Genomic DNA, 57,671 nt, shown 5'->3' with positions numbered 1-57,671 from the left:
GCCATGGCCTATGCCGCTGCCTTCGTCGGGGCATTTCGCAGCGGCCCCCGGAACCGGAACGGAGACATGACATGACGCCGCTCATCGGCGCGGGGCTGGCCATCGTCCTGCTGTGCCTGCTGCTTGTCCTGAGCATTCCCATGGTCGTGGCGATCATGGCCGTGGTGCTCTTCAGCAATTATTTTTCGGGCGCGTGGATGCTGACGCTCCCGCAGACCATGATGTCCGGCATCGGCCGCTTCGTGCTGATCGCGCTGCCGCTCTTCGTGCTGGCCGGGGGGCTGATGAACGCCGGCGGCATCTCGGGCCGGCTGTTCGAATTCGCCCGCGCGCTGGTCGGATCGCTGCGCGGCGGGCTGGCGCATGTGAACGTCGTCACCAGCATGTTCTTCGGCGGCATGATCGGGTCGTCCACGGCGGACCTCGCCGGCACCGGGTCGATCGTCATCCCCGAGATGCGCAAGAACGGCTACCCGGCGGATTTCTCCGCCGCGCTCACCGCGTCTTCGGCGGGCATCGGGCCGATGATCCCGCCCAGCTCTCCGATGATCCTCTATTCCGCCATGACCGGCGTGTCGCTCGGTTCTCTCTTTCTCGCGGGGCTGATCCCCGGCCTGCTGCTGGGGCTCACGATGATGATGATAATCGCCTGGCTGGCCCGGCGCCGCGGCTGGGAGCCCTACGCGATCTTCTCGCTGCACGAGGTCGCGCGCGCCGGCAAACGGTCGATCCTGTCCTTCGGGATGCCGCTGATCATCGTCGGCGGGCTGGTGGTCGGCGTCTTCACCCCGTCCGAGGCCGGGGCCTTTGCCGTGGTCTATTCGATGGTCCTCGCGATGGTCGTCTACCGGGTGCTGAGCCTCAAGGGGCTCTACCGCGTGCTGTCGAACGCCGTGCAGCTGAGCGGCGAGCTGCTGATCATCGTGGGCCTGTCCTTCGCCCTCGGCTCCGCGCTGACCAACGCGCGGGTGCCGGAATTCCTGATCGAATTCATCGACCTCGCGACCGTCGTCGACAGCATGTACCTGCGGCTGGTGGTGCTGCTGATCCTCGCGATCCTCGCGGGCATGATCCTCGACCCGCTCATTCCGGTGCTGATGCCGATCATCCTGCCGACGCTGATCTTCTACGAGGTGGACCTCGTGCATTTCGGCGTGCTGATGGTGCTGGCGGTGGTGATCGGACAGGTGACGCCACCGATGGCCATCGCCCTGATCATCGCGGGCAAGATCGCCAACGTCGACCAGATCCGGGTGATGCAGGCCAACATGCCGTTCTTCCTGGGCATCATCGTCTTCCTGCTCGTGGCCATCGCGGTACCGGGGCTCGCGACCTGGTTGCCCGATATGCTTCGGAACTAGGGACCGGCGCGCGACGCTGATGTGCCGCGCGCCGTAACGGAAGCGCGGAGAGTGAACCGGTCCCCCTGCCCTTCTCGACCCCGGGCTGCGGTCCCAAGCTGGTCGGAGTTCAGCTCTTTCAAGCCTGCCACGGCAGAGGTAGAAAGACCGCACACAGCGCAGGAGCTTCCCATGCCCGACACGCCCCGACGGCAGACATTCGTGACCTCCAGCCACTGGGGCGCCTTCGAGGTCGATGTCGAGGCCGACCGCATCGTGGCGACCCGCCCCTTCTCACAGGACCCGCACCCGACGCGCATCCCCGACATCCTGCCTGCGGCGGTGCATCATCACGCCCGCGTCGCCCGCCCCGCGATCCGGCGCGGCTGGCTCGACACCCGCGACCGCTGCGGTCGCGGATCCGACGACTTCGTCGAGCTGCCCTGGGACGAGGCGCTGGACATCGCCGGGGCCGAGATCGACCGGGTGCGCAAGACCCATGGCAACGAGGCCATCTTCGGCGGCTCCTATGGCTGGAGCTCCGCCGGGCGCTTTCACCACGCGCAAAGCCAGGTGCACCGGTTCCTGAATGCCGCCGGGGGCTATGTCGCGTCCTTCGGAAGCTATTCCACCGGCTGCGCCCAGGCGATCATGCCGCATGTCTTCGGCGGCAATTTCCTGAACCTGCTCTACCAGCACCAGGACAGCTGGCAGACGCTCTTCGATCACACCGAGACGCTGGTCATGTTCGGCGGGATCAATCCGAAGAACGCGCAGGTCAGCATGGGCGGCATCACCGAGCATGACACGGCCAGCTGGTTCGACCGCTTCGCGCAGAAGCGCATGCGCTGCTTCAACATCGGCCCGCAGCGCAGCGACGCGCCGGCGGGCTGCGACTGGCTGCCGCTGCGGCCCGGGTCCGACACCGCGCTGATGCTGGCGCTGGCCTTCGTGCTCGAGGACGAAGGGTTGACGGATCGCGCCTTCCTCGACGCCTGCACCACGGGTTTCGATCGGTTCCGCCCCTACCTCATGGGCGACAGCGACGGGCAGCCCAAGACGCCCAACTGGGCGGCGCCGCTCTGCGGGGTCGATGCCGACGAGATCCGCAGCCTTGCCCGGCGCATGGCCGGCACCCGCACGATGATCACCGTCGCCTGGTCCCTGCAGCGCGCAGAGCACGGAGAGCAGCCTTACTGGATGTCCGCCGTGCTGGCGGCGATGCTGGGCCAGATCGGCCTGCCGGGCGGCGGCGTGGGCTACGGCTACGGCGCCATCGGCGGGGTCGGCAAGTCGGTGATCGGGATGCGGGGCATGACCTTCTCGCAGCTCACGAACCCGGTCGACACGGTGATCCCCGTCGCCCGGATCGGCGACATGCTGCGCCATCCCGGCGCGGAGTACGACTTCAACGGCCGGCGCGGCCCCTACCCAGATATCCGCCTGATCTACTGGGCCGGCGGCAACCCGTTCCACCACCACCAGGACCTCAACGCGCTGCACGAGGCCTGGCAAAAGCCCGAGACGATCATCGTCAACGAACCCTGGTGGACGGCGACGGCCAAACGCGCGGACATCGTCTTTCCTGCGACGACGTCCTACGAGCGCGAGGACATCGCGCGCACCAACCTCGACGATTACCTCTTCTACATGCCGCAGCTGATCCCGCCGGTAGGCGAGGCGCGCGACGATTACGACATCTTCGCCGGACTGGCGCAGCGGATGGGGATCGAGGATACGTTCACCGAAGGCCGCAGCGCGTCAGAGTGGATCCGCAGTCTTTACAGCGACTATCGCGCGCTGGCCGCAGAGCAGCGGATCGACGCGCCCGATTTCGAGGACCTGAAGGCGCGAAACTGGGTGCGCCTGCCGATCCGCGTGGACGGCCCGAACCGCACGCTCTTTGCCCCGTTCCGCGAGGACCCGCAGGCGCATCCGCTGCAGACGCCCTCGGGCCGGATCGAGATCTTTTCCGAGACCATCGACGGTTTCGGCTACGACGATTGCCCGGGCCACCCGGTCTGGCTGCCGCCTTCGGAATGGCTGGGCACGGCGACCGAGGCCGCGCCGCTGCACCTAGTGTCGCCGCAGCCCGGCGACAAGCTGCACAGCCAGTTGGAGAGCGCGTTGGCGGATGTGCCGGGCGCGCGCCCGGTGGCGCTGGCGATCCACCCCGAGGACGCGGCAACGCGGGGGATCGGCGCGGGCGACCTCGTGCGGGTCTTCAACGCGCGCGGGGCCTGCCGGGCGCGGGCCGAGGTGACGGAGGACATCCAGCCCGGCGTCGTCGCCCTGCCGACCGGCGCCTGGTTCGGCGACCCCGACAGCAACATCGACCCCGACGGCAACCCGAACGTGCTGACGCGGGACATCGGCACGTCGCGGCTGGGACAGGGGTGCAGCGCGCATACCGCGCTGGTCGATGTGGCGCGGCTTTCCTCCTGAAGGTTTCGACGTTTGGCGCGGATCCGGTGTTACCCGGCGGCCTCTCCCGGAAACGGCGGCTCCAAACCGTAGTCCGATGCCAGCGCATTGAGATCGCGGCGCAGGCCGGGCGTCAGTGTCAGCCCGTCGCGGCGGCGCGCCTCGGCGGCGGCGGTCTTTCCGTCGCCGGGCAAGCGCACCGGATCGTGGCCCGGCAGCGGCTCGGACGCGCGCATCTCGGCAAAGACCCGCGCCGCTTGCCGCGCGAACCCGTCGCCCATGCCGAAGGCCTTCGGATCGAGCGCCGCGACGAACTGCCCGGTATTGGTTGCCGAGGTCGTGTCGCTGGTGAAATCGACCACGTCCGACCCGAAGGCCGCGCCGTTCAGCACGCCGGCCATCAGGCCGATGGCGACCGACAGGCCAAAGCCTTTCGGCCCGCCGATGGGCAACAGAAAACCCTCGGAGCGTTTGCCGGGATCGGTCAGCGGCAGACCGTCGCGACCGACCATCCAGCCTTCGGGCATCGGCTGGCCCTCTTGCAGCAGCGTCTTGATCTTGCCCATCGCCGCCACGGTCGTCGCCATGTCGAAGACGAAGGGGTCCGGCCCCTCCGCCGGGGCGGAAAATGCAATGGGGTTGGTCCCCAGAAGCAGATCGGTCCCGCCGTAGGGCGGCACATGATTGGCGCTGCCCACGGCGGCGGCCATGCCCAGCATCCCCGCCTCGGCCTGCGGGCGCACATACAGCGCCAGCGGTCCCGCGTGATTGCCGCGCCGCACCCCGACCCAGCCAATCCCGGCGGCGCGGGCCTTTTCGATGGCCAGATCGCGCGCCGTGGCCATGGCGAGGTGCCCCAGCCCGTCGTCGCCGTCGATCACTGCGGTGGCGACGGTGTCCTGCACGACCGAAACCTTGGGCGCCGGATTGCAGCCGCCGCCCTTCAGCCGTGCCAGGTACTGCCGAAGCCGGAACACGCCGTGGGTGCCGTAGCCGTAGATGTCCGCCTCGACCATGAGGCCCGCGACGGTCGCCGCATCCGCCTCCGGCACCCCCTGCATTTCCAGCGCGCGGGCCACGAAGGCGCGCAGACCCTCCGCCGGGATCGCGCCGGCGTCAGCCATCGTAGGACCCCACGGTTTCCTTCTGCCAGAACACCACCCGGCGCTGAGTCCACTGCACGATGAGGTACAGCACCAGGCCGACGACGCTGAGATACAGGATCAGCGAGAACACCCGCGGCGTGTTGAGCTGCGAGGCCGCGACGCGGATAAGCTCGCCGAAGCCCTTGCCGCCGCCGAGAAACTCGCCAGTGATCGCCCCGGCCATGACGCCCACCGCACCGATCTTGAGGCCGGTGAAGATCTGCGGCAGGCCGGTGGGCAGCTTCATCTTGATGAGCGTCTGCATCCGGCTGGCGCCCATGGTCTTGAAGAGCATCCGGGCGTTCTCATCCGCCGCGTGCAGCCCCGCCGCGGTGCCCACGACGATGGGAAAGGTCGCGATGAAAGCCGCGAGCGCCACCTTGGATTCGATGCCGAAGCCCAGCCAGGCCACGAAGAGCGGCGCAAAGGCCACCTTGGGCATGGTGTCGATGGCGACGAGGTACGGCATCACCGCCTTTTCGCCGAAGGCCGTCTCGCCCACCAGCACGCCCAGCGAGAAGCCGATGGCGATGGCCAGCGCAAAGCCGTAGATGACCTCGAGGATGGTGATCCAGAGCGAGTCGAGCATGTAGCCGCCGGTCAGGAGGTTCTGGCCGACGAAGATCATGTCCTTGAAGGTTTCCATCGGCGTCGGCAGGATGATCGGCGACACCATGCCCAGCGCCGTCACCAGCTGCCAGGTGCCGATGAAGACAACGAAGACGAAGGTCATCGCCACCGAACGCGGAACCGAGTCGATGAAGGCGACCTCCTGCTCCCAGACGGTCTCCTGCACCGTTTCCTCGTCGGTCGGGTGGTTGGTCTGAAATTCGGTCACATGTCCTCTCCCTTGTCCAGCATCGCCCGGATCCGGTCGACGATCTCGCCGAATTTCTGCGTTGTCATCATGTCCAGCGTCCGCGGGCGCGGCAGGTCGACGGGGACCACCTCGGCGATGCGTCCGGGGCGCGGTTTCATCACCACGATATCGTCCGAGAGGATCACCGCCTCCTGGATCGAATGGGTGACGAGGAAGGCGGTGGCGTTCTGCTCGCGGCAGATGCGCTGAAGTTCCATGTTCATCAGGTCGCGCGACAGCTCGTCCAGCGCGCTGAACGGCTCGTCGAGCAGCAGCACCGCCGGTTCGGTGATCAGCATACGACAGATCGAGGCGCGCTGCGCCATGCCGCCCGAAAGCTCGTTGGGATAGACATCCTCGAAGCCCTTGAGGCCGACCATCTCGAGCAGGTCGTGCGCGGCTTCCATCGCCTTCTTGGCAGCGGCCTTGCCGTCGCGGATCTCGATCGGCAGGACGATGTTCTCGGCCGCCGTCTTCCAGGGAAACAGCGTCGCCTGCTGGAACATCATCCCGATGTCGCGGCGCGGGCCGGTCACCGGCTTGTTCTGCAGGATCACCCGGCCTTTGGTCGGCGGGATCAGCCCGGCCATGATCTTGAGCAGGGTCGACTTGCCGCAGCCGCTCGATCCGATGACCGAGGTAAAGCTGCCCTTGCGCAGGGTGAGGCTCACGTCCTGAAGGGCCACCACCTGATTGCGGGCGTAGGTCTTGCTGACATTCGTCAGCTCATAGACCGGCGCGCCCTGAGGCACGCCGGAATAGTCATGTGCGGCAGCACTGGTCATCCGCCGACCGCCTCGCTGCCGATCTCGGCGAACTCGTTGGTCCAGGCCGCGTCCAGATCGTCGAGCGGCCCGGATATCTCTCCGCCGTCGACCAGCGCCTGCTGCCATTCCTCCCAGACTTCCGCCGGATACCAGCCCATGTACGGGGCATCGTCCGAGGGCACGGTCTTTGACCGGACCGCGTCGAACAGCGCCGACTGGAACTCCTTGTCCTCGCCTTCCTGCGGGTTGCCCGCCGCCAGATGCGCCAGCACGGTCTCCCGGTTGGCGTCGTCCATCGCGAAGGCATGGCCCTTGGCAAAGGCGCGGCTCCACTTCTCGACCAGTTCGCGGTCGTTGGCGATGGTGTCGGCCATGGTCGCGATGCCGTTGCCGAAGAAGCGGTTGAACTCCGCCGGCGTGATGTCGCGCACCGCCATGCCGCGCTGGTTGAGGATCGCGGTGTCGGCGGTGGAGGCCGAATAGGCGTCGATCTCGCCGTTGAGGAAGGCCGCCGTTGCCGGGCCGCCGTCGCCGACGGTGAGGAAGGTGTAATCCTCGCCCTCGGTCATCCCCGCACCGGTCAGCACGTTGCGGGCGAAGCCGACCTCGGCGCCGTCCGCGGTGCCGGTGCCGATGACCTTGCCGCGCAGGTCCTCGATGCTGGTGTATTCGCTGTCCTCCTGCACGGCGATGCCGAAGTTGCTGCGCGCGGCGACGTTGTAGATGTGCACCGCTTCGACGCCGCGGGTCCGCGCGGCCAGCAGCGGGCCGGGTCCGGGCCGTCCGAAATGCGCCTGCCCCGCCGACAGCGCCTGCAGCACCGCGCCCGAGCCGTTGATCGCCTCGACCGTGACGTTCAGGCCTTCTTCTGCGAAGAAGCCTTCGCCGATGGCGGTGAAGACCGGAAACGAGTTGATGGCCGAGGGGCTGGGCTGGACGAAGGTGATGTCGCGCATGTCCTGCGCGAAGGCCGCCCGTCCGAGCAGGCCCGTGGCCGGAACCGCCGAAAGCAACGAGGCGGTGAATGTTCTTCTGGTGATCATGTTGGTTCTCCTCCCTTTTGTGTCGTCCCTCGTTTGCACCGCATTCGGGCAGCGAGGGTTTATACGGAGCGCACTGTGTTGCTGAGCGTCCCGATCCCGGAAATGTCGCAGACCACCGTGTCGCCATCCTTGAGGAAACGCGGCGGGTCCATCGCATAGCCCACCCCCGACGGCGTTCCGGTGGCGATCATGTCGCCCGGCTCCAGCGTCAGGCCTTCGGAGAGCGATGCGATCAGCGTCGGAATGTCGAAGATCATGTCCCTGGTGTTGCCGTCCTGGCGGGTCTCGCCGTTCACGCTCAGCCCGATCGACAGGGCATGCGGGTTGGCGATCTCGTCGGCGGTCACGATGGCGGGGCCGATGGGGCACGATCCGTCGAGCCCCTTGCCCTTGAAATACTGCCCGCCGTGGCGGCGCTGGATGTCGCGCGCGGTGATGTCGTTGAGGATCGTGTAGCCGAAGACGTGCTTCATCGCGTCGGCCTTCGAGATGTTGCGGCCCGCGGTGCCGATCACCACGGTGAGCTCGACCTCGTAATCGACCGAGGTCGACACCTCGGGAAACATCAGCACATCGCCGCCCGGCGCCACCACCGAGGTCGGCGGCTTGGTGAAGAACACCGGGTGTTCGGTCACGCCGATCTTGAGGTTCTGCGCACGTTCCCCTTCGGCGATATGCTCCGCATAATTGCGCCCGACGCAGAAGACGTTCTTGCGCGGGTTCGGGATCGGCGCCTGCAACGGCGCATCGCCGCCCACCACCGCGTCGTCGTGTGCGCCCTCTTCGGCCTCGGCCAACATCTTGCGCGCGGCCTCCAGCGCCGCCGGACCGCCTTCGATCAAGGCCTGCATCGACGCCGCCACCTGCGACAGGTTCAGCAGGCGGCCATCGGCCAGGTACGCGGCGCAGACATCTGTGCCGTCCACGGAAATGGTTGCCAATCGCACGCGGCGGTCCTCCCTTTGATCGTAACCGTTCGGAGCCAGTCGGCGGTGGCCTGCGACTCTGCGAACCGGTCTCCTCTTCCCATCCATGTTTCGCTGACTTACCGTCACATTCAATCAACCAATACCGACATTGGGCGGATCATGACAAAGACGACCGACCTCGCGCAGAAGCTGCGCGCCCTGATCGACGAGACCGGATACCGCTACAACGACCGCATCCCGCCCGAGCGGGTCCTGTGCAAGACCATGGGCACCACGCGCAACCAGCTGCGAAAGGCCCTGGCCGAGCTCGAGGCGCAGGGGCGGGTCTGGCGGCACGTGGGGCGCGGCACCTTCGTCGGGTCGCGGCCGGTGCTGAACCTACAGGACGTCACCTATCTGGGCGACCAGATCAAACCCGAACAGGTGGTCGCCGTGCGCTTCAGCATCGAACCGCAACTCTGCCGCCTCGCCTCGCGCCACGCGACGCGGTCGGACCGCGAACAGATGCGGCTTTGCGCCCTGCGCTGCCGAGAGGCGGAGGATTGGCGGGCCTACGAGGCCTGGGACAACAACCTGCACCACGCCATCGCGCGGGCCACGCAGAACCAGCTCTTCCTCTATTTCTTCGAGACCCTGAACGCGGTGCGGCGGTCGATCATCTGGGGCCAGCCGCGCCAGACCCGCAAACCCGCCGAGGACTATTCCAGCTTTCACCAGCACGACATCATCGTCGCCGCCATCGAAGCCGGCGACGCCGACCTCGCCGCAGAGGCGATGCACCGGCACCTGATCTCGGTCTATTCGCGCATTCTGCCCGACAGCGTCCCGCGGGAATACCGGCACGAGGGCGCATCCGCTCAGTGATGCAGCGAACGCGCCAAGGTCCGGTCGCCCTCCAATCTCCCGCCGACCCCGGGCGGCCGGGCGCGTTTCGGGTTGCCTTCCACGGTCGCCAATCTACGGTTCGCATGGGACATCGGGGCGCAACCAGCGGCGAGAGCGAAGCATCGTGAACACAAGAGCACTTGCCGCAGCCGTCGTGGGGATCACGGTCATCGCCGGGGCTGCCGTCTTCCTGTCCGTGGGCAAGGACGGCGCCGACGCGCCCCGGCAGATGTCCGCCGCGGAATTCTCGCGCGAAAGCCCGCTGCTGCTGCCCGAGATCCTGGCGACGGTCTACGACGCCTTCGGCCAGACCGATGAGGCGGCGATCTACGACCGGCTGGACGACGTGGCCTCGGGTCCGGCACTGGAACAGCTTTACCTCGAACGGGTCGGGGCGATGGCGGGCGGCGGGCTGAACCCGGACCAGGAGATCCACGAGATCGAACTCACGGGCATGTCCGCCCGGACCGACGGCGCGCGCGTCGATGTTGCGGCGAAATGGCGGGTGCTGGGTGTGGTGGGCCATGCCGAACACATGCACATGCGCGGCAATGCCTATGCCGCCGATCTGGTCTTCGAGCCGGTCGCGGACGGCTGGAAGATCACCGGCTTCACCCTGACGGACGTCGACCGAACCGATGCCGGCACGATCGAGCCGAACGCCGATGCACCGCAGGCAGAGGATACGGCGGACCCCGAGGAAGAGACATGATCGACGCGCGCGACCTGTCCTTCGCCTATCCCCGCGGTGGATTCACGCTGCAGGTGCCCGAGTTGCAGGTGGCGGGTGGTGAGCGGGTCGCGGTGATCGGCCCCAGCGGCACGGGCAAGACGACGCTGCTGAACCTGCTCGCGGGCCTCGCGGTGCCGGATGGCGGCAGGCTCACCGTCGCGGGGACCGACCTCGCCGGGCAAAGCGACGGGCAGCGGCGGGCCTTCCGGGCGCGGCGGATCGGTTTCATCTTCCAGAACTTCGCGCTGGTCGACTACCTCGATGCCTTCGAGAATATCCTCTACCCCTATCGCGTTGGCGTCGGCCTGAAACTGGATGCCGCGGCGCGGGACCGGGCGCGCCTGCTGGCCGAGGCCTGCGGCATCGCAGACCGGCTGAAGAACCATCCGAACGCGCTCAGCGGCGGCGAACAGCAGCGGGTGGCGATCTGCCGGGCGCTGGTGACGCGACCGGCGCTCATTCTCGCGGACGAGGCCACCGGCAACCTCGACCCCGAAACCAAGGAGGCCATCCTCGACCTGCTTTTCGACCGCGCGGCCGAGATGCAGGCCACGGTGCTGGCGGTCACCCATGACCACGGCCTGCTGCCAAGGTTCGACCGGGTGATCGACTTCGCGGCGCTGAGGCAGCGAACCGCGCCCGAGGCGCAATCGGTCGTCCCCGAGGGACGACCTGCATGAACGCGCTGTTCCTCGCCTTCGCGCATCTGCGCTGGACCTGGGCGCGCAGCCTCGTGCTGGTGCTGGTCGGCGCGCTGATCCTCGCGGTGCCGATGGTGACCCAGACACTCCTGCGCGGCTCCGAAGAGGCGCTGACCCGCCGCGCGGAAGCGACGCCGCTGGTGCTGGGTGCCCGCGGCAGCCAGCTCGACCTCGTGATGAGCGCCGTCTACTTCTCCGAGGACCGCGCGCAACCGATCACTCGCGCCGCGGAGGACGCTGTCTGGGACAGCGGCCTCGCCCTGCCGATCCCACTGCACACGGCGTTCCAGACGAACGGCGCCCGGATCGTCGGCACCTCGCTCGACTATTTCGACTTTCGCGGGCTGGAGCTGGCGACGGGCCGCCAGATCGCCCTTCTGGGCGAGGCGGTGCTGGGCGCCCAGGTCGCGGAACGGCTGGGGCTGGGTCCGGGCGACAGCGTGGTCTCCGCGCCCGAAAACCTCTTCGACCTCGACGGGGTCTATCCGCTGGAATTGCAGATCACCGGCGTCCTGGCCGCCACCGGCACCCCCGACGACGAGGCGGTCTTCACCGACGTCAAGACCGCCTGGGTCATCGCCGGGATCGGCCACGGCCATGACGACGTGGTGACGGCGGATGCCGACGGCAACGTCACCGCCAGCGCCGCCATCACCGAGTTCCAGCGCATCACGCCCGACAACATCGACAGCTTCCATTTCCACGGCGCCGCCGAGGATTACCCGCTCTCCGCCGTGCTGGTGGTGCCGAACGACATCCGCTCGGGCACGATCCTTCGGGGCCGCTACCTCGACCCGGAGAACCCGGTGCAGATCGCCGTCCCGGCCGAGATCGTGGCGGGGCTGGTCGACCGCATCTTCCGCATCGCGACGCTGCTCGATGCGGTGACGCTGATCATCGGGGTGGCTGCCGTCGCGGCGATGGGCCTGACGCTGTACCTGTCGTGGACCCTGCGGGCGCCCGAGATGGCCACCGCCCGGCGCCTCGGCGCGGGCCGCTTCGTGATCCTGCGGCTCGCGGCGGCAGAGATAGCGATCTTGTTATCCGCCGTGATCGCGATTGCCGCGTGCTTTGTCGTGGCTGTGATAGCGAATGGTGACGGTATCGTTGCCTGGCTCCTGGCCGTCTGAAGAATTGGTCGTTTGAAAAGAATGACACCGAAAGGGAGACGAATATGAAGACCTTGATGACCGCGGCGGCACTGGCCGCATGTGCCTCTGCAGCCGGCGCGCACTACGGGATGATCATCCCCTCGGACAACATGCTGAGTCAGGAAGAGGGACGGTCCGTGGACCTGACCCTGTCCTTTTCGCACCCGTTCGAAGGGCTCGGCATGGTGCTCGAGATGCCCAAGGAATTCACCGTGACGCACGAGGGCGAAACGACCTCCCTTCTGGACACGCTGGAAGAGACGCAGGTCATGGACGACGCGGGCTTTGCCACCGAATACCGCTTCGAGCGGCCCGGCACGCATGTCTTTTCCATGACGCCCAAGCCGTACTGGGAACCCGAGGAAGACGCCTTCATCACCCATTTCACCAAGACCTACGTGTCGGCCTATGGCGATGACGCAGGATGGGACGCTGAACTGGGCCTCAAGACCGAGATCGTGCCGCTGTCGAAACCCTTCGCGCTCTGGGCCGGCAACGTCTTCCAGGGCATCGTGAAGCTCGACGGCGAACCGGTGCCCTATGCCGAGGTCGAGGTCGAGTATTACAACGAGGACGGCAGCGCCGCAGCGCCGTCCGACCTGATGATCACCCAGACCGTCAAGGCGGATTCCGAGGGCGTCTTTACCTACGCCGCGCCCACGTCCGGCTGGTGGGGCTTTGCCGCCCTCAACACCGCCGAGGAACCGATGCAATACGAAGGCGAGGACAAGGCGCACGAACTCGGCGCGGTGATCTGGGTGCATTTCGAACCCTGGGCGACGCAATGATCCGATCGCTTGTCTTAGCACTAAGCTTCGCCGCGGCGCTGCCCGCGGCGGCGCACGACCTGCGGGTCTTCGCCTCGGTCAGCGGCGGGACGGTCACGGTGGAGAGCACGTTCTCCACCGGGCGCATCCCCACCGGCGGCGAGGTGCGGGTGCGCGACGCCGAAGACACCCTGCTGTTGACCCTGCCGATCGGCGATGGCGGAGAAACCTCCTTTGCCCTGCCCGACGGCGCGTCCGAAACCGGCCTGATGATCGAGGTCGACGTCAGCGAAGGCCATTCCGACTACTGGCTGCTGACGCCCGAGGACATCGCCCACGGGCAGGAGACGAACTGATGCTCAAGCGGATTGTGCTGACCGCTGCGCTCGCAGCTTCCGCGGCAGGCGCACAGGACCGCCCGGTCGTGGCCGCGGTGAACTATCCGCTGGCCTGGATGGCCGAACAGCTGGGCGGCGATGCGGTCGAGGTTCTGTTCCCGGTGCCCGAAGGTCAGGATCCGTCGTTCTGGCGTCCCGGCCTGTCCGAGATCGCCGCGATCCAGCAGGCAGAGGTCATTGCCCTGAACGGCGCCGGCTTCGCCGCCTGGACGACCCGCACCACCCTGCCCCGCTCTCGGCTCATCGACACTTCTGCCGCCTTTTCGGACAGCTACATCGCCACGCAGTCCATCACCCACAGCCACGGCGCCGACGGCGAACACTCGCACGAGGGCACCGCCAGCTACACCTGGCTGGACTTCAATCAGGCCGCGCAGCAGGCCCGGGCGCTGGCCGCCATGATGGAGCAGCGCATCCCGGCGCTGCGCGACACGGTGACGGCCGCCCTGCCCGACCTTGTGGCGGAACTCGAGGCACTGCATGCGGAAGCCGGAACCGCGCTGGCCGGGCTGCAGGGCCGCACGATCCTCGCCACGCACCCGCGCTATCAGTATTTCGCCCGCGCCTACGGGCTCGAGATCGCGGCGATGGAGTGGGAGGCCGGCGCCATGCCGACCGCGGCGCAATGGCAGGACCTCGAGGCAAAGAAGCAGGACACCGGCGCGCGCATCCTGATCTGGGAGGCCGAGCCGCCCGCCGACGCGCTGGACATGGCCAGCGACATGGGTCTGCGCTCATTGGTGTTCTCGCCCCTCGCCGGCCGTCCGCAGACCGGAGATTTTCTCGCGATCATGCGCCACCAGATCGCCGCCCTCGGGGACCCCGGATAAAGCCGGAAAGGCGGCTGTCGTCCAACGCACCCCGTTGGCGACCTGTCCCGAACGCGGACATCGACCTTGCGCGGCGCGTGCCACCCGATTGTTCCAAGGTGCCGCTTTGCAATCTTTGCGGCGCGCCTGGGGACCCATCAAGGCAGCAAAGCCGATGTGACGACCCCGAAGGCACAGGTCGCACGCGACGATGCGTGTTCCAGTCCGTCGCTGACCTGCACACCGGTCACGCGTCCTCCGTCCAGCACAGCCCCGTCTTCAGCATCACCCGAGACAAGTCCCGGATGCCGCTGGACGAGCGGTGCGTGCAGTCGCCAACGCCGCCCTCGGATTTGCACACCATCGTCCCCGTCATCCGCAGGAACGTGTTGGCCAGGGCCTTTGCCCGCCGGCCCTTGTCCGTGTCCGGCGGCGGGCAGGTCACCCCGCGCAGGGCGAAGCGGTTTTCGCCGACCTCGATATCGTGCCCCGAAAAGGCGCGCGCGCCCCCGACCGCGCCCAGCGCGTTCAATCCCTCCTGCGCCTCCGCGGCGCCGAAGGGCGCCGAAATCAGCACAACCAAAAAATGCATCCGGGCGCGTGTCCACATGGTCTGACGCTACGGATGCGCGCCTGTGCCGACAAGGGGGCTGGCGGCAGGCACAGCGCGACCCCGCATCGCCAGCCGGGGACCCGCCTTGAAGGCCCGGGTCCGGTGGGTCTCGTTCCCATCATAAGGGTTGCCTGAGCGCGCATCGGCAACGCAAGATCGCGATCAGACCAGCCCACGGACACCCGCAAAAAGGCGACCGCTTGCAGACCCACCCGTTGCACAACCCCGTCTGGGCCATCGAGCTTTGCGACTACCTGCAGGCGCACCAGATAAACCCGGCACTGGAGTAGCCCCCTGAAAGTGGTCCACCAACTAGGATAGTTTTGTCCCGCAATTGGAGGATCAGCGATGGCTGGGAAACGAGAGAAGGCCGAAGAGATCGTATCTARGCTTCGGCAGGTTGAAATTCTGCAAGGACAARGGGCGACGATTGCCGAGGCAGTGCGCCAGATCGGTGTGACGCAGCAGACGTTCTACAGATGGCGTAAGCTTTATGGCGGGATGCAGCGGTCACAGCTTGCGCGCCTGAAAGAGCTGGAGAAGGAGAACCAGCGGCTGCGACGCGCGGTGTCTGACCTGACGCTGGATAAATTGATCCTGACCGAGGCGGCAAAGGGAAACTTCTGAGCCCTTCGCGTCGCCGCAAGTGCATCGACCATGTGCGGCAGGAGTTGGGCGTGTCTGAGCGCCGCGCCTGCCGTGCGCTTGGGCAGCATCGATCCRCGCAGCGCAAGGTGCCGCAGGGGCGGGCTGACGAGAAGCATCTGACCGACGAGATCATTGAACTGGCCGATCRGTATGGGCGCTATGGATATCGCATGGTGACGGGCCTGCTCACTCAACAACGCGGGCTGGCATGTGAACCACAAGCGGGTCGAACGTATCTGGCGACGTGAAGGGCTGAAGGTCCCACAAAAGCAGAAGAAAAAGGGGCGTCTCTGGCTGAACGACGGGTCGTGCGTACGTCTGCGCCCCGAGCGGCCCATTCGTTTGCTCCGAAAGAGAAGCGCTCGTCGAGCGCCGATGCCAACTACGTCGATTTGCAGTCCGCTCGGCTTAACTGCGTCTATAGCGTCCATGAGGACGGGATGCAGACGATTTTTCTCGAAAGTTTGGCGACCCGGCGTGTCGACCCGCTCGCAATTGCTGAAGATCGGCTCGCGACCGAAGCGTCAGATGCGTAGCATTGCAGGTAGTGGCCAAAAGCGGCAGGCTTTATGGCGGGAAAGATGGAGGGAGGGAAATTTAATGAAAAAAATAACTAACGATTTCATATATTTATAATCTATACTGGCGGAGCGGACGGGAGAAAGTTTGAACACATTTTTTGATGAACTGAAGGTTCTTTCCGCCGGGATCTTGGCACGAAAAGGCTCGTAGGATGATATCTGGCGGCACGCGGCTGTAGCAGCAGCACGTTCTTCGCGAACCGCGGTTGGAAGTCAGGCCCTCCCCACAATCCGCGCGGGTCATGATCGGACAGGCTGCGCTCGCTTCGCGGACGCAGCCTGCGGATACTTTCAGGATTCTCTCGAAATTTCCGTCAACAAGCTCACTCATTCTGGTGCCGTGTTTGCCGTTTGTTTACTTTCCGGTCACGGCACAGCGGGGCGAGCCGCTCGACCCTGCAAACCTACGCTATTCGGCTTTTGACACCATCGTGCCTAAGGTGCTGGCCTTGAACACCTCGTGCACGTAGGCGTCATCCCCGTGTTAATCGGGGCGGCATTTCTACACCCGAATTTAGACATTCTCATTGCTGCGAGCGACCGCGAAGACGCCGCGGGAACGAAGCAAATTTTTTTCTAACTACCCGGAAAAATGCTTCGCCTCCGGCGCATCCGGCCAATCTCGCTTGTGACAGACGAAACGAGCGAGGTGTCCCACAGTATTGACGATCCAACATCTGACCCTTCGCTGATTTCGGGGCCCGCCGTTCGCGGGGCGCGACGCAGCGACGAGGTGCGCAGCGGACCTCCACTCCTTCCTGACCCGGGACGAAGCCCGGACGAAACAATCACAAGGAGGTCCCCATGTTTCATTCGAGACTAAACACCAGCACCGAAGCCCGCTCGATGTCGGCCGGCGAACTGGCGCTGAGGGAGTTTTTCTCTCATCACGACGAGGCGCTCGGCAATGCAGCCGTTCTGCTCGCAGACCGGCGCGGCGTGCGGCTCCTCAACGCGATCCGCGACGGCTTGGAACAGCCCGGGTCGATCACCCACCGTCTCCGGCGCCTGCTCCTCCAGCTGCGCGCGATCCTGTTCCTGGATGAGGCCGGTGAAGATGAGTGGGGAAGCGAAGGATGCTTCGACCTGCTCGAGCCCGAGGACCCGATCGTGCCCGAGCTCTGCCTGCTCGCTGACGGTCTCGATGATGTGCTGCGCGGCGCGGGGATCACTCCAAGCGAAGTCAGCCGGATCCTCTGATGCTCGCCCCCGGCCGTCACGCGTCCAGCGCGGCGGCCGGCGTGACGCAGCCGCTCAATAAGGAAAATCGGCCAGCCTATCACTTTTTCCTTCGTGCTCCCGGAGAATGGCCAATGTCCTCGTCATCAGGACAAGACACACGCGCAATTCACCAACCGAAAGGAGCCAGCCCGACCCATCTCTCCCCCGCGACGCACGGACCATGACGCCGATGAATCAGGCACAACCAGTACCGTTCTTCATGCATGAAAGGGAGAAAATCATGCTCAACTCCACTAAACTCGAAGCCAGCCAGGCTCGCTTCAACGCAGTGGCAGGGACAGAGGATCACCTGCGCCGGCACGGCGCTGGCCTCTGCGACCTCCTGGATGCGCTCGACGACCGGAGCGGGTTCGACTCTCTCTGCGATCTGCACGGTGCGATCTCCGAACGGTTCCCGGATGCCGATGCCGTCGAACAGGCGCTGCGCGACATCCGTCGCATTCTGTCGGAGCAAGCACCCTCCGCGCTCGACCGGATCAGCCACGAGCGCAGCCTGCCGGCGTCCGATATGACACGATGGCACGGCGCGCGCGTCAGCGAACTGCTCGCGAGGTTCTGCCATGCCGGGTAAGCCCGCGCCGCGATGTGCCCTTCAGATCGCGAGACAGCGCCGTCTGAGTGTCTATCCTGAGCAATTCGGTCTCGAGCAAGACATCTGCGATGTCACGCTCTGGCTCGTCCAGAAATACCGCTTACCGTCGGCCCTCGTCTGGGTCGACCGACACTACGTCCAATGCGGTCGTGAGATCGCAGGCATCACGGTGATGACGTCCGCGAGACATCCGGATCCCCTAACCCAGGCGGCACGCAAAGCGTTCCTCGCATTCGGCTATGAGATAAGACATACCGGCGCGGATACCTACGGCCACCAATGCTGCGACAGAAGGCACTCGCACCACGAGATGCTGCAGGCCTATGGGCGCATAGAAGCGGCACTGCGTAGCTGGCGAGTACGGTAAGCGAGCAAGGACACAAGAAGCAAAGGGTGGCATGTGCCGTCCTTGTTTCTCACAACCTCCGCAGACTGTGCTGGTCAGGCGAGCGAGTCCAATCCACCGTTCAACAGGTCTATGGATCGTACCTGCGCCCGCGCTCACATCGCCAAGATGGACGGAAAGGGGAAGTTCGCTGCGCCTGCGCTGAAAAATCCACGGCCGGCGGAAGCAGAATTTCAAGCCCCATGAAGTCCCGTTGGCGTGCTGGAAGGCCAAGAAAAAGCATCGAAAAACCTTTTCCAACACATTGGTCTTAGGGCAAGTTGGGTCAACAACAGCTCACAATGCTGCGGCCGCATTAGGGACCTCATGTATCTGGCATCGCTTACGATCAACAATTTTCGCCGCATTAAACAGGCAACGATGGAATTCGAGCCGGGGCTCAATATCATCGTTGGCCCGAACAATATCGGAAAGACAGCCGTAGTTGACGCTCTAAGGTCTCTACTCGCCGGAACCGATGATCCCTATCCGCGCTTCAGCGTCGATGACGTCCACCTCCCTAAGGGTGGCACGGCAACGGGTGATGTTTGCTTCGACTATGTCTTCAAGAACCTGTCTCTCGACGATGAAGCCGACTTTTTGCACGGATTGAAGGCTGATGAAGCGGGAAAGTCAGAAGCCCACCTTCGGGTAACTTATGGCGACGCGGATAAATCCGGACGGTTAAGGCCGAGGAGGGTGTGCGGTGCCCATCATGACATCGCGATGACGGCAACCATGTTGGAAAACCTGCGCAGCGTTTACCTACAGCCGCTGCGCGATGCAGAACTTGGCCTTCGCCCGAGCCGTACAAGTCAGCTGTCTCGCTTATTGCATCTTCTTTCAGATGAGGAGGGAAAAGAGCAAATCGCGAAGAAACTCGCACACCTCGACACGGAAATTAAGGCGCTCAAGGCGATTGTTGAGACACAAGAAGCGATAACCATGCGTCACAACAGCATGCTGGGCGATCAATTGGCTCAGATGCTGGCGGTTGAATTGAGCGGATCTGATTTTACCAAGCTCGCCTCGCGTCTATCACTCCTTGTCGACAGCTTCGAAATCGAGCGCAACGGCCTCGGCTATAACAACCTGATCTACATGGCAGTGGCCCTAAGTGAACTCGCGAAGAACGCTGAATCGGCCTACCGTAGCTTAATCGTTGAAGAGCCTGAAGCGCATCTTCACCCGCAGTTACAGGCCGTTCTATTGCGGTACCTGTCCGACATCAAAGTCGCGGAAGGCGAGCGGCCCGTCCAAGTTTTTGTTACAAGTCACTCTCCAAACTTTGCCAGCATAGCTGATCTCGACGCCGTCGAATGCTTGGTAGAGACCGAAACAGGAGTGGATGTCTTCCATCCCAGATCGATAATTTTTAGGAAGGGCAAGAAGGAGAAGTTGAAGCGCTACCTCGATGTGACTCGTGCGGAATTTTTCTTCGCACGCCGAGTTATCTTTGTTGAGGGTACCGCCGAGCTTTTGATGGTCGACCTATTGGCGAAGAAGATGGGCTGTGATTTGCGCAACCATGGTGTCAGCCTCATTAGTGTCGAAGGATTGAACTTCGATTCCTTCATGCCACTGTTCGGTGAAACGGCGATCAAGATACCTGTTGCCATCATCACAGACGCAGATCCCGTCATCACAGATGAGGAAGGCAACAAGCAGCCTCACTATCCATCTGCTAATGAGGCCATCACGATCTCAAGCAACACGGCATTGATGAAGGGTCAAGAAGACAAGTTCGTTAAAGTCTTTCACGGCCAAAAGACTTTTGAGTATGACCTCGGTCTTCACGAAAAGAACAGAATGCCCATGCTGTTGGCCCTCAAGGACTTGCATCCCCAGATCGGAACCGATCTTGAAATCGAGGTCGCATCGAAGGCGGATGATAGGGACCGAGCGATGGCGCTGTTCTCGGGTATGTTCGAACGATCCAAAGGTAAAGCAAATATTCAAAAGGGTGCATTCGCGCAGGCGCTCGCAGCACAGATCGAAAATAACTGTCTGGAGATCGAAATTCCGAAATACATTAGCGATGCCGTAATGCATGCTTGCAAGTCATGATCGATCTGTCTCCGCAGCAGAGAGAGATCGTAGACGCGCCACTCGTACCCATGGCCGTCAGTGCCTGTGCGGGGAGCGGCAAGACTGCGACCGCGGTCCGGCGGCTCGCTTCTATGCGCAAGCGCCTCGACGATAGCCATGGCTACGTCGCCCTTTTGTCTTTCTCGAATGTGGCTGTCGACACTTTCAACCGGGATTATAATGCCTTACTTCAAGCAGAGGCAGGTGGTAGCCGCATCGGCCGCGTCGAGATAGCCACGGTAGACGCCTTCATCACTTCGAATATTATTCGCCCCCACGGGCACCTTGTTATGGGATGCTCCAGAACGCCGTTCCTGGTGCATGGTAGTGAGCCATTTCTCGCAAATTTCACCGTCTGGGATGGAAAGAGGCCACAACCGACGTCCGCGCTGCAGCTCAAGATTGAGAAGGGAGGCCCTCCTCAATTTGAGGTAGGGCCGGCGAAGACGATCGTTGATTTGAATGCTGCCAATGAAGCTATCAGGAAGCTGGCGCGGGTCGGTGCCTACTCGCATACACTGGGGAGTCTTTGGGCTCTTCGCGTCCTCAAGAGTCAGCCCCTAATCCGCCGCGCGCTGGCTCGCCGTTACCCGCACATCCTTGTTGATGAGGCGCAAGACATCGGAAAGCTACATCAGCTGATCCTTATGGCTCTACAAGGTGCCGGAACGCAGGTCTCGTTGATCGGGGACGTTAATCAAGGTATCTATGAGTTCTCCGGTGCGACTGGTGAAATTCTCGCGAAGTTCGCGGATCGTGAAGACGTTGAGGGGCGAATGCTCGAGACCAACTTCCGATCGGTCCCGAGTATCGTCATGATCGCGAATAAACTCTCAGGACGCGATGACAAGCCTCAGCGAAAGCAACCGGGAACTTTGTCGGGTGCGTATTATTTCGCGTACAAGAAGGAAGAGAAAGACAGCGCGCTCAAGTCGTTTGCGGAACTTTTGGATCGGGCAGGTATAGGGGTGGCGGATGCGGCTGTGCTCTGTCGATCAGCGAAATGGGCTGACGGTTGGGCCGGCGGTGAAGGTGAACAAGGGCAGGGTGTCTTGCGATACTTCGTGCGCGCCGCGATCCAGCGCGACAAGTTCGGTAGCTCCGACGAAGCTTTTAAGCTTTGCTGCGCTGGTGTCTTTGGCTTGCTGGATGAAGGTCATGGAGATTTACTCTCTGACCTCCTACGCCGGGGCGGCGATAAACGGAGTTCTCATCTGCTTCGAAGGACACTGTGGGCGTTTGTTAAGGACGCGGCAGGCGGATTGCCTCACGCATCTCTTGTGGCGGACACCGACTGGCAGCCTGCTCTTCTGGAGCGCACAGCTGCCCTGCTCGACACACTTTTGACAGAGTATGGTCTGAGCGCTGGGAGCAACTGGAAAAGAAAACTGGCGAAACGAAAAATCTTCAATCAGCCGCTTATGCGGTCCGCAGACTTGGGAATGGAGGATGTTCCAGATTTCCGCGTTTCCACGGTTCACAAAGTGAAAGGCGAGAGTATCAGGGGCGTTTTATACATCTGCAACCGTAAGCATATCGACGAATTTCTCGGTGGGACCGCGACAGAGGTTGGCAAAATAGGATACGTTGCACTGACCAGGGCGCGTGATCTATTTGTCTTGGGTGTACCATCCAACAACATAAGAGAGCTCGCTCCCAGACTTAATGCGCTCGGCTTTACCAAAGCTGGGGGAAGTAGCTCGTAATGGAAAGGGAGGCGGCGAACACGAGAATAGCCGTTCGATGTTACCCAGCAAGAATTTCCCGCAACAGACCACTAAGGTCAATATTTCGATACGTTGTGCATCGCAAGCGCTCGGTTCAGGATGCAGCTCAGCCCCCTACAGACCATCTTGGCGCAAAAATCTGCTAACTACGAATGACCGCTTCAATTGGTGCTGTCGCGCAGCATCCGAGCGTTGCGACTGGCGGCTGTGGGCCGAGGATATTGGTTTTGACACACGGCGCCGGGGTCAGTGTTCCGCGCCGCCCCAGGTCGGCTCAGAGCCCTTTTTGACCATGACGCACGGCTCGCCTTTGCCCGTGCGGCAATGCACGCCTCGGCGCGGCCCGTTCTGGCCCACCCCGAAGCGGACCTTTAGCAAAACGGCGAAACAGGGAGATATACTTTGCGGAGTATTTTCCGTTAACGAAAGATTTCGGCCACATGGTTGGGCGTCCGACATCCAGGTATAGCAACTACATTACTTCCCTGGGCGAGCACCCAGTCGATCGCTTGACGGGCGTGACTACCTCCCTCCAAGTCAATAGTAGCGCGATGCTTCTCTGCTTGAAGGCGAAAGGAATCCCTTAGCGCCGGAAAGCCGTTCATTGACATGCGTATATCACCCTGCTGCGAAGCTCTTGATCCAGTCAAAATACCGCGCGCCAATGGAGAAAAAGCCATATATATAGCACTCTCCTCCTCCGCGATGGCGATCTCTCGTCTCTTGGAACCAGTATTCAGTGAAAGCTCATTCTGAACTGCGTCCAATCCACCATCTCTCGACCAAAATAGAATATCGTTCGAGGTCACACAAGACAACCCAAATGCCCCAACTTTGCCTTCAGAGATCAAGTCATTGATACAAACCCTCACTTCATCGACGCGGACCCGGCTATCAGTACGATGTTGAAGCAAAAGATCAATTCGATCTCGTTTTAGGCGCTTGAGCGAAGACTCGACAGACGACCTGATCGTTTCCGGGCGGCTATCGCGAAAAAGCTCGCCTTGGGCATTTGCATACAGGCCAAATTTCGTAACAATTGTCGTCCCTCCTCGAGAGCCTATCACATCTCCAAGCAGCTCTTCGTTTGCTCCGCTGCCGTAGAGCGGAGCCGTATCGAACAACGTCACCCCATAATCGAGGGCAGTGTGAAGGGTCCCAATTGCCTGCTTTCTCTCCACTTCGCCATAAATGCCGGTGAGCGCCATGCAGCCAAGGCCCGTGCGGCTCTCGCCTGCCAAATCGATGGCCTTCTCTTTTGCTGCGCGGTTTTCTATTGAACCGGAGAAGCGCATCTATGGTTTCCGATGATTGTCGAAACAGTCCAGAGCAAACGACACCGCCTCCTCCATGTGACCAAATTTGAGAAGATGCCGACTTGGGACGAGCTTATCAATGATACGACGAACTTCGTCTGCGGCCAGCCTACGAAAGACCTCATCTCGATCACGGCCCTCCCCAAGGCCCACCGAATCTTCCAACTTAGTCAAGAAGACCAAGTCATATTCCTTTGACCACGCTTCGCAAATGCTCTCCAATGCTGCGATCCGATCCGAGGAGATTATCCGATTTGTGTGACGAAGAGCAGCGTATAGGTAACCCAGAGCATCAGCAACAGGTCGATCCACCAAAACGACATCAAAGAAAAGGCTTGCTTCAGTCTCCATTTCAATGGTCCGAGCTATAAGCCAAGCGGTGCTTTCGAAGGTATGGTTGGCAAGAATTGGAAAGCCCTTTTCTTTTGCTTTGCCCGCGCTTTCGTGGATGTAAGCTACCTTTAAGCCATCGCGTTGGAGAATGTCTTTAAGCTCGGTTAGGAAAGTCGTCTTCCCGGTGGAATGAGCTCCAGCGACCGCAATGCGGAATGGTTTATCGCTCATAGTAGCTTTCCTTGGGCTCCACCGAGTATATCGGCGTCCAAGAGAATTTCGCGCCGATCTCCTTCCGACCGTTTACGCAGCATGTGTTCGAGTAGGAGCGCAGACAGCACAGCATCGAAAGGTGCTGAGTGCGCCTTCCCTCCGGCTATTTTCGATGCTGAAGCGGTCAGTCCCAACTTTGAACCGAGATGCTCGAGGCCGTGCTTCTCCTCGTTCGGAAGCAAGCGCCGGGCCACCCTTAGCGTGTCATATGCCGCAATGGGCACCCATCCCGATAGGGCTTCAGTGAGAAGGTCGACTTCCACTTTGACATTGTGCCCAATGATTGGCCTGTCTTCGAGCCACATCAGTATGTCATCGGCGGCGTCCTCAAGTTCCGGCGCATCCACCACGTCATCGTCCCAGATCCCATGGATACGAGCTGCGATCGGTGAAATCCCATTCTTCGGCTTGAATCGCCAGTGCATTCTTCGACCAGTCAACTTAAAATTGTCCATTTCTGCGATAGCCAATTCGACAATTTCCGGCGGTGATTTTCCGCTTCCTTCAACATCGACAGCCCACATCCGTTTACTCACTCCCATCCCTCCTCCGCACGACCATGGCGTCCCGGCAGATGCGGTTGACTACGATCGTGCACCTGAAACCCCAGAGAGTGTTGGACATAATAACGTTGTTGCTCGGTGCTTCCCTCTACGATGACGTTTCCGGCGCGGATCTCGATCCGAGAGGGATTGAGGCCGACCGACTTGACGAGGGGTGCCACCTTCTCGAATAACGGAATCTGATGTCCACTGGCACATAGCGAAATCTGTTCTTGCGGGCAGATATTACATATGTTTGTGATGCCGAAGTGTCCATTGTAGTCGGCTTCAGCATGAGCGAATGCAACGCCACATGATGTCTTTCGGAACAAGGGAGCGCCGGTGTATTTTTTCAGAACGCGCTTTTCGACTTCTCGGGGAAGAATCTTCCGACGGGGCACGTCATTGTAGAGGTCCTCAACGCCCGAAGATCGAAAATGTGCCCGTATTTGTTCCCTGTGGAACAGCCCCGTGAACACTGTGGCGTCGGCCAACTGGGACAATGCGCTGGCCGCCGCAATGCAGTGGTCTGTGTCGTTCACGCCAGCGATGATAGGGCGCCAATATAGAATGCATTTTGTTCGCGACTTATATTCTGCGAGAACCTTTAATGACCTTTCGGCGAACTCGCTATCGACTGGCTCAAGTCGGACGTCATTTATCCCCGACCAAGTAACTAACACGGTGACCTTGAGATTTTGGAGACGCTCAAGCTTGGCGACGTCGTCCGGAGTGACTTTCCACCGAGTAATTACAAGGATGTGGTTCGTGAGCCCGCGCTGATCCAAAAGCGAAAGGCTATTTAGCAGGTGTGGCTTCACGTTGGGCAGGAATGGATCCGTTGCGCGATTAAATATTTGGAGCGGCGTCCTGTGAGGAACAAACGCCCAGTGCCGCAGTAATTCATCAACGGCCTGCTCATCGCTCATTATGAGATGGGGCCGCTTCATCTCAAAATTTCCGAAAAGATGGCGGACGCAATAGCCACAGTCGAGCGGGCAGCCGACTACATGGTTTAGGCTAAGTCCAGACTTTCGGTACTCCACAACATTCGCCAAACTTTCAGGCAGATCATTTGGCGCGCTTCTGAGCTGCTTTACGTCTTCAATTTCGTGGATCGACATCAATCTTCTTTCGATTGTCTTGCGCCCACGTCAAGCCACAGATTGTGGCGTAGAAGGCGATGGCCTCTGTGACTCCCTGAGTCTTTTCGCGGAACGAACTTGGACCCTTGATGCACCGATGACCAGACCTATAGTGGAACTGCGGGTGGTTGACGAGAAGCACGGCGGGATTTGCGTTTTTGAGCTTTTGGCCGTTCCGACAGCAGCGACTTGAGCCCACCGCAGCGATGGGTAGACCTTCACCCTTCGCGCCGACGGCTTTGCAGCCCACTGAAAAAACACTAACCACCGATCATGTCCGGAGACTCCGCAGGTGCAGGGTAGAGTGAGCAAGCTGGGCGAACTCAGAAGTGTCGCGCCCATCAGCCCTTCATGCTGCGTTGCAGCATCGCCTCGGGCTGAGAATGGCCGCTGACGGCCGCCTGCTGACCCTTGAGCACAGGCTTATGTCCTCCATCGGTCTCGAAAGCCTACCTCAGGGAGGACCACTTTTCAGGGCGCAGGCTACACCGCCAATTGTCACATTCAATGATCCAACAGGGCCCCAGTTTTCGGCTGTTGCTATACTCTATAGAAGTACGCCCTGTTCCGAGTATTCTGCCACCAAATCTTCGTCAAACTCGATGCCCGACATGGCGCCCAAGTCCCTAACGATCTTGACCAAGTGGTGCGCCGTGTTCAGTTCCCGCCATCCAGTCGCGTCGCCGCAAGATTCGGTCAGCCCCTTCGCGTTTCGCCAGATACGGTCGTCCGCAGGTGAGAAGCCCCTGCCGTTATACTCATTGCTCTCGATGATCTGCTTGCAGACTTCGCGCATCGTCGGCGTGAAAGCTCCCGAATCGCTGCCCCTCACCACCAACGTGTGGGTCTTGCCGGTGTAGCGCAGGTGCGGCCTCGGCCTTCCGCCTCCCTTGCCCTTCGGAAACACCATCCGCCCGCAATCTGCGCCAAAGTCACCGTACGCCAGTCGATCCGGTTGGACGCCAGTCTCTTTAAGGGCCGCCTGGAAGGTGGTCCACTCCGCTCTGGGGATCAACGTGCGCTCGTTGGCACCAACCGGCAGCTTGTCCGGGTATGCCGACGCTTGGTAGACGATTTTGCTCCACCGCGCCACGCCGTCCAGTTGATCGAAGATTTCGCCGATAGCAGGCGCGAAGTCGGCACCCAGGGGAGCCCCGGTGAAGTCCACGAATAGGACACAGTGTTCCGACCGGACGCCCATCTTCTCCACCGCCTCGACCAAAGCGGTGGGATCAACTTCCTCGAAGTCCATGTAGATGCCCGCCCTAACGTTCCCGTCCTGAACGAGTGCCTGGCGGGCCGGGTTGGTCAGATCGGCGATCGTCAGGACCGGAAGCAGGCGGGAGTTTACGGCCGTGGCGATGCGGAAGAGCGTCGCTACCCCCTCGTCGCCGAGGGAGGCCGCTGCGAGTTGCGGGTCAAGAAACGCACGCTGGTGGGGCCAGCTCTTTCCGAGGCGCTCACCCATCATGTAGGCGATCTCATCCAGCGTTGGTATGCGCCCTTTTTCGGGGTCTGGCTCGGAGGGAGGCGGCACCACAAAGCGAGGGCAAACGTGCCCCTGATAACGGGCGGCCAGCCTACCGCAGGCAGCGAACTCGCCGGGTTTAGCCCTGAGGGCGGGGTAGTATGGGAGCATCACTCTTTCCTTTCTGGGCTTCGCCCACAAACAGTTTCCTCACGGTGTTCCTCCCGATCTTGTTTGCGAACAGGGACCACTCGCCCCGTTCTTTGCGTATCCGCCCGAACACAATCGCCGGATGGATATCTAACTCGTTGGCGAAGCGCTCGATGACCGCAGCCGACTTCGCGATGCGGGCAGTAGAGCGCCGCCAGCGTTCTTCTGGTATGAGCAAGTTAGACGCGAAGCGGTTAGCCTCCTCCTCCTGTTCATCGACCGATGTCTCTTGGTCCGTTTGATCGTAGAAGCCTACGGCCAGGCCGGTTGAGAAGTGAAGCGTCACGTGGGCAAGTTCGTGCATCAATGTGAACCAGAAGTTGTCCACCGTGTCGGTTCTGACGGTCATTCCGATGACCGGTCTCCCATCCACGATGAACGCCGCGCCGTCGATCTTGAGACCGGGAACCTGTGGCTCCACAATCAAGACGATGCCGTGGCTGGCGAGTACTTCCCCTGCCTGGAGCGGCCCGTCAGTTTCTTTGCTCAGGCGGACCAGGTCGGGAATCCACTTGAGTTCAAGCGGCTCGTGAACGTCTCCGATGCCCGCGAATACCTCGCGCGCCCGTGCTGTGACCCTGGCGCGCCAAGCGTGGAGCATGACGTCTTCAGTGTGATCCACAACGTTGAGGCCAGTGCGGAGAAGCCCGGGGCTTCCAAAGTCGATCCGGTTCTCCGCGATGTAGCGACGAAGTTCTGCCTCGGTGAAGTCCTCGGCAAACCAGCCGTTCTCGCGCCCATGCTTGAGGATCTTCTTGATTTCGGCTTTCGACACCCCATCGATGACCTTGTCCAACCCGCGGAGCTCCGGTTGGTCGGACATGTCTGCCCACGGGCGCACGCCGAGCAGCGCCGCCACGCGATGGTAATTCTTGAGGCTGATCTGCCCATATCGCTCAGCTTCCCACCGCTGGACCTGTTGCTCCTTCACGCCGAGGCGCCACGCCAAGTCCTTCTGAGAAAAGCCGTTGGCGATCCTCGCCACAATGAGCATCAGCCCAAGGTCGCGATTTACCAGTGCTTTAAGGGCGGTGGGGCGTTGGGTGTCCTTGGCCTCTTCGTATGCCTCGACTGATTGGGTCAGGCGCTCGCGCTCGGCCTTCATCATGCGCGAGACTTGAGAAATCACCTCGGGCGGCAGCCCGGCAACAACCGGCTCCATAGCGTGTTCCGAACTCAGTGCCTTGGTTAGACGAGAAATACGGGCGCGCGTTTCCCGCGCTTCCTTCTCGTTTAGAGTGATTCCGTTCATTGCCATCCCTCAATGTACCCAACTTATCTGTTGTGCGCAACTACACAACAGATAAGTTGTGCTCAAGAGCTTGTGGTCAGCTAATTTTGCCCTCTTGCTCATAGGGACGTCCACGCCGCTTTGGCACACTAAGGCCGCGACGCTGGCCACGCAGCGGACCGAGGTCTTGGCGTTCGGAAACTTGGCCACGACCCTATCCCCAACAGGCAAGTACCCGAGGTCGGGCTCCACAAGGATTCGTTCATCGGCGAGCCGATGGTCCGCCTCGGCTCGAGGCCGTGCATTTTGGTCGCCGCCGCAAATTTTCTTGGGGGTGTTCTTCGTCGCCGGCCCGCAGAACGGCTTGATGAACCTTTCGTAACGTGTGTGCAGCGAGTTGACGTTCTGAATGTGGTACCAGCCTGCCGCGACGCGGGTGCCTCGCTCGCTGCCCACGACAAAGTGCTCCACGCCGCGCGCCGCTGCGAGCTCCTTGTATCCATTGCCTCCAGAGGCTGACGGCCCATCAGGTCATCACCGACCTTGCCGCTAATGAGACCAAGGTGTGGGCGTAACCCCATCAAGGTCAAGGCCCGCGAACCGATCAACAGGCCGGATACATATGAACAATTTCCGATGCCGCGCCGCTTTCTCGATTTCCAACAGCAGCCGGCACATACAAATGGGCCGAACGCGACAGGCATGCCATGCTGCAACTGCGGAGGCTACTACGGCCAGCGCGGTCGGTGTGGGGTTCCTGACCTGGTTACGGTTATTTCGTCCTGCCACATCAATTTGCCAAAGCACTGATGGCCGACCTCCAGGCCAATCACCTTCAGTTTTTTCCGTCACCCGAGGTCACCCATGCGGACAGGCATTTCAACATCAAAGCGTCATCATCTTCGACGAACGACCCCGTTGCGAGAAAATCAGGAGTTGGCGAAATTTTCTTCTTCGTCAGTCGAGAAGATGGCCAATGTCCAACTTGACCGGCCTGAAAGACCAGCCCTTTGCTCAAGTCGCATCAAGATCGAAGGAACATCCTATGACCATCTTCCGGAAATTGAATCCGCGGATGCTTGCGGAAAAAACTTCGAATCGCCTGTCGAACACATGACAGACTGGGTGAAACCCGGTGCCACGGAAAAAACTATCTCATGATCATGCTACTCGAGGTAGTAATTGAAGGGAAACCAGATGCTTAGACGTGAATTTGCCTTGACTTTGCGTGGCTGCCGTTCGCTCCATTATGTCAGATCGTCCGCATGAAGCTTGAAGAGGTTATGAGCACCTCATCTCGGCAAGGAGATGTCTCCGTGCTGATCTGGAATAATTGCTTTTGGAGGTCCAACTGGTGGATTACTCAGATACTTCACGTGAAAATATAGAATCTAAAATTCCCTCAAGGGAGTCCAGTCCGAAATTAATTGAAATAGACTGGGAAATCTATGCAAGGCAATTAGACGAATCAAATCTTAGCGAGGCGCGGAAAGAAGAATTCGTCTCGGCACTCTGGTCCATCCTCATCTTCCTATGGGGCGCGGGCTACACTACAAAAACTGCGGACTTGGAAGACGGCGTTGATCAGGACGCGTAGATGGAGTGCTGTGCAACATCTCGCCAAGAAAATGACCCAAAATTGGCAATAGTATAAGCAAATCTAAGGAGGTAAGCGATGAGGACGGGTTCAAAGGCAGCCATCTACGCCCGTGTTTCCACAAAGCGACAAGTACAACAGGGCAACGGTCTCAATTCTCAAATCAGCTCCTGCCGAGAGTATTGTCGTCAGAATGACTTTGAGGTCGTTGAGACATTCACTGACGATAGCACCGGCGGGTCAGACAATCGAGAGGGTTTGAAAGATCTGAAAAACTGGATCAAGGAAAATAGGAAAGACAGTATTGTAATCGTCGTCGACGCTATCTCACGTGTGGCTCGTGATGTCGCGATCTATCAAAATATCAAAAGATATGCGACGGACCATGGAGCGATTTTTAGGTCACCTACATTTACATTCGAAGACTCCCCTGCTGGCCGCTTCATGGAGACGATCCATGTTGGGATGGGCCAATTTGAGCGAGAAGACAATGCTGCGCGTGTCAAACGTTGCCAGAAGGCACGACTGTCTGACGGCTACTGGTGCCTGGCTGCCCCGATCGGCTATCGGTCTGCCGGAAAAGGCAAACCCATAGAACCCGATGACCTCTCTGGCATTGTCCGCGAGGCACTCGAAGGCTTCGCCAGCGGTCGCTTCGAGACCGCTGCATCGGCAAAGCGGTTTGTTGAAGCTCAACCGGAGTTCATAGCGACCCGAAAGAGCCCCGTACTCGGGAACGGAAGAATGGAAGGGATGCTGCGCAATCCACTCTACGCTGGATACATCGACTATCCAAAATGGTCGATTTCCCTTCGAAAGGGCAAGCACAAGCCTTTGATCAGCTACCAGACTTTTCAGCTCATCCAAGAGCGGCTCGACGGAAATTCGCGCGTACATTCCGGGAAGGAGACAAGCGAAGATTTTCCTTTGCGCGGCTTCGTGCTGTGCGATGATTGTGGCCGACCGCTAACCGCAGGCTGGAGCCGGAGCAAGAGCGGCAAAATGTACCCCTATTACCGGTGCTTCAACAAGCGTTGCGACAGGCAGGGCAAATCAATCAACGGCGACAAACTTGAGGCGCACCTTGTCAGCCTCCTATCCGAGTTACAACCGCATGAAACCGTGGCCAAAGTTATGAAAAGGATGTTGCGTGACCTCTGGGAGCATAATCAAGCCGCTACCTTGGATCGGCGCCGCGACTTGGAGAGGCAAATCAAGCTTCTTCAACAAGAGCAGGAAAAGCTCCTTGATCGGATCGTCGAAACCGAAAACGACTCGGTCGCCTCAGCATACGAGAAGCGCATAGCACAATGTCAGAAGAAACAGGTGATCTGCAAAGAGAAGCTCTCAGATCTTGGCAAGAGTATCAGTGGCTTTGATGAGATGTTTGAACACACTTTGAAAGTAATCTCAACGCCCTGTGATATATGGAAAAAAGAGAGCTATGAGTGGAGGATCGCGGTCCTGAAAGTCGTGTTCTCTGAAAGGCTCAGATACTGCCATAAATCAGGACTTAGAACACCGGAAACGACCTTTCCCTTCAAAGTGTTGCGGGGTGAAGAGACCGCAAAAGATAATCTGGCGGAGGCTGTGTCCGCCCATCTTGTATTGCGCAAAATTTCAAAACATAGAAAATGGCCATAAAAACGATTGAAAACAAGACACTTAGCAAATGATGACTATTGCAAGAAGTTGCAGAAGAAAGTAGGTAAGGGCATCTCTTTTGGTGGCAAGGATGGCGGCAAGACATGCCCAAGCGTTCGCCAGAACTCAAAGCCTTAGAAGTCAAACGCCTCTTCAAGCCCGGACGTCATGCAGTGGGCGGGGTCCAAGGGCTCTATTTGAACGTCACCGACACGGGAGCAAGGTCGTGGATCTTACGCGTGATCGTCAATGGTAGCCGCCGACACATCGGCCTCGGCGCGTTCGATGATGTTTCACTGGCCGAGGCGCGAGACCTCGCACGAGAAATGCGCAAGAAGATCATCAGCGGCATCGATCCGGTGGCAGAGCGAAAGGCGGCTCTTGCTCGCGCCGAGCATCGCCGAGGCTTAAGCTTCTCCGATGCCTTTGAAAGGTATTTCGCCGACAAGCTGGAGAGTGAACTGAGTAATCCCAAGCACCGGGAACAGTGGCGATCGACACTGACCACTTACGCCTATCCCGTCATCGGCAACAAGTCGGTAGACCTGATCACGGTCGAAGACGTTCTCGCCGTTCTCAAACCGATCTGGACCACGAAAACTGAGACAGCGACCCGTGTGCGCCAGCGCATCGAACGTGTTCTCGACTGGTCCGCCGCGATGGGCCACCGCTCGGGCGTCAACCCCGCCCTGTGGAAAGGCAGCCTGCAGCAAATGCTTCCGGCACCCACCAAGGTGAAGGTTGTTGTGAACCATCCTGCGGTGGCCATTGACGAAGTGGTGCGCTGGTTTGCTGTCCTTCAGACGCGTGACGGGATAGCTGCGAGAGCGCTCACGTTCCTGACCCTGAACGCCTCACGCTCGCAGGAAATCAGAAAGGCACGTTGGGAAGAGATCTCCTTCGAGACTGCTACTTGGCTGATCCCTGCCGAGCATATGAAGATGAAAGAACCCCACCGAGTGCCTTTGTCCGCACGCGCGATCAACCTTCTTCGACAGGCTCCAAGGTTTGCCGGTTGCCCCCTCCTCTTCCCTTCCCTTAGAGGAGGGGAAATGTCCGACGCAACGCTGTCTGCGGTCATGAAACGGATGCACAATGCCGAGGTGGATTGCGGCCGCAAAGGGTTCCTTGATCCTGTGTCAAAGCGTCCGGCGGTGCCGCATGGGCTGCGCTCAACGTTCCGAGACTGGGTTGCCGAGCGCACGGATCACCCTCGCGAGATGGCCGAGATCGCTCTGGCGCATGAGATGGGCAGTGAGGTTGAGCGCGCCTACCGTCGCGGGGACATGCTGGAAAAGCGGCGCCGGATGATGGAGGACTGGGCAAACTTCATTTCTGGACGAAACCAAGCCTAACGCGCGTCTGAACGGGCCAGACCGGGAATTCCGACTGGCTTTCCGACCCTACGGATGGTCTTATCAGCCACGCGGTCAACGAGCAGTCCACTATGAACAATTCTTCCCAAGACATCGCCGTGAAGCAGTTTCGGCAGATATTCACATGGCCATTTGTCATGTCCGGCAAAAAGTCGGCAGACGAATGGTTTCAGGCGTGTGGGAAGAAACTGAACGGCACAGGCAGCAAGTGGGTTGAAACATCGCCTGCCAAGCTGATGCCCGACACCGCGCGGGTCGGCAAAGGGGACGAGAACCAAGCCGACCGGAACATGTCTGAAGCAGCCGACATTCTAACCGGTTTCTACGAAGAGGCTGTCTATTTTCACGATTTCATTCGCGACTCGCTCTACAAGAAATCCGACAACGTAAAAACCTATCAACGTCCCTCGTTGAAACGGATCGAGTTTTCCTTTGGCGACGAGTTGGGGCGGCAGTGTTTTTCGATACCCTTCACGGCACTGCACCTTTACAGGAGCGGTGTTGCGATCCTGACACTGGAACTGGTGCATGAAAGCGGGCCATTAACGCTGGCGCAATGCCAGACACTGGTCGATCGCCTTCGCCGCGCTTATCCGCCGTTCTGGTTTGCGCCGGGCATGCCTGCGCTGACGCCCCTGGCCGCGACACTCTTTGAAACCCGCCATGCGGCCGGTTTGGATGACACCGACCCACCGGGGATTGCGGCACGGCCGCTCGGTCTGAAACGACTTCAAGACCGGAAGAGCGCCCAGGACGCATTGATAACCGAGGAGTTCCGCGAACCTCTCTTCTCGTGGTGGCGCGCGCTGTTGGAGCCGCTGGCCGTGGTCGGGAACTCCGCCGACAGTGTGTCCGGCGATACAAGAAAAAGCGAACCGCTGCTGCGCCAGGTCCTAGACGAGCGCATTCCCCTCATGACGACCATCGCTCTGCAACCCGATCCATCCCCGGCGGCGGCCGTTTCGTCCATTTCAGAGGGTGACTGGTTCCGCATCGCGGGGGCAGATAGCGCCGGTGACACCTCTTTTCCCTATCATCCCTGTTTCCTTCACACTCAGTCCGACGCGCTGTTCTACGACCGCTATCTGCCTTTTGAAGGGGGCGACGAAGACACGGCCACACGCCTCACCTTCGCCGGCTACCATTTCGCGGCCGTAGGCTCCGGTGGGTTCTTTGACAGCCACCTGACCGAGCATGTCCGCCGCCATTACCGTCACATGCAGCACCTGTGTCTTCTCGAATTTGCAACGCTACTCAGCATCTCGCAGCGCTTGTGCAAGGCGCTCGATTTGCGCGACGCAGGCGGCGATCGGGCGAAATCCGCGTTTCGGCAGGAGATTCTCGAAATTCAGAACGACTTCATGGACTTCACCCATCGCTATCATTTCACAGGGGTGTCCAACCAGCTTCAGGCGCGCGAGCTGTTCGACCGGTTCCGCGACAGCATGGAACTCGACGCGCGCTACTACGAGATCAAGGCCGAGCTCGACAGCGCTGCCGATCTGGCACGAGCTGAAGAACAGCGGGCGGCGACAGATGCGGCGAACAACCTGACCGAGGTCGCGACGGTCGCCGCTGTGATCGGCGTCGCCGCGGCGCTGACCGGCATGAACGTGCTGTTCGATGAAGAGGCGGAGCTCTTTTCCCTCGTATCTCGGTTCACACCGCTGACCTGTGCGAATTTGGCCTTCGACGCGATGGTCTTTGCCGCAACCCTGCTTTTGACCACCCTTGGCGCCAGCGCGCTGTTCTGTAAGGTCGCGACAACCACCCTTCGTGGCTATTTGACCTGGATCGGTTTTGCCGCGGCGTTGCTGTTTCTTCTCGGGTTGGCGGGTTTTCTAAGCGGCATACCTTCCAAGAGCATCTGTTCGCCGCCTGACGCATTTCAGACGATGTAGCGAGACCGCTATCGTGCGTTCGTGGCATCACGCCAACGCACGCGGGGCGGGTTCATTCGCTGCTTCGCGGCCATGTCTGATGCACCCGAACGCAAAGACGACTGAACCCAACTAACCCCGGGTCTCAATCCGCTGTTTCGCGGCCATGTCTGATGCACTGTTTTTGCCTCGCGCTGACCGCTTCCGGTCTGGTCTCAATCCGCTGTTTCGCGGCCATGTCTGATGCACCTGTCGGCTGAAGAAGAGGAGGAAGAGGAAGAAAGGTCTCAATCCGCTGTTTCGCGGCCATGTCTGATGCACGTTTGCCTTTCATTGTTCTGCTTGGCTGTAGGCGAGTCTCAATCCGCTGTTTCGCGGCCATGTCTGATGCACCCGCCCTTGCCGCCGCAGAGGCCGAGAACGCACGGGTCTCAATCCGCTGTTTCGCGGCCATGTCTGATGCACTGGCCGACGCCGCCCTTGCCGCCATGCCCGACGCGTCTCAATCCGCTGTTTCGCGGCCATGTCTGATGCACCCGGCGCCATCCCCTACCGGGAATTCACTTTCGTCTCAATCCGCTGTTTCGCGGCCATGTCTGATGCACTTACCCTCCACAATGCCTTGTTTTAAAAGCCACAAATTTCGGTCCCTCCAAGCCGGAGGTCAGATTTGCCCAGCGGAATGCAATCTCAACTCCCTTCAATGTTCCCCTATCATTTTTTCCCTTTCTGGCCATATCCTTATCATATTTCCAAGCAGGATCGGGTGTTTTGGAGCATTACCCCTCCCCCCGCAGTTGCACTCAGGTCTGCAAAAGTCGGCCCGGCGGACGGCGTGCGTCCGGGTTGCGCGATACACCGATCCCGGTCTTTTTCCGCAGATCCGCGAAGGCCTTGGCCTGTTTGCCTTCGCTCATGTAAGGTAAATAGGTCGTGCCGGGATCACGCCAGCCCCGCGGCCTTGCCGCCTCCAGCAGCGCCTGGATAGCCGGACTCTTGTGCCACGTCGCACTTGGTGAACCCGTCAGCGCAGCGATCTCCTGACCGAAAGCATCGAACAGGTCCTGCAGGGGCCCGGCGCCCTGCTCGGCCTTCCAGTGCACGGGATTGGCGCTGCGGTCCGCATCCCACGCGGTGTTGCGGCGCGTGTGGAGTTTCAGCGATGCCACCCGAACCTGCCCCGCCCCAAAGGGCTTGCCACGACCGATCAGATGCCGCGCCTCGGGGTCGGCGCCCAGCGTCAGCGCCCAAAGGATCGCCCCAAGTTCCGCCTTCGAGGCATTGTGCAGTCGGATCCGCCCGCGGAAACGCGCGTCGCCCTGCGGGACAAGGAAGCGCAGATGCGTCTTGGTCTCGCCCGAGACATCGGCGTTCTGGTCGCGAAGCGCCGACAAAAGCGGTTTGCCGGGATCGCCATCGGTGCCCGGCCGATGCCGCACGAGATACCGCTTGCGCCCGGCCAGCGCCACCTTGCTCGCTGTAGAATAATCCTTTTCAACCCCTGCCAGATAGAAGGGCGCGAACGACGCCTTCGGCGGCCCCATGATGGTTGTGATCGGCTGCTCCGGCCAAAGGTGGAAGTCACCCGGCCCTTCAGGGAAGGCAAATTCGAAGGTTACGCGCCCTTTGCGGGCAAGATCCGCCGGATCGCTGCGCTCGGCGACCTGAGCGTTGGCGGGTTGACCGGCGATGCTGTCCTTCGGCTCGAAGACATAACCAAAGAGTGCATCGACGAAATCCGGATCAGGCACGGTGCCGTCATTGCTGACCTTGTGCGCCGGGGCGCTCTCGGCCAGCACATCGCCGATGGAGCGCGCGTGCGGGATTCTATAGAGCCGCGTAAGGCCGAAGGAAAACTCGCGATCAGTTGCATTTTCGGCCAGGTTGCCAACGAAGAAGACAGGCACGCGGCCGCCTGCGGTGTAGGTGCCGTGGAACTCTGCCCAAGACCCGTCCGGCTTGCGGGCATTCTGGGACGGTTTGCAGTTCGATGTCTCAAAAACGTTCCAAGCCGTGTCACTGATGGGCACAGGATCGGCCCCCGCGTCGAAGAAGACGTATTCGTATTTCTTGTTGACGATGCCCTTGCCTGGCACGGCCCCAGAGACGATCAGGTGCCCCTTGCGATTGCTGTCACCCGGCTGAAAGAGGCGCCGACCCTGGTGTTCGCCCGCATCCGAAAAGGGCTTTGCGTTGCTCTGCGCGAAGGCCGCAGCGCCCTGCCAGGTAATCTGCCGCTCGGCATATTTGGCATCACGCTCTTTATGGGCCCATTTGCTGGTGACGTTGGGATCATCCGAGCCGACCAGGTCGGCGATCCGCACAAAGCCCCAGCCGCAAGGTGTGATATGCGGGGTGCCATCGACCATCGTCAGCCAGCCCGCCTGAAGTCCGGGCGTGCCTGTCGTGCGCTCGACGAACGCCTTGTAGCGCGGGTGTTCGAAGTCCCGCAGCGCAAACCGAGCATGGCGGTTGAGTTGGCTCAATCTGCCGGACGCCGCAACTTCGACGACGCTACGCATGGCGCCACGGATGGTGGCGCCCGGAACGGCCCATGTATCGCCGAGACGGAATGGCTCGACCGTTTGTGTCCCGTCCGGCGTCTCACGGGTTTCGCCGATGAGCAGCGGTGTTTCGACCTGCCAATCGACCTCAATCACCGCAGAGAGACGGCCCTCCGCCGGATGGTCATGCGAACAGGGCCGCTTTTTGAGGACGGAAACCGAGTCATTCACAGGCACGAAGCGGAAGGGCGCAGTGACAAGATGGCCATCCTTGACGGCATCCCACGGCGGCGGAGTTTTAACTCTTTCTCTTGGGCTCGAAGACTTCGTGGCTTGCTCTTGAAGTATACGGCTGACGGTTGTTTCGGCGGTCATGGCCTCTCGGACCTGCGCCCAGAGGGATTCTTCGTCACCATCAAATCCAAGCTCATCGAACGCATGATCGAGAACGTCGTCACGCACGTCGTCAGCCCGCGCCGATATCATGCGGCCGCGTCCGTAAGCTGCCAGGTCCCGGACAAGATCAGATGTGATGTCAGTCATTTGCTAATCCTCCAAGTCTCCTGACCGCGAAGGCGCCGAAGCCCCGCGTTTTCCCCAGCCCAAGCTCAAGACCCCCCCAGATGTCATCCTCAAGCTCGGTGATGAGTCTATCAAAGAAGGCACGGTCATCCGCTGCGGTGGCGGCCAAACGGGGGTGAAAGCGCAATGCGATTTCGTATTCTGGTGCAAGCCACGCCTCGACCGTATAGAGCGCATTGTCGATTGGCACGGCGCTGAACCGGTCGATGCGCACTGAAGTGACACGCTGCTTTTTGGGCGTGTTGCGCAAACGGATACGATCAACTGAGAGCTGACCTCGCCAGCCGGTGACACCGAAAAGCCTCTGGGTGGATGTCAGGTCAGCTGGATCGTCATCCTTAGCTAGAACAAAGTCTTTGTCGTCCCACCTTCCGGGGAACTCGATGGCTTCGAGCCACGCGGACTGCGCCCGTAGAGCACCAAGAAGCGTTGCGCCGGTCAATTCGGGGCCGCCGCCAGGCTCGCTCAGCCCTACGATCTGTGGGGTGCTCTTGTCACCCTTCGATGGCGCGTTTTCCGGGTCGGAAATCATAAACGGCGATTTTGTTGTCAACAGCAGCGCAACTTGCTCCCCTTTGACATCTGGCGCAGAGGCCTTCCCGACGGCCTCCCTCCATTCATTGGTTACATCGTCTGGGCTCCTCTGACCCGGCACAATGCGCCGCGCATGGAAACTGTTCGTCTCAGCGGCGATCCGCCCCATGGACTGCCGAGTGCCTTTTCCCAGCGCAATGCCATCGGCTGCAAGCAGAACGGCCAGTAGAGTCGCTAGGTCTGTGACGAGTTCCTTTTCGGGACTATCAACGCATACCAATCTTAGCGCGAAGCGCGCGCCCGGCTCGACAATCTCGCGCGTAAAGAGGCGGGACTTCAGCGCCACACCGGTCTCGGGGTCGATGGCGACGCGCGTTGAGCGCCTTGTTCCAGCCTCTTCCTGTGGTTCAAGAAACGCGTCGGAAAAGATCATCCTTCCGGCTCTATGTTGTGACCGGCTTCCCTCGGCGATCTTGTCTCCAAACAGCGCGCATGCATCGGGCAAGTGGCTACGCAAGCATCCCTTCAACGACGAACCGGGTATGTATGGTCTATCCTGCCAGTCCCGCATGACGGCAGCGACCTCAGGCACATTTGCATCAACGTCTTGGTCCGATGAATCGAGCACTGCCTCTTCCACCGCCATTCCGCTGCCAATATGCAAGGCGGTCCGAGCCACAAGGACTAAGTCGAACTCAATGCGCGCGCCGATCATTTGGCCACCTCGAAAATCTGCACAGAGACCTGGCCGAAACCATTCTGCGGAAGGAAGGGACATGATGTGAAATCAAGATCGCGCTCGAGTTCCGGCACGCCGACGGATGCATTCTCGTTTTTCGGAGCGACATCCCAAGCTGCGACCGGCAAACCCTCGACCGCAATACGGTGAAGAATTTCCGATGCTTTGTCTGGATCGAGAATTTCAAGCCGAAACACCGATCCGGTCTGTGTTAGCACGAAAGGCTCCAAGCTGGTTTGCCCGAAAAATTCATAACGCAATGCCTGATAGCCTGCGCGCAGCGCGACCTGGCAGAAGAAGTCCAACGCGGCGGGTCTAGATGTGCCGGGTGAATCCAGCGGCTCCGGCCTCTCTGGCGCCAATCTAAAGGCTCCGTTTCCGAGCGTCTGCCAAAACGCTTCAAGCGCATCGGAGAAGCGCTGCTGCGATGCGAGGTGCCATTCCCGCAACATTAGTGCCGGTGTGCAAATCTCAACCTCCACTCGCTGACCAAGCGCAAGCGGCAGACGCGGCGGCTCTGGAGCGTCAACCAGTTTGATGCCGAGGGTTTCTAGATTTCGTGCAGTGATCGTGGCGCTAGCGGTTTTTCCGAGAGTCACCAGCCCACCGGCCAAATGCTCAAGACAGAGCCGCGCTTCCGGACCGACACCATCCGGGCAATAAATCGTGCCTTGCCATTCCAGTGGAATGCCTCGGAATTCGGGATGGATCGCCGATTCCACGAAAAGCTTCCCATCCGCGGCAGTGCCACGTTGAGAGTCGATGGCATTTCGCATCCGGTCGTCACGCGTATAGTTCGCAACGCTTTCAAGAGCGCTCGGCGCGTTCGGAACTCTCTTTGGGGTATCCTTCGCGTCACTTTTGAAATCGGGTATCGGTCCGTTCGGCATTTGGGAAATCGGCAGAGCGTCGTCCCATCGAAACGCAAACTGATTGTCCTCTAGTGAGTTGTCAGGCTCCAAGCCTACACTGTCCAAGCGAACCATGATGTCGCGCCTGTGGTCGTCGTCTTCGCGACGATCGGGCAGTTTCGCTGTGCTTGTCGGCAGAGCATGAGAAATAACCATGTCTGAGAGCGCCCTCGCGATGCTGCCATCCAAAGGGTCAAGCCCGAGCCGCCTCAGTTTCTCCGCCAGCGCGCCCTTCAGGACACCACCTGGGATAACATGCTCTCCGGATAGGGTATTGCTGTCCGGACGTGTCGTGTTCACTAGGAGGCGTTTGTCGAGACGAAAACGGTAGAGAAAATGTTTTCCCATTCCCTCCAGCGATTTCGAGACGGGCATGCTGATCGCCCCTGATATCTCGCGCTCAACGACCTGCCCATAGCCCACAGTCTTGCCTCGGCCGATGGCAAAAACAGCATCAAGTGCTGACTCAATAGCGGATCTCGCTGATGCCGCCTGATCCGCACTTTCCAACCAGGCCAGCAATGCACCGCGAAAGCGCACTACTGAGCCGGGTTGCGCGACGAGCTCGACCGTCTGCAACTTTCCCTCGACGCCAGATCCAGTCTCGTCATTGATGGCAACCCGTGTAAGGCGACCACTTTTCTTTATGTGATCAGCTCGGAGATCTCGAAAAATCAAGGCCCCGCGATTTCGCGGTTCCAGATCATCCACCGCATTCTCGCCGCGCGCATCGGACCCTTCGCGTCCGAATGCCGCTTCGACGGACATTGGCAATGGGAAGTCGGCGTTGGCCAATGCAATCCAGGCTGCACGTAAGACGCCCTTGAGATGCGTGTCTGGAATGATTGGACGACCGTCAGGATCTCGCAATTGTATTACGTCTACTCCAAAACGCGCCGCCGCACCGCCGCCGATCAGAAACGGCGCACGGATACCTAGGCAAATATCGTAGCGAAACAGCCCGGGCGCACTCATGCGGCATCCTCCCGGTCCAGGCGCTCTGCAAACGGCGCGACATAGTCCCAAAGCTCTGCGAGTGCGACCAGACGCATGAGCGGCGCCGATCCGGACGACGGCAAAAGCTTGACGATCCGGTCCGCTTCCGCGACACCACGCGCTCTGAATGCAAAGTCAGTCAACAACTTCTCGAACGAACGATGCTCCTGCTCCAATATGTCCTCAGCAGCAATATCTTGAGCTGTAGATCGCTTAGAAATCAGCGCTTCGATCAGACGATAGACTTGGGAATGCGGCAGGCTGTCCGTCAGCTCGGCAACGTTTGAAAGAAGGGCATTCAGATCATCACCTGTTGCCCGGAAAACCTCGCCAGGATCAAATGCGTGATCCAAGGCAAATTCCTGATATCCCTCGCGTAGCGCACCAATCGCATCTGAGCTGTAGGACAATTCAGGCACGTCGTGGCTCTCTGAAATGTGAAACGCGAGGCTTTCCTTCCGTTGGGCTGTCCCATAGGCCTTCTTAGCGTCCTCGCAGAGTTCGTGCGCCGCAAAGAGTGCGCGCCGCACTGGCGTTCGCGAATGGCAGATCAGCAAGCCAACACGCCAACTGGGCAGTTCATCCAACACTGTCTTGTCACCGACGGTTACTCTACCTGCATCCGCGTCGTCCTTTAGGAGCCGCATCGCCTCGGCCGCGCCTTCGGAGAAAAGTCCTAATACGAGCTGCGCGATCTTGAAGGCATGCGCGGCTGGGACGGCGAGCACGAAATCCTCACCACCAAAGAGAATAGTTTCCATGCGCAGAAGTCGCTGGTCCTGCCATGCCAATGTTCCTGCCCGTAGCACCTGCAGGCGCGCCGGGGTCGTCCAAAGACCTGGCTTGCCCCAGCCTGGCGCCTCTTTCCGATCTTCCGCAATGAAGTGCAGAACGAGGTTTTCCAGCACATGCGCATTCACCCGGCGCACAAACAACGAAAAGGCCGGAATATCGCCGATCCGATTCCGAAGCTTCGAAAATCCGTTTCCGTCGAAGTGAAGAAAAGCTAGCTTTCCTTGCACCGAAGCCGGAAGCGGGCGACCCATCGGTCCGGCGATATCCTCAAAGCTACGGGCGAAGTTGTAGGTCTCGAACAGTCCGGCAGCTTCGAGACGCTCAAGCGCTGGCACCGACAGCGGCTTCGTGGCATCCGGACAACCGCCTGCTGCTTGACGCAGCTGAAATGCATAGATTTCGCGACGCGCATGGCGTCCGTAGCTTCGCAAGTCGGCGACGCGGCGACAGACCCGGATGCGCTTTAGTTTGCCTTGTTCCTCTACACTTTTGTCCGGAACCCGCTCGGCGGCCGGATAGCGGTCTTCGTTCACGACTATTGTTGCGCGGTCATCTTCGTCCTCATCCACCGTAAAGCGCAACGGGTCGATCGGGCACTGCCGACGCGCCTTGTCTGCCAGCGAGCCGGTCTGAACCAATGCAGGCGCAGACCGCGGCACGTTTGGGCTGCGCAACTGCCGACGCCGCGACCGGATTTGCGCCCAACGTAGCGCGCCGGACACGCCGCCTTCAGCCACTGGCTCCACGTCGACCATGATCGTCATGTGCTCGGTCGGGGCTTCGTGCACAAGTTCGACCTCTTTCCGCTGCGCTTGTTGGGACCGGGAATGGTCGGGGAAAAACAGCGGTTTTGGTCGATCTTTCGGCGCCTCGTAACTCTGGCGCAATTGTGCGTCAGCGCGGTCCCGCAACTCCAAAGCCTTGCGTTCATCGATCCCTGGGATGAAGAAAGCAGCAATGCTGGCGCCGTGCATCAGCAGTTCCGCGTCCTGACCTTGATCCTTGAAGAACCGGCACAGCTCCACCGCAATGGCCTCAAGACAGAGGCTAGAGCCGCGGATGCAGCTCAGATCGTTCGTGTTGACGATCGTATCACCAAAATTCACGCCCTCAGCGCGCAGCACCCAACCAGCATTTGTCACGACATTTTCTCCATTCAGATCACCCTCTCCAACCGAAAACGCCCTTGGCCGAAAGCAGCACGCGCTCCAGCGAAACATATCTCTCCGAGGGCCAGCAGTGGCGCGACCGTGGCGAGGTCGCCGCGATAGACGACACGGCCAATCGCCCCACCCATGGGCAGAACCTTGCCCTGCCGCATCGCGCCCCGGCGCCAGGGCACGACCTCGGCCTGCTCCCAGGTGCCGTCGAGTGCCGATATCGCCGCCAGCGTTTCGGCCCGTGCCTCGTCGCTCAGTTGCAACGCCGACCAGCGGGCAAGCCCGTCGATGCGATCGACCAAGCCCTTCAAGAGCGCGCGCGGCTCTACATGATTGCCCTTCTCGGTGTTGCGGATCAGGACCGGCGTGACGAACGACAGTTCGGCCATGCCACGCATGACCGGCACCGCCACGCCTTCCTGTGCCACCATGATCCGCCGCGAGGGCTCGAGCCGCCCGATCCCGCTCAGCCCGGCGCGCAAGCCGCGGACCAGCGCGTCCGCCACCTCGCCCAGATAATCCCCCGCGGCACCGAAAAGCCGCACAGTGATCCAGAGATCATTGTCCAGCGCATCCGCCTCGATGACGAAGGGCGACGGCAGATCGTATCCCGGCCTCAGCTCCCCATTCTTGCACCAAAGCACCTGGTAGCCGCAGGGGGGCTCCCAGCGACAGGGCTCACCGGCCTGCGCCTCGGCGCTCGCAGCCGCGTGCAGGGCTGTGCCAAGCGCGCCACGCACCTTTCCGGGCAGGGCAGGATTCGCCACAAGACCGGCGCAATTCGGGATGCAAAGAGAAACTTGTGAAAAGGCAAACTTCTCAGAAACTCCTCGAATATCGATCATTCTTCATCCAATAAAGCCTTAAAAAACTAGAAACTCACTCATTGCAAATTTGAAACACTTGGCGGATCACCTCGCCAGAAAATCAGTTACCAGCTTGAAACATTTCAATATGAACTCGGGGTGCTTGTCACCTATTTTTCCATCCTCCTCAGTGGATCTGGTCGGACAGTCTCAAGGAAAAGCAACGAACCAAGCTTGCTCTGCAAGAGCGGGGTCACAGGTGTAATCAAATCGAAAGCGGTCGTCTTAGATGCCTGAAAGTCAATAACAGCTTGGCCTCACCTCTTCGCACGAGCGGACCACTTTTCGTGCCGGAATGGCGTCGCACGCCGGGCAGTGACCCAAGAGCGGTGCAATATACCCCAGGAACAAACCATGCCCGACGAGCCAGCGGTGCAAGCGGGTAGGAATTTACGCTCCGCAACCGATTGGGGCATGCGCCTTGCGGAGACATCGATGCCGGGTGAAATTCCTGCAACGTTGAATGACAAGTGCTGCGTCAGCGCGCTTCAACAAATTCCAGATCTCAGACCACCCAGAAGCCGGCGTCCTCTTCCATCGGCACGCCGTCACCGTAGACGCGGCTGCGGGCAAGGCCGTCGGCCCCCACCGCGTAGACGCGCAAGCTGTCGCCTGCATCGAGCAAAGCCGACACCCGTTGCGCGACAGCCGCCGCACGCTGCCGGGTCATGCGGCATTCGAAGACTGAGAATTGCACCCTGCTCGCCGCGGCCTCGAGTATCTTGGCCGCCTTGCGACGCTTCTTGTCCTTCGAGATGTCATATGCGAAAACCGTCAGCATTTCGCCCCGTGCCATAGTGCCCCTCCAAAAACCCAATTTGCATCAATTCCCACTTGGAAAACGCCGCAAAATGCTGATTACAATGCGGATTGTTACATATTTTTCCGGCATAATCATGCAAGTTATGCCATCATGGCCAAATTTTGCCTTGCGCCTTGGAAAGTGGCTGAGAAATCCGTTGCGAATCAGAATGCTGCAAGAGATAAGTAGTGAACCCTTGGCCGCGACACAGCGGATTGAGACCCTTTCCCAGACAGGTCACTTGACCACACGGGTAGTGAACCCTTGGCCGCGACACAGCGGATTGAGACGGGGCGGGCTGGTCTATCAGGGCGAGGATCGCGTAGTGAACCCTTGGCCGCGACACAGCGGATTGAGACTACTGAATTTTGCTTCTTGTTCAGAAGCAACAAGGGTTATTTGGGGTAGTGAACCCTTGGCCGCGACACAGCGGATTGAGACCAGCGCCTCGGCCTTCTCGTGCAGTTCTTGGCGTAGTGAACCCTTGGCCGCGACACAGCGGATTGAGACCCGAGGCCGATGGAGCCCATGGCTTGGAACTGGGGTGGTCAGTCCTTAGCCGCGACACAGCGGATGTGCGCCAAGGGGCAATCGGAACGAGCTGGCTCATCCGGCGATCAGTAATCCTGAACCGCCGGGGCAAAGTTGGCACGATCAGGATCGAGGACATGCTGGGCAAGCGCCCTTGCCTCCTCGACCAGCCGCGGGCGGCCGGCCATCCGCCGCCCGCCGTGCGGCGATCGCGCCACCCGGTCCATGGCGGCCTCATAACCGCGGATCAGCGCGACCCGGCCGTCACGCGCGATGCGGACCGGATCGTCGCCCTCAAACATCTCTGCACTCAGGTGCCGGTGCAGGAAAAGCGAAACAGCAAGCCCTTCGGTCAGAAGGGCCCGGGGCCCTTCCATCACATCCCAGACGCAGGCGTCGTGATAATCTGCCGATGCGTGCAGCACACCGAACCCCGGATGCAGTCCGACCTTGACGATCGCCGCACGCACGTCACGCTCCAGCATGGCCGTGAGATAATTGATTGCGGCGTTGAGCAGGTCCGAGGCCGGGCGCATACGCCGAAAAGGGATCGGCGCACCGGGACAGAGCGCGCCGAGCGCGGGCCAGTAGATCGCCGCTGCGGCCCCCTCGTGACCGCGCAGTGCCTCGATGCTTTGCGCAGTGGGTAGCTTTCGAATGGCTCGGCCCAGGGCCTTTGCGGCGACGATGATATCATCCCGCACCGCGCCGGGGTCCTGCGCCCGGTTCAGCACCTGCAGCCGCGCCCGCATGTTGCGGAGCCGCGCATCGACGATGACCCGAGCCAGTGACAACCGCCGCGCCGGGTAAAGCACGAGGCGCGCCTGTGCCATGTGCAGGCCCGCCCGGTCGAACGCAGCCGGCTGCAACCAGCCCAGGGTGTCCCCTGCCCCATTGGTCAGCGCGAGGTCAGTGCCTTCGTGCATGGCCTGCCGGATGGCCTCGGTCTCGATTTCCGCGCCGGGGCCGATCTCGATCCGACCGACCCGCCCGGGCGACAGGGTCAGAAGCGCGCGCCCCTCATCGGTCCGCACGCAATAGCTGAGGTTCGAAAGCCCGAGCCGACGGTCCGGCTGCTGCAAATGAAGCACGCGGCCGCCACGGTCGTATCCCGCGCGGCGCTCTTCGGCGATCTCTTCCGCGACCTGCTGGTCTGCGCCATCTTGGCGCGCGAGGTCTCGCATAGTGCCAAGAATGTCCTCGGCTGGGTCGGACACCTGGCGCAAGGTCAGCGACCGGACGAACAGATGCCCCAGAAAGGTGAAGCCGGTATCGAAATCCACCACACGGCTTTCATCACTGTGCAGGTCGAGCCCGTGGCGCTGCAGCACCTCGCCGGACCGGGCCAGCGCGGCCTCGGCATCCTCCTGACGTTTCGCAAGCAGCACGAAATCATCGGCGAAGCGCACCAGCGTGATCCCGTCCTGCTCCAGAGCGGTGTCCAGCTGGTCAAGGTAGAGATTGCTCAGCAAAGGCGACAGCGGTGATCCTTGGGGCAGTCCGCGCCCGGCATGTCCGAACTCGTTTCCGGCGTGTTCCAGCCAATGCGCAACAAGGTCCACGATCATGCCCGCCTCGTCTTCGTCGGCCAGCGTTCGTTCCAGCAGCGCCAAGAGCGGGTCGTGCGGGATCGTCTCGAAACAGCGCACGATATCGGCTTCGGCCACCCAGGCATATCCCTGCCGCCGCAGCGCACCGATCCGCGCGACGGCCATGTCGACCGATCGGCCCGGTCGGTAGCCATAGCTGTCCTGATCGAAGAGCGGCTCGAACACCGGCACGAGGCCTGTCGCCATCGCTGTCTGTGCCACGCGATCGATGATCGACGGGATGGCAAGCGGACGCGTGCCACTTCGTTTCTTGGGAATATGCAGCAGGCGATAGGGACCGGGGCGGTATGTGCCGTCGCGCAGCGCGCGGGACAGGGCAGACAGCCGACCTTTGTGCCGGGGCTCGAAATGCGCGATGGTCTCGCCGTCGCCGCCGGCACAACCGGCATTGCCCCGCACTTTGTGCCAGGCCGCCATTAGGCTCTCGAAGCGGGTAATTTCGGTGAAGAGGCCGGAATTCGTGGTTTACATGGGGCCTGCTGCGGAGAAACGATGAATATTACAAACTGCAAATCCGAGACGAGTTGGCGTGTCCCGATTGGAAAATCCGGTAACGGCTTGAAATAGAATTGAAACTGGCGAAAATGAAAACAAAAAAGGGAGGGTCAGGTCAAAAATGTTATCTGGAGGGGCGCTGATGTGGAAATGGCTCGAAAAATTCCATTTTGCAGAAGGCTTTACAGGAGGTGAGTCTCTGCGATCTGGCCGCGACACAGCGGATTGAGACCGGATTTGCCAGCATCTTTCGACTTGCCGCCGTCTCTGCGATCTGGCCGCTACACAGCGGATTGAGATCCGGGGCCGAAGGTGGCGCGGCTGAAGGCAGCTTGGCGGGAGTCTCTGCGATCTGGCCGCGACACAGCGGATTGAGACCGGAGATATTGTCGGCGCCTTCACTTCCGTAGTCTCCGCGAGTTGGCCGCGACACAGTGGATTGAGACTCATGCTGCTTCCCCCATGCGCAGCCGGTCGTGCGCGCGGTCTGGGTGAATTGGCCGCGACAAAGCGGATATTGAGCGGCCTCTGGGTCAGCACTTATCTGCTCACTGCAGGCGGCGTCCTGTCATCGTCAGGTGACGGGCGCTTAGCGAATTTCAGGTCCATGACGAAGACAAGGAGGGGCACCGCCTCCGCATCGGTCCCAGAGGTGTCGGAAGGGGTGATCTGAGCTCGTCACGGCAGGACAAATGCCAGCTCGCAACACGCCGCAGGGAAAAGCGGGCCGCCGACCTGACGGTGCTCTTTCTCCCACCGTGGATAAGATTGTCGTGTCTGCATCGCCCGATGCACATTTAATGCTCGCTGATCAACCAGTCTGCAAAAGAAGCGACCAGGAACTGGCCACTAAAAAAACGATGAACGGAGCGGCACATTCAATCTGGAAAATGGCGACAACCAGGATCGCTCAAAGTTCGCAAAACGTCCTATTCTTGCTCAGATGGAAAGGCCGCGACTGGTAACCCGTAATTACAAGGCTTTTTTGGATCCGGGACCGGCAGGCACATCATCTTGGCACTCATTGCACGCCAGCTGGTAAAGGAGTTTGCGCTCCAAACTTGACGCATCCTTTCCCAGTTTCGCGTTCATGTAAATGTTCCGTCAAGGCTTCTGGCCCTGTTCGCAAGGTGGATCGCTCGGCTGAAAGGCCGAGCCTGCGGTGCAAGTCGCCCTATGAAAGTCGCGAAAGGCTGGTTCGCAAGTTCCGGCGGCCTCGTGAGAGCAGATTATTGGGCGTCCATTGCCAAAGTGAGCCGCTGCTGAGAAATGCGGATCTTTCCAGGACAGGCATAGTCTTTGTGCCGAGCGTTGCGCTCCCGCCTGGATTGGCCGCACCAGTGGTAAGCTCTGCGATTCCTTTGTCGGCACCGACGGCGTTCGAGATCCCGCTGCGCTACTCTTCGGCGGACGCTGAAGCAGATTTCAGAAATACGTCGGCGTCGGCGCCGACCATAGGTAGGGATGAAGGAGGAGAGGTATATGTCTTATTGAGTGCCTCAGTTATCAGCCATTAAGTCCGCCTTTCACGGCAGAGATGCCTGATATTGAGCTCGCGTCCCGGGAAACATAACGGAATGCAGGGTATGGATCGACCTGATCTGTCCTCGGCTAGACCCGAAGTTGTCAGAAAAGGACGTCGCCGTCGGCGCGCCTGGGTCAATTACCTTCACAGGCAGAATTGAGTCACCGAAGTCGGTGGACCCAGTCGGCATCCCCGTCACGTCACGCGGGTATTTCTAGGACTTCGCATCATTGGGTCCAAGTTCGTCTATCGATCCCGACGTCTCGAGCCTTTCCTCCTGCCCAGCCACTCACTGCTACTTGCGGATATGGTCATTTCAGCCAAACGACCGAGCATCGTGCAATTTGTATTCCAGTAACGCCCAATGCGTTGTTTCAGGATCGACGATTTCACAATTTAAGCGTTCGCGTAATTCCTTCGACCATTGCGTCAGTATCTGTATAGCTGAACAGCGATACTGTTGGCTGGAACGGTCCGTGCTTCGCAGCCTTCGCCGTCACCTCAGCGAGCATGAAACCTTATAAAAGAAGCGTTTTGAGGACGTCTTTTTTAGGAGCCTTCTGCTTGATTTTGTAGATACCTTGCCTCTAGGCTGATTATTAGAAGTTTTAAGGGATAGAAGGCATGACGCTAGTTTGTTTTGCCAGATTGGCGTCGGCACTTGCAGTGACTGGAGCGCTATTGATCGCGCCCGTAGACGCACAGACGGACCGCTGGGAAGGAAACGATGCCGAAGCGCGCATCTGCACCGTGACCGAACCGGGAAGCTGTGTTCGACTCTTCTGTGCCCCGAACGGTCAGATCAGCCTCGTTGCGAACGGAGGAGGTCTGCAACCCGGGCAAGGGCAAATCGCGGTAGACGGGCGCGTTGTGGGATCGGGGACGTTCTCGGGCTCGCAGGGCTTCCCGTCCGTCTTACTCGACCCGCAGAACAATGCACCCATCTTCGATGCCATGCGCCGTGGTTCCCGACTGCGCATCGATCTGGCCGGCGGACGAATGGACCTATCGCTCGCAGGCTCGTCGCGGGCGCTTACGACACTCTTGGCCGGATGCACCCGTGCAGTGCCGGAGGCACCGGCGCCTCGAACTGTCGGGGCTTGGGACGCCTTCGAGCGTCGTTCCGACGAGAGCCAAGTCGTGTTGGACACCTCCAACCTGGACCTCGGACGACGCGCGTTCACCGTGACCTCGAATGCCGATCTTTGGGGCGGCGACATCCGATCCGGGCTAGACGATCCACTTTTGCGCGACATGACGCAGGATAGCTGTGCCGCGCTCTGCCTCGCCACCGAGGGCTGCGGCGCCTTCACCCACAATGCCGCCGATGGGAACGTATGCTTCCTGAAGACGGCTGGAGGTCGCATGGTCGGATACCAAGGCGCCTCGTCCGGAGTCCGCACGGTCCCGAATTCTGTAATGATCCCACCGCCCACGCGCGGCCCGCTGCCGCGGGTGGACGAGGCGGCGCGCTGGCGCGACGGGGAGACGCCCGACGCGCATGCTTCCCGGGTGAGGCGTCTCGCAGCGCCGATGGCGCGGTCCTGCGCCGCGGAGCGGGCCGACTTCGCGCGGCTCGCGGAAGCGATGACGCTGTCGATTCCCGAAGGTCGTGCGAAGGTCGGCGAGCCACTGACGCTCGCCTGGTCGGGCAACGACCTCGTGGAACGCATGCCGGTTTGGGTGATGGCGCGCACGCCGGCCGCCGCGCGCTTCGTCGGCGGGGGCGCGATTCCGCTGGGGCCGGATGCGCCCAATCCGTTCGGCATCGGCGCCGGTTCGGGTGAGACGCGTGCGCTGGTGGCGCTATGGGCTCGCGGCGCCGGTCGCGCGGGCGAGGTAGCGTTGCGTCCGCTACGGGCAGGGCCGATGTCAGTCGCGCTCTCACTCGTAGCGTGGCTGCCAGGCTGTGACGAAGAGGTGGAACTGATGCGTCGAGAGGCCGTGATCGAGGTTGCACCGGCGCCCGCGGAATTGGTGATCGGCACCGACCTGGGCCGTCAGGATCTAACGCACCAGCTCGATTTGCCCGCCCACGACCGGCGGATCGAGGTCGGACTTGCCCGCATGCGTATCTCGGTCCTATCCGACGGCACCGAGATCGTGGAGCGGGCTGGGCGCAACGCCGCGCTGTCGGCCACAGGTCGGTTCTTGACCGTGTCGGAAGACGGGGTCCATTCGGTGATCGACGTTCTCGACGGCGTCGCCGTCCTGCAGCTCCGCGCGGAGCCCGAGACGCTGCGCTGGAGCTCGGGTGACACCGTGCTAATGGGTTCCTCTTGGCCTTGGGGGAAGGTCGGAGTTGCATTCCCATTCGCCGAGCGTCTGCTGGTCGACAATCAGATCACCGGCCCGAGTTGCTGCCCGGCCAACATGGACAACACACATGTCTCTTTCGATCTGGAAAACGGGATCGTTGCCGTTCGCGGCGCACAGGGTCATTGGCTCGGGCCGGTGCAGGGCGGGCCGCTGACCTACGAAGAACAGGGCAACGGTTACGCCACTACCGGATATATGACTGCACCCTTGCAGGCGATAGCTGCGCGCAGCCTCGGGACGGTCGCGCCAATCGCGGTTGCAAACGGGCTGTCCCTTCCCGGAGGTGCGCGGATGCCAGGGCCCGTGCTCGACCTGGCCGATCCGATCCCTCGCCCGACCGAAGAGGCGCCGCAAGAATTAGCGTCGCTGCTGCGCGGGGTTGGGGGCTCCGAGGTTGGCGCCTTTGAGCGCATCGGGCTCGATGTGCTGCCTGGGCTTGCAAGCGTGTCCTTGGCGGGAGGTGAGGTTCAGCACGTTGATAACAGGAACCTTTTGGAGCGCCCTGCCGCGGATGTGCGCGCCATCGAGGATCGCCTCGCGGTCATCGGCGCGGCCTCCAATTGGAAGTTCGATCTCTTAGAGGAGCCTCCAGGAAATTACCGTGCGTCAATAAACTGTTTCACATATCTTACGGGCGGCGAGGCAGATATCACTGACCAAACAGTGTTTGCCGCGCCCGGGGCCCTCTCCTTGCCGGACACGATCCTCCAGCTCGACGTAATCGACGCACCTGAAGGTGCGATCATGGTCGGTCGGGCCGAATGCACAGCCGGTGCGACCTTGGGAAGCCTGCGAGGCCTGAGCTTCCTGTTCGTGGCGGACCTTTCGGCGCCTCAGCCCGAAACGGTCGAGGAGCTGAGCATAATGTCATTCAGCTACATGGGTAACAACCGGTTGCCGCAGTTTCACGAGGTGCCCGTCGCCTCGCGGCTTTACGACCGGACGTTGCTCCTGTTCACGCCCAGGAACGGCGGCATCGCGGTATTCGATATGGACGCGCGCGAGGTGCGGCGGCTGTGGCGCGGCTTGCCCTCAGGCGACCTTCTGTCGGACGCCTACCTTACCTCCGACAATGCGCATGTCCTCCAGCTTAATCGCGACGGCGGGTTCCATGTCCATCGCATCGCCGACGGCGCGACGGTGCTCGCGGGGCGCATCGTGGACGACGAGGTCGCCGTCTGGACCGAGGATTATCGCTTCGACGCCACTGCTGAGGCGGCCACCACCATCGACCTGCGGTTTCCAGGTCTTGACGGGCAGTTCAGCTTCGACCGGTTCGACCCGGTCCTCTACGCGCCCGGCCTCGTGCGGCAGGTTCTCGGGGGCGAAGCGCCCGGCGCGCCTATCGTGCCAGTGCCGCCTGAGCTGTCGGCGACGGTGACAGCCAAAGAGGACCGCGTCGCACTCGATGTGCGTCTACTCGCGCCACGCGGAGCCGCTGAATTGCACCTGCATCAGGATGGCATCCTGACGGACACCTTCGCGATCACGGGGAACCGTATGAGCGTGTTAGCCGATCGCCTTCCAGGAACGCGGCATGCCGCCGTTGTGGCCGTCACTTCCGAGGGGCTATCGAGCAATGCGGTCACCGCGGATCTGGGCCCTGGGCCTCTGGGCGGCACGCGGCGCGTCCTCGCCGTGGCCGTGGACCGCTACGCCGATCCACGCCTGCCGGACCTGAATTATGCCAAGGCGGACGCTGACCGTCTAATGCGCGCCATGACCGCGTTGCCCCAAGGCGTGCCAGCCTACGACACGCCGCGATTCGTCGGCGGGCGCCGGGCGGACGCGGCCTCTGTTCTGACGGCCGTGGACGATACGCTGGCGGGTCTGGGAAAGGGCGATCACGCGGTGCTCTTTTTCGCCGGCCACGGCCTGACGGACGAGGATGGGCAGTTCCACCTTGCCCTCTCGGGAACGAACCCGGACCGACTGCACGCGACCGGTCTCTCTTGGTCCGAGATCGCAGCGCGGATCGCCCAGACCTCGGCACGCGTGACGGTGCTGATTGATGCGTGCCATTCGGGTGCGGCGGGCACCGGGCTCTTTGCGACGAACGATGGAGCAGTTGGCGGCCTCGCCGGTCTGCCGACGAACCTGACAGTCTTGGCGGCGTCGAAGGGGCGCCAGCAGTCTATCGAGGCGCCCGAAGTGGGCGGCGGCCTCTTCACCGTCGCGCTTGAGCGCGTGCTCGTGGGTGAGCGCAGCGTCCACGATGCCGACGGCAACGGGCGCATCGAGGCGTCGGAACTGGCGCGAGGCGTGCGCCGGATTGTCGAGGGACTAAGCGGCGGGGAGCAGGTGCCGTGGATGACACGCACGCGTGTGGTGGGCGACCATGCGCTATTCTAGCCTTTGTGCCACGGCAATCCTTGCGCTCGGGTCCTTGCCCTCTGCGGCGGAGGAGTGCTTCATCTGTGATGAGGTTGTCGAACTAACCGAAGGCTACGCCACCTGCTTCACCGATAACTTCGACGTCCTGATGGAGGCTCTTGACGCAGCGCCCGCGGGTCGTCAGCAGGTGAATCTCGCCGGCTGCGATGCGAACGGTGACGCGGCGGGCCAGCGCGGCGGCTTGCTGGAAATGGGCGCGCTTCCGCCCGCGAACACCGAGATGCGGATCAAGTCGGTCTACATCCTCGACCGACCTCTCGCTCTCTGCCTGCGCGACCTGATCGCCGCGCACGAAGGCCCGTTCGACCCATCCGTTGCTTTTGACCTCGTCGAGGCCTGCAATGCCGGCTGAGCACGAGCGGCGCTTTCTCGGGGTTCCGATATCGATCTGGGACGGACTGGCGGGCCTTTTTACCGTGCTCGCGGTTCTTGGTGGCCTCATAGGCCTGATCCTTGCCTACTTCGAATTGGCGCAGCGGCGCGAGGCGGCCCGTGCAGAAGCGACGCTGGCTCTACTCGACGTCTGGGAAGGGGCAACGCAGGGTGGCACGCATTACCTCAATGCCTTCCGCGCTCTCGACGCCCGCGTTAAGGCAAATCTTGACGAGGTGCCACAAGCAGACCTCGACGCGGCGCGAGCGGATGACACGATGCGCGCCGCGCTTTATGCACGCGTCACTCGAGAGGTCATGGACGATCCTGAGGCACAGCGCGCCTTTGAGGACGTTGTCTACTTTTTTCAGCGCCTAGCAATCTGCGTTGAAACGAACCTGTGCGACCGCGAAGCGACGCTGGCGTTCTTTGGGGGCCCAATGAGAAGTTTCAGCCTTACCTTTTCCGCACCAATCGCAAACAGGCGCGCGGCGGTGACGGATTTTGCGGACGGCCTCGACTTGGTCGACACCCCCTGAACTACCTTTATGGATTTGGGCTGGAATATTCAGAACCCGTAATTGGCTGAAACGGACATCGAAGCGTCGCGCCGCGAAAGGCTGCTTTACCGCACAACAGACCTCGGAATCGATCGCAGCGAACTTCTGCTTTTCGCCCATCTGCGCACGACGCTCTGATTATCTTTATCTGTCTACTTACCCCGTCGGGGGCCGAAAACAGAGCTTCTCAGATGGGCGTCACAAGAGCTTTGATATCACTCTGCCAAGACTGTCCGGAGCCGCTGTATGGCCTTCAGCGCCGGTGCCCGAACCGGGCCGGTGTGAAGGTCACGAAGGAAGCTTATCCAAGCCCACTCCTCCGCTGTCAGAGGCAGCTCCGTTTGCGGAAGCGCGAAGCCATCGATCACTCGACGGCTCATTTGCCGAACAGCGCGCGAAGGGCGGTCCGTGCGCGCCGATTGAGCCGCGGGTCGGTGCCATCAGATGCGTCCCGAAGTTCCTCGATCCAGTCAGCCTCGTTCGTCGTCACGATCGCGGCAAAGATATCGCCCACGGCCGCACGGGTGGTTTCGAAACCAGTCTGCTCGAGTGCCAAGACAAACAAATGCTTCGGGTCCACCTCCAACGCCTTGGCCATCGCCGGAACACGGTCCAGCGCGAGTTTGGCACTTCCAGATTTGATCATCGAAATCATGTTCGCATTGCGAAAACCCGCCTCCAAAGCGATGTCGCGTTGCGCTTTTTTCGGCGCCAATTCGAGAATGCGGCGATCGACGAATTTTGCGAGCCGGGAGTGTTCGTGTGGATGGCCTTTTAGCGGCATGATCTGCGTCTCCTGTGTGTGCAGCAGAGTGTTGTGTCGCTTACGTTATTGCTGCGGAGAAGACGGATATGACGCTGAGTGTTGCAGGTTTCTTCTGAAAAATATGACGCCAAGCGTCGGCTGCTAGAAGGACCTTCCGGCAGCCGATGCTGATTGGACAGTTTCAACCGACCGGACCGCCCCGAAAGTTGTCCACATCCCTCAGGAGCTCGATCTCCGCCATCACCAAAGGCCATTGCTTGCGAAGAGCTTCACCTGTCCATTCTGATCGGCGCTCACGGCGGGCGCTCACCATCCGGAGCACACCAGCCAGATTAAGGCTCTCGGCTCGCGCGCTGTGCGTCATCTTTTCCATCCCGGGAAGATCACAGAAATGGTTGGCGACCGAGCGGATGTTGTCGTCGCGGCGATGCTGGTTGTTGACTGTGCCCTTGCGGCGATCACTCGGAGAAACGCTGCGCCGACATTTCTTGCCGCGGAGCCGCGCCAAACTGTGCTGCATCTTCTGGGCGAGCGATTTGTGGTCTGCTTCTTCCTGGGCCTTGAGAACACCTTGCCGGAGGCGTGTTTCAGACAGGTAACCTTTGTCCACCGAGTAGAAACGCACGCCGGTCGCGCGCAGAAGGTCCACGGACGCGATCCACCGGCTGAGACGGCTCACACGGTAGACGATCACGACGCCGCCGGACGCCTTGGCGTGCCGGATGGCGGCCTGCAAGCCCGGGCGATTTTCCGACCCGGGACCGTAGGCCGAGGCTTCGTCCAGTTCGTAATACGTGATCTCCATTCGGTTCTTTGACGCAAACGCGCGGATGGCATCGAACTGGCCTTCGATGCTGAGGCTCTGAGAGGACTGCTGTTTTGTCGATACCCGGGCATAGGCGACGGCGGATCGGCATTTCGTCGCGGGGATTTTTGGTGCGAAAGGGACGTTAAGGCACATGGGGTAACTACCTGGAAACGTGGGGAATGATCGGTTGCTGACAGGCTGGCAAAGTGTGGTGTAGTTCGCTTCGAACTCGAAGGCTTTGCAGGGGAGTTTCGCTGTTAAGATTAACGCTCTCAAGCCAAACCAACGGTGAGGAAACATCCTATGAGGTTGAATCGCTGGGATCATTTGGATCACTTGGATCAGGCGCAACCGTTGTGTTCCATGTGATCCAAATCGCACGGCTTCACTGGGCGGTCAGCGGCTCATCCGGCCCCCGCAGAATTCTGGCGGAGACGGCGTAGACCCGCGGCTGGCCTTCCACCTTTCGAGGCATCCGGAACTGGTGATGCCCTTTGCTGGCCTTCAGCAGATCCGCACTACGGTGACGCCTTGCGGCTTCGACGGCATCGTCTCCATGAACCCGCTGCCAAGTTTCCGGCAAGAGATAGAACCAAGCGTCATCCCTCCAGCCATCCTGACGATCGACTGCAAGGGAGCCAAGCTCGGACAGACGAGAAGCCGAGTAGGTCCGCAGGTAGTCGCGCGTCAGTGCAATTGACATATCAGCCTTCGATCTCGAAGCGCAATCCTGACTTGCAAGCCACTCCCCAACCAAAGACATCATCGCCATGGTTGCCGCACCTTTGGGCCAACCAGTAAGGCCAAACTTCGATGCCAATTCGCCAGCCAGTGCCGCAAGAGCGAAACGCTTCAGGACTCGCTCGACCTGCGCGTCCTGCGGCAAATCGTGCTTGCGCATGACCATTGCCAGGAAACGCTCAACCGTGCGGCGCATCGCATCGCGTTCTGACTGATTGCGCATCAGAGCTTCAATGAAAACCGGGCCGGCCCAACCGTTGTACTCCAAGGCCGCCCGGTTCAACCGCTCTGAGAAGACCCTTCCATCGGTTGACCCATGAAGAACATCGAATGCCCCAAACGCCCGGCTGTCGGCGGGGATGTCGACCAAGCGGACTTGATGGCCAGCATGAACGTGTCGACCACCCGCCTTGATGTGCGCGACGATGGAGATTTCGCCCGAGCTCAGCAAAGCAACACGCCAGCGAAAGACGGGCGTTAGCTCACCTTTCTGCCCCAAGCGTCCTTTGCCCTGACCATTTGCGAGGAGATAGGCGACTTCGCCCAATTTACGCGGATCGATCTCTGCGAGTTCATCAAGAAGCAGCGATGTGCCGCTGCTGGCTGCCGCAATGGGTTCCAGCGCGTTTGATGTGACGCGCCAACTGCGCACAAGCGTGGCATCGCCCCAGACGGACGCGGCAATCTGAAGCAAGGTGGACTTTCCACAACTCGAAGCGCCGAACAAATGAAACCCACCGCCCTGCATCCCCAGAAACTGCAGAAGCGGCCCGCTAAGAGCTTGGCTGATAGCTAGTATGGCCAGAGGGTTTCCCAAGC

At 60.9% G+C, this 57,671-nt stretch carries 42 protein-coding genes, 1 pseudogene and 2 CRISPR repeat arrays (2 of these 45 running past the window's edge); of the genes and pseudogenes, 21 read left to right on the top strand and 22 right to left on the bottom strand.

Going from position 1 to position 57,671, the window contains the following annotated elements; translation table 11 throughout:
• The 3 genes from DU478_RS05585 to DU478_RS05575 form a co-directional block, all read left to right on the top strand.
• Window positions 1-75, top strand: partial view of a TRAP transporter small permease gene (locus DU478_RS05585; protein WP_114509957.1) — the 3' portion only. 513 nt of this gene lie to the left of the window's left edge; the window shows 75 of its 588 coding nt (coding positions 514-588); its start codon lies beyond the left edge, outside the window; it ends in the stop codon at window positions 73-75.
• Complete coding sequence (locus DU478_RS05580) at window positions 72-1,361, top strand: TRAP transporter large permease (RefSeq protein ID WP_114509956.1); 1,290 nt, start codon at window positions 72-74, stop codon at window positions 1,359-1,361. Before DU478_RS05585 ends, DU478_RS05580 begins: the two co-directional genes overlap by 4 nt.
• A gap of 171 nt (window positions 1,362-1,532) precedes the next feature.
• Entirely contained in the window at window positions 1,533-3,785 is a 2,253-nt protein-coding gene (locus tag DU478_RS05575; RefSeq protein WP_114509955.1) for a molybdopterin-dependent oxidoreductase, read from the top strand.
• 29 nt (window positions 3,786-3,814) lie between these two features.
• On the opposite strand, the gene DU478_RS05570 is transcribed toward DU478_RS05575, so the two are convergent.
• From DU478_RS05570 to DU478_RS05550, 5 genes are read right to left on the bottom strand one after another with little or no spacing between them, the layout of a single operon-like run.
• Window positions 3,815-4,888, bottom strand: coding sequence for an Ldh family oxidoreductase (locus tag DU478_RS05570; protein WP_114509954.1), 1,074 nt, complete (start codon window positions 4,886-4,888; stop codon window positions 3,815-3,817).
• Window positions 4,881-5,747, bottom strand: a complete 867-nt coding sequence (locus DU478_RS05565; protein WP_114509953.1) for an ABC transporter permease — start codon at window positions 5,745-5,747, stop codon at window positions 4,881-4,883. Before DU478_RS05565 ends, DU478_RS05570 begins: the two co-directional genes overlap by 8 nt.
• Window positions 5,744-6,553 carry an ABC transporter ATP-binding protein gene (locus DU478_RS05560; protein ID WP_114509952.1) on the bottom strand — a complete coding sequence of 270 codons (810 nt, stop codon included), beginning with the start codon at window positions 6,551-6,553 and terminating at the stop codon, window positions 5,744-5,746. The genes DU478_RS05565 and DU478_RS05560 overlap by 4 nt, the downstream gene beginning before the upstream one ends.
• Window positions 6,550-7,578 (bottom strand): ABC transporter substrate-binding protein, encoded by a 1,029-nt coding sequence (locus DU478_RS05555; RefSeq protein WP_114509951.1) that lies wholly within the window; start codon window positions 7,576-7,578, stop codon window positions 6,550-6,552. The genes DU478_RS05560 and DU478_RS05555 overlap by 4 nt, the downstream gene beginning before the upstream one ends.
• Window positions 7,579-7,637: 59 nt before the next feature.
• The gene (locus DU478_RS05550) at window positions 7,638-8,525 is read right to left on the bottom strand and encodes a fumarylacetoacetate hydrolase family protein (protein WP_233501120.1); all 888 of its coding nucleotides are present in this window, start codon (window positions 8,523-8,525) and stop codon (window positions 7,638-7,640) included.
• Window positions 8,526-8,666: 141 nt separating this feature from the next.
• Between DU478_RS05550 and DU478_RS05545 the strand changes: the two genes are divergently transcribed.
• The 7 genes from DU478_RS05545 (at window position 8,667) to DU478_RS05515 (ending at window position 13,972) form a co-directional block, all read left to right on the top strand.
• On the top strand, window positions 8,667-9,371 hold the full coding sequence (locus DU478_RS05545) for a FadR/GntR family transcriptional regulator (RefSeq protein ID WP_114509949.1): 705 nt from the start codon (window positions 8,667-8,669) through the stop codon (window positions 9,369-9,371).
• Window positions 9,372-9,516: 145 nt separating this feature from the next.
• Entirely contained in the window at window positions 9,517-10,104 is a 588-nt protein-coding gene (locus DU478_RS05540) for a hypothetical protein (RefSeq protein WP_147276321.1), read from the top strand.
• Complete coding sequence (locus DU478_RS05535; protein WP_114509947.1) at window positions 10,101-10,805, top strand: ABC transporter ATP-binding protein; 705 nt, start codon at window positions 10,101-10,103, stop codon at window positions 10,803-10,805. Before DU478_RS05540 ends, DU478_RS05535 begins: the two co-directional genes overlap by 4 nt.
• Window positions 10,802-11,956: an ABC transporter permease gene (locus tag DU478_RS05530; protein WP_114509946.1), complete on the top strand. Its 1,155-nt coding sequence runs from the start codon at window positions 10,802-10,804 to the stop codon at window positions 11,954-11,956. The genes DU478_RS05535 and DU478_RS05530 overlap by 4 nt, the downstream gene beginning before the upstream one ends.
• Before the next feature lie 44 nt (window positions 11,957-12,000).
• Window positions 12,001-12,765, top strand: a complete 765-nt coding sequence (locus DU478_RS05525) for a DUF4198 domain-containing protein (protein ID WP_114509945.1) — start codon at window positions 12,001-12,003, stop codon at window positions 12,763-12,765.
• Window positions 12,762-13,100: a hypothetical protein gene (locus DU478_RS05520; RefSeq protein ID WP_114509944.1), complete on the top strand. Its 339-nt coding sequence runs from the start codon at window positions 12,762-12,764 to the stop codon at window positions 13,098-13,100. The genes DU478_RS05525 and DU478_RS05520 overlap by 4 nt, the downstream gene beginning before the upstream one ends.
• On the top strand, window positions 13,100-13,972 hold the full coding sequence (locus tag DU478_RS05515) for a metal ABC transporter substrate-binding protein (protein WP_114509943.1): 873 nt from the start codon (window positions 13,100-13,102) through the stop codon (window positions 13,970-13,972). Before DU478_RS05520 ends, DU478_RS05515 begins: the two co-directional genes overlap by 1 nt.
• A 226-nt stretch (window positions 13,973-14,198) precedes the next feature.
• Here DU478_RS05515 and DU478_RS05510 read toward each other — a convergent pair whose 3' ends face one another.
• The gene (locus tag DU478_RS05510; protein WP_147276320.1) at window positions 14,199-14,543 is read right to left on the bottom strand and encodes a hypothetical protein; all 345 of its coding nucleotides are present in this window, start codon (window positions 14,541-14,543) and stop codon (window positions 14,199-14,201) included.
• Window positions 14,544-14,912: 369 nt separating this feature from the next.
• Between DU478_RS05510 and DU478_RS05505 the strand changes: the two are divergent.
• From DU478_RS05505 to DU478_RS05480, 5 genes and pseudogenes are all read left to right on the top strand, one after another.
• Window positions 14,913-15,545, top strand: a pseudogene (locus DU478_RS05505) (IS3 family transposase); the annotation flags it as partial.
• A 1,052-nt stretch (window positions 15,546-16,597) separates the two neighbouring features.
• Window positions 16,598-16,993: a hypothetical protein gene (locus DU478_RS05500; RefSeq protein ID WP_114509941.1), complete on the top strand. Its 396-nt coding sequence runs from the start codon at window positions 16,598-16,600 to the stop codon at window positions 16,991-16,993.
• 202 nt (window positions 16,994-17,195) lie between these two features.
• A complete protein-coding gene (locus DU478_RS05495; protein WP_147276319.1) occupies window positions 17,196-17,606 on the top strand; it encodes a hypothetical protein in 411 nt (136 codons plus the stop codon).
• Between the two features lie 733 nt (window positions 17,607-18,339).
• On the top strand, window positions 18,340-20,079 hold the full coding sequence (locus DU478_RS05485) for an ATP-dependent nuclease (protein ID WP_114509938.1): 1,740 nt from the start codon (window positions 18,340-18,342) through the stop codon (window positions 20,077-20,079).
• Window positions 20,076-21,806, top strand: coding sequence for a UvrD-helicase domain-containing protein (locus DU478_RS05480; RefSeq protein WP_114509937.1), 1,731 nt, complete (start codon window positions 20,076-20,078; stop codon window positions 21,804-21,806). The genes DU478_RS05485 and DU478_RS05480 overlap by 4 nt, the downstream gene beginning before the upstream one ends.
• A 440-nt stretch (window positions 21,807-22,246) precedes the next feature.
• Here DU478_RS05480 and DU478_RS05475 read toward each other — a convergent pair whose 3' ends face one another.
• The 6 genes from DU478_RS05475 to DU478_RS05450 all read right to left on the bottom strand — a co-directional run bounded on the left by DU478_RS05475 (window position 22,247) and on the right by DU478_RS05450 (window position 28,366).
• A complete protein-coding gene (locus DU478_RS05475) occupies window positions 22,247-23,122 on the bottom strand; it encodes an aldo/keto reductase (protein WP_114509936.1) in 876 nt (291 codons plus the stop codon).
• Window positions 23,123-23,707, bottom strand: coding sequence for an AAA family ATPase (locus DU478_RS05470; protein ID WP_114509935.1), 585 nt, complete (start codon window positions 23,705-23,707; stop codon window positions 23,123-23,125). It abuts the gene before it with no gap.
• Entirely contained in the window at window positions 23,704-24,291 is a 588-nt protein-coding gene (locus tag DU478_RS05465) for a 3'-5' exonuclease (RefSeq protein WP_233501119.1), read from the bottom strand. Before DU478_RS05465 ends, DU478_RS05470 begins: the two co-directional genes overlap by 4 nt.
• The gene (locus DU478_RS05460; RefSeq protein ID WP_233501118.1) at window positions 24,282-25,415 is read right to left on the bottom strand and encodes a radical SAM family protein; all 1,134 of its coding nucleotides are present in this window, start codon (window positions 25,413-25,415) and stop codon (window positions 24,282-24,284) included. Before DU478_RS05460 ends, DU478_RS05465 begins: the two co-directional genes overlap by 10 nt.
• Before the next feature lie 568 nt (window positions 25,416-25,983).
• Window positions 25,984-27,075, bottom strand: coding sequence for a beta family protein (locus DU478_RS05455; protein WP_114509933.1), 1,092 nt, complete (start codon window positions 27,073-27,075; stop codon window positions 25,984-25,986).
• Window positions 27,044-28,366, bottom strand: coding sequence for an XRE family transcriptional regulator (locus tag DU478_RS05450; RefSeq protein ID WP_199488290.1), 1,323 nt, complete (start codon window positions 28,364-28,366; stop codon window positions 27,044-27,046). The genes DU478_RS05455 and DU478_RS05450 overlap by 32 nt, the downstream gene beginning before the upstream one ends.
• 1,654 nt (window positions 28,367-30,020) lie before the next feature.
• Between DU478_RS05450 and DU478_RS05440 the strand changes: the two genes are divergently transcribed.
• The 3 genes from DU478_RS05440 to DU478_RS05430 all read left to right on the top strand — a co-directional run bounded on the left by DU478_RS05440 (window position 30,021) and on the right by DU478_RS05430 (window position 34,863).
• A complete protein-coding gene (locus DU478_RS05440; RefSeq protein ID WP_114509930.1) occupies window positions 30,021-31,586 on the top strand; it encodes a recombinase family protein in 1,566 nt (521 codons plus the stop codon).
• Window positions 31,587-31,690: 104 nt separating this feature from the next.
• Window positions 31,691-32,941 carry a tyrosine-type recombinase/integrase gene (locus DU478_RS05435; protein ID WP_114509929.1) on the top strand — a complete coding sequence of 417 codons (1,251 nt, stop codon included), beginning with the start codon at window positions 31,691-31,693 and terminating at the stop codon, window positions 32,939-32,941.
• Between the two features lie 92 nt (window positions 32,942-33,033).
• Window positions 33,034-34,863 (top strand): hypothetical protein, encoded by a 1,830-nt coding sequence (locus DU478_RS05430; RefSeq protein ID WP_114509928.1) that lies wholly within the window; start codon window positions 33,034-33,036, stop codon window positions 34,861-34,863.
• Window positions 34,864-34,911: 48 nt separating this feature from the next.
• Window positions 34,912-35,447: direct repeats of the CRISPR family, unit length 37 nt; unit sequence GTCTCAATCCGCTGTTTCGCGGCCATGTCTGATGCAC.
• A gap of 198 nt (window positions 35,448-35,645) precedes the next feature.
• Here DU478_RS05430 and DU478_RS05425 read toward each other — a convergent pair.
• The 7 genes from DU478_RS05425 to cas1 all read right to left on the bottom strand — a co-directional run bounded on the left by DU478_RS05425 (window position 35,646) and on the right by cas1 (window position 47,289).
• Entirely contained in the window at window positions 35,646-37,889 is a 2,244-nt protein-coding gene (locus tag DU478_RS05425) for a TIGR03986 family type III CRISPR-associated RAMP protein (protein ID WP_114509927.1), read from the bottom strand.
• Window positions 37,882-39,177: an RAMP superfamily CRISPR-associated protein gene (locus tag DU478_RS05420; protein WP_158545744.1), complete on the bottom strand. Its 1,296-nt coding sequence runs from the start codon at window positions 39,175-39,177 to the stop codon at window positions 37,882-37,884. Before DU478_RS05420 ends, DU478_RS05425 begins: the two co-directional genes overlap by 8 nt.
• The gene (locus tag DU478_RS05415) at window positions 39,174-41,087 is read right to left on the bottom strand and encodes an RAMP superfamily CRISPR-associated protein (protein ID WP_114509925.1); all 1,914 of its coding nucleotides are present in this window, start codon (window positions 41,085-41,087) and stop codon (window positions 39,174-39,176) included. The genes DU478_RS05420 and DU478_RS05415 overlap by 4 nt, the downstream gene beginning before the upstream one ends.
• Window positions 41,084-43,045 (bottom strand): hypothetical protein, encoded by a 1,962-nt coding sequence (locus tag DU478_RS05410; RefSeq protein ID WP_147276318.1) that lies wholly within the window; start codon window positions 43,043-43,045, stop codon window positions 41,084-41,086. Before DU478_RS05410 ends, DU478_RS05415 begins: the two co-directional genes overlap by 4 nt.
• Before the next feature lie 14 nt (window positions 43,046-43,059).
• Complete coding sequence (gene cas6 / locus DU478_RS05405; RefSeq protein ID WP_158545743.1) at window positions 43,060-43,830, bottom strand: CRISPR system precrRNA processing endoribonuclease RAMP protein Cas6; 771 nt, start codon at window positions 43,828-43,830, stop codon at window positions 43,060-43,062.
• Window positions 43,831-44,434: 604 nt separating this feature from the next.
• On the bottom strand, window positions 44,435-44,725 hold the full coding sequence (cas2, locus tag DU478_RS05400; protein ID WP_114509922.1) for a CRISPR-associated endonuclease Cas2: 291 nt from the start codon (window positions 44,723-44,725) through the stop codon (window positions 44,435-44,437).
• Between the two features lie 191 nt (window positions 44,726-44,916).
• Window positions 44,917-45,241: direct repeats of the CRISPR family, unit length 37 nt; unit sequence GTAGTGAACCCTTGGCCGCGACACAGCGGATTGAGAC.
• A 107-nt stretch (window positions 45,242-45,348) separates the two neighbouring features.
• Window positions 45,349-47,289, bottom strand: a complete 1,941-nt coding sequence (gene cas1 / locus DU478_RS05395) for a CRISPR-associated endonuclease Cas1 (RefSeq protein ID WP_114509921.1) — start codon at window positions 47,287-47,289, stop codon at window positions 45,349-45,351.
• Between the two features lie 2,284 nt (window positions 47,290-49,573).
• On the opposite strand from cas1, the gene DU478_RS05390 reads away from it, so the two are divergent.
• Genes DU478_RS05390 through DU478_RS05380 form a run of 3 tightly spaced genes read left to right on the top strand, consistent with a single transcriptional unit; the run spans window position 49,574 to window position 54,516 of the window.
• Complete coding sequence (locus tag DU478_RS05390; protein ID WP_158545742.1) at window positions 49,574-53,563, top strand: caspase family protein; 3,990 nt, start codon at window positions 49,574-49,576, stop codon at window positions 53,561-53,563.
• On the top strand, window positions 53,535-53,957 hold the full coding sequence (locus DU478_RS05385) for a hypothetical protein (protein WP_147276317.1): 423 nt from the start codon (window positions 53,535-53,537) through the stop codon (window positions 53,955-53,957). The genes DU478_RS05390 and DU478_RS05385 overlap by 29 nt, the downstream gene beginning before the upstream one ends.
• Complete coding sequence (locus DU478_RS05380; protein ID WP_114509918.1) at window positions 53,947-54,516, top strand: DUF4760 domain-containing protein; 570 nt, start codon at window positions 53,947-53,949, stop codon at window positions 54,514-54,516. The genes DU478_RS05385 and DU478_RS05380 overlap by 11 nt, the downstream gene beginning before the upstream one ends.
• Window positions 54,517-54,913: 397 nt before the next feature.
• Here DU478_RS05380 and DU478_RS05375 read toward each other — a convergent pair whose 3' ends face one another.
• The 3 genes from DU478_RS05375 to DU478_RS05365 all read right to left on the bottom strand — a co-directional run.
• Entirely contained in the window at window positions 54,914-55,321 is a 408-nt protein-coding gene (locus DU478_RS05375; protein WP_114509917.1) for an XRE family transcriptional regulator, read from the bottom strand.
• Between the two features lie 163 nt (window positions 55,322-55,484).
• A complete protein-coding gene (locus DU478_RS05370) occupies window positions 55,485-56,264 on the bottom strand; it encodes a recombinase family protein (protein WP_158545741.1) in 780 nt (259 codons plus the stop codon).
• A 232-nt stretch (window positions 56,265-56,496) separates the two neighbouring features.
• Window positions 56,497-57,671, bottom strand: partial view of a DUF927 domain-containing protein gene (locus DU478_RS05365; RefSeq protein WP_158545740.1) — the 3' portion only. It continues 607 nt past the right edge of the window; the window shows 1,175 of its 1,782 coding nt (coding positions 608-1,782); the start codon falls outside the window, past its right edge; the stop codon is at window positions 56,497-56,499.

This window comes from Thalassococcus profundi (assembly GCF_003344785.1).
GTDB lineage: Bacteria > Pseudomonadota > Alphaproteobacteria > Rhodobacterales > Rhodobacteraceae > Puniceibacterium > Puniceibacterium profundi.
Note: the sequence above shows the minus strand (reverse complement) of the source record. Positions and strands in the feature narration are given on the sequence as shown.

What these genes read in the sequence shown, in the direction of transcription:
- DU478_RS05460 (WP_233501118.1), bottom strand. Translation starts at nt 25,415, where the DNA reads ATGTCGATCCACGAAATTGAAGACGTAAAGCAGCTCAGAAGCGCGCCA.
- DU478_RS05560 (WP_114509952.1), bottom strand. Translation starts at nt 6,553, where the DNA reads ATGACCAGTGCTGCCGCACATGACTATTCCGGCGTGCCTCAGGGCGCG.
- DU478_RS05470 (WP_114509935.1), bottom strand. Translation starts at nt 23,707, where the DNA reads ATGAGCGATAAACCATTCCGCATTGCGGTCGCTGGAGCTCATTCCACC.
- DU478_RS05580 (WP_114509956.1), top strand. Translation starts at nt 72, where the DNA reads ATGACGCCGCTCATCGGCGCGGGGCTGGCCATCGTCCTGCTGTGCCTG.
- DU478_RS05435 (WP_114509929.1), top strand. Translation starts at nt 31,691, where the DNA reads ATGCCCAAGCGTTCGCCAGAACTCAAAGCCTTAGAAGTCAAACGCCTC.
- DU478_RS05475 (WP_114509936.1), bottom strand. Translation starts at nt 23,122, where the DNA reads ATGCGCTTCTCCGGTTCAATAGAAAACCGCGCAGCAAAAGAGAAGGCC.
- DU478_RS05415 (WP_114509925.1), bottom strand. Translation starts at nt 41,087, where the DNA reads ATGAGTGCGCCCGGGCTGTTTCGCTACGATATTTGCCTAGGTATCCGT.
- cas1 (WP_114509921.1), bottom strand. Translation starts at nt 47,289, where the DNA reads ATGGCGGCCTGGCACAAAGTGCGGGGCAATGCCGGTTGTGCCGGCGGC.
- DU478_RS05570 (WP_114509954.1), bottom strand. Translation starts at nt 4,888, where the DNA reads ATGGCTGACGCCGGCGCGATCCCGGCGGAGGGTCTGCGCGCCTTCGTG.
- DU478_RS05440 (WP_114509930.1), top strand. Translation starts at nt 30,021, where the DNA reads ATGAGGACGGGTTCAAAGGCAGCCATCTACGCCCGTGTTTCCACAAAG.
- DU478_RS05375 (WP_114509917.1), bottom strand. Translation starts at nt 55,321, where the DNA reads ATGCCGCTAAAAGGCCATCCACACGAACACTCCCGGCTCGCAAAATTC.
- DU478_RS05465 (WP_233501119.1), bottom strand. Translation starts at nt 24,291, where the DNA reads ATGGGAGTGAGTAAACGGATGTGGGCTGTCGATGTTGAAGGAAGCGGA.
- DU478_RS05380 (WP_114509918.1), top strand. Translation starts at nt 53,947, where the DNA reads ATGCCGGCTGAGCACGAGCGGCGCTTTCTCGGGGTTCCGATATCGATC.
- DU478_RS05450 (WP_199488290.1), bottom strand. Translation starts at nt 28,366, where the DNA reads ATGAACGGAATCACTCTAAACGAGAAGGAAGCGCGGGAAACGCGCGCC.
- DU478_RS05370 (WP_158545741.1), bottom strand. Translation starts at nt 56,264, where the DNA reads ATGTGCCTTAACGTCCCTTTCGCACCAAAAATCCCCGCGACGAAATGC.
- DU478_RS05530 (WP_114509946.1), top strand. Translation starts at nt 10,802, where the DNA reads ATGAACGCGCTGTTCCTCGCCTTCGCGCATCTGCGCTGGACCTGGGCG.
- DU478_RS05430 (WP_114509928.1), top strand. Translation starts at nt 33,034, where the DNA reads ATGAACAATTCTTCCCAAGACATCGCCGTGAAGCAGTTTCGGCAGATA.
- DU478_RS05575 (WP_114509955.1), top strand. Translation starts at nt 1,533, where the DNA reads ATGCCCGACACGCCCCGACGGCAGACATTCGTGACCTCCAGCCACTGG.
- DU478_RS05495 (WP_147276319.1), top strand. Translation starts at nt 17,196, where the DNA reads ATGACGCCGATGAATCAGGCACAACCAGTACCGTTCTTCATGCATGAA.
- DU478_RS05520 (WP_114509944.1), top strand. Translation starts at nt 12,762, where the DNA reads ATGATCCGATCGCTTGTCTTAGCACTAAGCTTCGCCGCGGCGCTGCCC.
- DU478_RS05510 (WP_147276320.1), bottom strand. Translation starts at nt 14,543, where the DNA reads ATGCATTTTTTGGTTGTGCTGATTTCGGCGCCCTTCGGCGCCGCGGAG.
- cas2 (WP_114509922.1), bottom strand. Translation starts at nt 44,725, where the DNA reads ATGGCACGGGGCGAAATGCTGACGGTTTTCGCATATGACATCTCGAAG.
- DU478_RS05525 (WP_114509945.1), top strand. Translation starts at nt 12,001, where the DNA reads ATGAAGACCTTGATGACCGCGGCGGCACTGGCCGCATGTGCCTCTGCA.
- DU478_RS05545 (WP_114509949.1), top strand. Translation starts at nt 8,667, where the DNA reads ATGACAAAGACGACCGACCTCGCGCAGAAGCTGCGCGCCCTGATCGAC.
- DU478_RS05485 (WP_114509938.1), top strand. Translation starts at nt 18,340, where the DNA reads ATGTATCTGGCATCGCTTACGATCAACAATTTTCGCCGCATTAAACAG.
- DU478_RS05480 (WP_114509937.1), top strand. Translation starts at nt 20,076, where the DNA reads ATGATCGATCTGTCTCCGCAGCAGAGAGAGATCGTAGACGCGCCACTC.
- DU478_RS05500 (WP_114509941.1), top strand. Translation starts at nt 16,598, where the DNA reads ATGTTTCATTCGAGACTAAACACCAGCACCGAAGCCCGCTCGATGTCG.
- DU478_RS05555 (WP_114509951.1), bottom strand. Translation starts at nt 7,578, where the DNA reads ATGATCACCAGAAGAACATTCACCGCCTCGTTGCTTTCGGCGGTTCCG.
- DU478_RS05515 (WP_114509943.1), top strand. Translation starts at nt 13,100, where the DNA reads ATGCTCAAGCGGATTGTGCTGACCGCTGCGCTCGCAGCTTCCGCGGCA.
- DU478_RS05425 (WP_114509927.1), bottom strand. Translation starts at nt 37,889, where the DNA reads ATGACTGACATCACATCTGATCTTGTCCGGGACCTGGCAGCTTACGGA.
- DU478_RS05535 (WP_114509947.1), top strand. Translation starts at nt 10,101, where the DNA reads ATGATCGACGCGCGCGACCTGTCCTTCGCCTATCCCCGCGGTGGATTC.
- DU478_RS05420 (WP_158545744.1), bottom strand. Translation starts at nt 39,177, where the DNA reads ATGATCGGCGCGCGCATTGAGTTCGACTTAGTCCTTGTGGCTCGGACC.
- DU478_RS05455 (WP_114509933.1), bottom strand. Translation starts at nt 27,075, where the DNA reads ATGCTCCCATACTACCCCGCCCTCAGGGCTAAACCCGGCGAGTTCGCT.